The sequence below is a fragment of the Thermasporomyces composti genome (genome assembly GCF_003386795.1).
In the GTDB taxonomy this organism is placed as follows: Bacteria; Actinomycetota; Actinomycetes; order Propionibacteriales; family Actinopolymorphaceae; genus Thermasporomyces; species Thermasporomyces composti.
Map to the genome: position 1 here is coordinate 4,311,123 of NZ_QTUC01000001.1, position 57,671 is coordinate 4,368,793.

The following is a 57,671-nucleotide window of genomic DNA, read 5'->3' on the forward strand; positions in this document are numbered from 1 at the left end:
CCAGCTGTCGACCAGCACGCCGCCCACGATCGGACCCGAGATGGGGGCGATCTGGCCGACGAGCCCGACCGCGCTCATCACGCGGCCGAGGCGTGCCGGTCCGGCCGCGCGGGCCAAGGTGAGCTGGGTGAGGGGCAGGATCATGCCACCGCCGAGGCCTTGCACGACGCGGAAGCCGATGAGCGAGGCCGCCGACCAGGCGGAACCGCAGAGGACGGAGCCGAGGAGGAACAGGGCGAGGCTCGCCAGCCACACGGCCCGGGCACCGAAGCGGCCGACCGACCAACCCACCAAGGGGATGACCGCGGCCATCGCCAGGACGTAGGCGGTGGTGACCCACTGGACCGTCGTCACGGGCACGGCGAGGTCGCGCCTGAGCTGGTCCAGCGCCATCGCGGTGATCGTGCTCTCCAGCAGCGCCGCGATGGCGCCGGCCAGCACGGTGGCGGCCAGTGGCACCAGACGCGGTGAGGCCTGGACCGCGCTTCGGGTCGTCATGGGATCAGCAAGGTCTTGCCGATTGTCGCCCGGGCTTCGATCACCTCGTGCGCCCGCGCGGCCTCGGACAGCGGGAATGTCTGGCCGATGACCGGGCGGAGTCGGCCAGCCGCCGCGAGAGCGAGGGCTTCCTCGGCCGCTGCTCGGATCTCGGCCGGACTCGGTACCCCGCTCGAGGGGACGACCCGCACGTGCTCTGGTGGGTTGGTCCAGGCGCCGGAGGCCATGCCGTACAGGACGGCCCGGGTGCCACGTCGTGCGGCGCGCATCGCCTGGGCACCGAGCGCTCCACCGACGCCGTCGAAGACCACGTCCACGCCCTCGGGGAGGAGCTCGCGCTCCCATCCAGGACGCGAATAGTCGACGTAGACGGCCGCGCCCAACGAGGTGACCAGCTCACGCTTGCGCGTGCCCCGTGCCGCGCCGACCACGGTCGCTCCGGAGGCGGCCGCGAGCTGGACCAGTAGGGTCCCCACACCGCCACCCGCCGCGGTCACCAGGACCCGCTCGTTCGGTTTCAGCTCCGCTCGACGATGCTGCAGCACCGCTGTGCGGCCGTCGGCCAGCAGCGCCACCGCGTCCTGCAAGACCACCCCTGGTGGGAGCGGGATCGTGTCCTCGACGCGGGCGAGGGCGAGCTCCGCGTAGCCGCCGGACCCACCCGTCGTCGCCACCACGGCGCTCCCCACCAGGCCGGGATCGATCCCGGAGCCGACGGCGACGACGCGTCCACCGACCCCGTTGCCCGGCACGTGGGGGAGCATCGGGCGGTGCTGCGCTGCCGGCCCGCGACCGGCCCGCACCTGCGTCTCGACGAACGTGACCCCGGCGTACTCCACCGCCACGAGGACCTGCCCGGCTCCCGCACGGGATCAGGGACCTCGCGAAGTCGCAGCACGTCCGGTCCGCCGAACTGGTCCATGACCACAGCGCGCATGCGCCCTCCCCTCAATAGGAGCGAATCGCTCCGTTTCGCGGTGGACGCTATAACGGAGCGATTCACTCCGCAAGAGGGGTAGGATCCGAGGTCATGAGCCGCCGCCGCGCTCCTCGCCAAGCCGAAGCCGAGCGCAACGATCGCGCGCTCTTGCGGGCCGCCCGCGAGGTGCTCGCCGCCGACGGCGCACACGCGTCGGTCGCCGCGATCGCGGCCCGGGCCGGTGTGGGCATCGGCACCCTCTACCGCCGGTACCGCACCAAGGAAGAGCTCTTCCAGCGGTTGGCCGAACTGGCCCTCGACAGCTGGAACGAGGCGGCGGAGAAAGGACTGGCCGAGGACGACCCTTGGGAAGGGCTGACGAGCTTCGTCATCGCCTGTGTCGAATCCGGACAGGGCTCGCTGGCACCGCTCGCTGGCACCATCGACATCACCGAGGAGATGCGAGCCAAGAATGAGCGCTCCGACGAGCTGTTGGCGGCCCTCGTCGAGCGTGCCCACGCCGCAGGAGTGCTCAGGCCGGACGTCACCCCTGTCGACATCGCCTTGCTGATCGAGCAGCTCGGTCGGTTCCCCGTGCTCGACCAGCTACGCGCGCAGGGACGCGACGATCTCGTCGACCTCGCCGTCGCCGCGAGGAGGCGCGTCATCGCCGTGGTCTTGGACGGACTACGGCCGTGCCACACGCAGCCACTGCCTGGTGACCCGCCCAGCGACCAGCTCTTCACCGAACGCTGGGCACGCCACTCGGCGCGGTGAGCGCGGAGCGGTACGACCAGCACTTCTTCCGACGATTGAAGCTTTTCGAGGCCCGACTCCGGTCGGGCGCTCGTCGAACTCGAAGAGAAGCTCGAAGAAAGAAGGACGCTTCAAGCGTGACGAGCGATGTCCAGCTCGTGACACCGCGCTCAAACTTTCAACCGATACTTCAACGATAGTGTTGAGGGGCATGGACATCACGACCCATGCCGTCGACGGCGCCGCCGTCATGAGCCTGCTGCCGGCTCGACCGCGCCTGCTCGCCCTTGGCGAACCCACCCACGGCGAGGACGTCTTGCTCACCGTGCGCAATGAGCTCTTCCGGCAGCTCGTGGAGCAGGAGGGCTACCGAACGATCGCGCTCGAGAGCGACTGCGTACGGGCGCTCGTCGTCGACGACTACGTGACCTCGGGCACCGGCACGCTGGACGACGCCCTCAAGCGCGGCTTCAGTCACGGCTTCGGAGCGTCCCCCGCCAACCGGCAGCTGGTGCGCTGGATGCGCGCGTACAACGACGGCCGGCCCTCCTCCGACCAGGTGCGCTTCGCGGGCATCGACGGGCCACTGGAGATCACCGCTGCCGAGAGCCCTCGAGGAGCCCTCATCGCCTTGCACCGCTACCTCGCGTCCTACCTCGACGCGGACCTGCTCGGGTATGACGACCAGACCCTCGACCGCCTGCTGGGCACCGACGAGGAGTGGACCAATCCAGCCGCGATGCTGGATCCGTCCCAGTCGGTCGGCCAGACACCGGAGGCCGCGAAGCTGCGGCAGCTGGCCGACGAGCTGGCGAGCCTCCTCGACACCGAGCTGCCGCACCTGAGCGCGGTGTCCTCCCCGGAGGACCTGGAGCGGGCCCGCCTCTACGCCCGAACTGCCGTCGGCCTGCTTCGCTACCACTTCTGGATGGCCGACGCCTCACCGAGACGAATGGAGCGGCTGCTGCGGGTGCGGGCGTCGATGATGGCGGCCAACCTGCGCGCGCTCGCCGAGCGGGGCCCGGCCCTGGTGTTCGCGCACAACGCGCACCTCCAGCGACACAAGAGCACGATGCGCATGGGCGAGGTGTCGCTGGGCTGGTGGAGCGCTGGGTCGATCGTGGGCGCCGACCTGGGTGAGGACTACGCCGTCGTGGTCACCGCCGTCGGCACGATTCGCCACCGCGGTGTCGAGGCTCCACCTCCGGACACCGTCGAAGGGTTGCTCTACACGCTGCCAGAGGAACGGTGCGTCGCGGACGCGCGGCGCCTGGCCACCTTCCTGAGCGGGGTGAGGCTCGCTCCTCGGGAGTCTCCGTGGCACGGGTACGCACCACTGGATCCGGCGAACCTGGCGGCCTACGACGCGATCGTCTTCGTCAAGGATGTCCCGGAGGGGCCCTCGTGGTGGCCACCAGCGTGATCCCACTCGCCCGTTGGGGAACAGTCGACCGGCCCTCCGAGCGATCGCCAGCGGTCGGAGTCGCTGACGCGTCAGGGTAGGCGTCCACTGTCGAATGGCGAAGGACGCGCGGGCGGCACCGCTGAGTGTGGCCCGCCGGGGCAGGCGTCGGCGCCGGCCCGTCCTCGCTGCCGGTAGCTGCCGGGCGCCATGCCGAACTCGCGCTTGAACGCCTTGGCGAAGGCGAACTCCGAGGAGTGGCCACACGAGGAGGCGATGGCGGCGAGCGGCGCGTCCGTGGCCCGGAGCCGCCGCGCCGCGCAGGTCATGCGCCACCACGTCAGGTACGCCAGGGGCGGCTGACCGGCCAACGCCGTGAACCGGCGCGCGAGAGTCGCCCTGGAAACGTTGGCGGTCCTGGCCAGGCCGGCGAGGGTCCACTTCCGGGACGGGTCGCGGTGCATGTGTTCCAGTGCCGTTCTCACCACCGGATCGGCCAGCGCCGCTGCCCATCCCGACGACGCGTCCGAACCGCCCTGCTCGGCATACCAGGCTCGCAAGGCGTAGAGCAGCAACATGTCCAGCAGGGCTGCCAGCACCGCGTCCGTCCCCGGCCCCGACTGGTCCAGCTCAGTGCCGAGCAGGTCGATCGCGGTGCGCAGCGCCGTCTGGCGCCCGATGCGGGTGGGGAGGTGGATGAACTCCGGCAGCTCGGTCAGCAGCGGATGAGGCCGTGCCTGGTCCAGGAAGTACGCGCCGCACAGCAGCACCGTGGACGCGCTCGGATCGGCGGCGGACCCTGCTGGCGGAGCAGACGGCGGGACGCCGGTCTCGGGCGCTGCGCCGGCGTCGACCAGCGGGGTCGAAGGGCTGTCGGCCAGGCCGTGACCTCGTCCATGCGGAAGGCACACCACGTCGCCGACCCCGAGCTGCACTGGCTCGCCGTTCCGCGGGGGGAGCCAGCAGGAGCCCTGCAGCACGACGTGGAACCCCGCGCCGGCGAAGGGTGCGAAGCGGATTCCCCACCTGCCGTGCTTGCGGGTGCGCGACGAATGCGGTCGGCCGGTGCGCATCGCGGTGACCACGTCGCTGAGCACGTCCACGGGGGCGACCGTATCGCCGGGAGCCGATGACTGAGACGCTGAGACATACAGACGAGACGCCGAACCATAGGGCGTCTTCGACGGTCGCCCTACGGTTGCCAGCATGACGATCAGTGCCATCGCGGTCCACGGCGCGACCGGCTACACCGGCCGGCTCGTCGTGGCCGAACTCGCCCGCCGCGGTGTGACTCCCGTGCTCGTCGGCCGTGACCCCGACCGGCTGAACACCGTCACCGCCCCGGGTGCCGAACGCCGGGTCGCCGACCTGTCCGATCCCACCAGCCTGCGCGCGGCCTTCCAGGACTGCGCCGTGGTCGTCAACTGCGCTGGACCGTTCGCGATCCACGGTGAGCCGGTGATACGCGCCGCAATCGACGTCGGCGCGCACTACGTGGACATCAGCGGAGAGCAGTCGTACGTCATGCGGGTCTTCGACCACTTCGACGAGCCGGCGGAACGAGCAGGCGTCACCGTCGTCCCGATGGCGAACGACGGTGGCTTCCTCGCCGACCTGCTCGCCGCCGTGACCGCCGCGCGGATCGACCCGCATGATCCCATCGACGAGGTGGTGCTTGCCCACCGAACGGGTGGCGGCGGCGGACTTTCTCGCGGCAGTGGCCGGACCGCGCTGCTCGCTCGCGACATGTTCGCCGGCGGCGGACTCGTGTACGTCGACGGCCGGTGGCGCGCCGACCTACCCGCCACCTGCACGGCGATCACCTTCCCCGGCGGCCCGGCGCCGTCGACCGTGGCGAAGGCCGGCTTCGCCGAGATCGCCACCGTGCCCCGGCATGTGGCGGCCCGCCGCGTCGAAGGTGTCGCCGAGATCACGTTCTTGGCGAGGCTGGCAGGCCTCACCCCGGACGTCGTGGAGCGGCTGCCGGAGAGTCCACCGGAACACCTGCGGACGGCCGGGCGGTTCACCCTCGTGGCCGAGGTCACTGGGCGAACGAGCCGCGCTCGTGGCGTCGTCGAGGGCACCGATACGTACGGTACGACCGCGGTCGTCGCGGTCCAGGCCGCTTGTCAGCTCGTCGTCCAGGGTGCTTGTCAGCTCGTCGTCCAGGGTGCCAAGCCCGGTGTCCTCGCGCCCGCTCAGGCGTTCACCGCCGGGCCCTTCTTGGACTCCCTCACCTCGCACGGGATCCGCCACACCGTGGAGACGGGCTGATCGCCAGCGGAGTCGTGTCGCGTCCTCGTCGTGAGAGGACTCATCTCGACGGTCGGATGACGCCCGGCGGCGAGGAGCTCAGGAGCACGATGAGGGGCTCAGGAGCACGCCATCCCGGCGCGCCAGACACTCGCGGGACTTGTGTCCGAGGGGGGACTCGAACCCCCATGCCCTTGCGGGCACTAGCACCTCAAGCTAGCGCGTCTACCTATTCCGCCACCCGGACGTGGCGCGCCGGCTGTCCTGCGCGCGGCGCTCACTGTAGCAAATCCACCCGGCGGGAGTCGCTGGGCCACCACCCATCACCGATATGGGTGATTCACACGGCAAGATGAGGTCATGACGAACGACGCGAGCGGCCACGCGGCGCAGCCGGCTGGTGCCGGCGCGGACGTCGAGCACCGACCCGACGCGGAGGTCGTGGAGATCTGCCGGGACCTGATCCGAATCGACACCTCCAACTACGGAGACGATCGCGGCCCGGGGGAGCGCCAAGCCGCCGAGTATGTGGCCGGCAAGCTCGCCGAGGCCGGGCTGGAGCCGACCCTGTTGGAGTCCGAGCCGCTCCGCACCACCGTGGTCGCTCGCTGGGAGGGCGCCGATCCGTCGTTGCCAGCCCTGCTGGTCCACGGCCACCTGGACGTGGTGCCGGCGGTCAAGGCGGACTGGAGTGTCGACCCGTTCGCCGGCGAGGTCAAAGACGGCTGCCTCTGGGGGCGTGGTGCGGTCGATATGAAGGACTTCGACGCCATGGTGCTGTCGGTGCTGTCGGCGCGCACCCGCGCTGGCCGGCCGCCACGGCGTCCGGTCGTCCTCGTCTTCACCGCCGACGAGGAAGCCGGCGGCCGGAAAGGCGCCCACTGGCTCGTCGACCATCACCCTGAGCTCCTCGAGGGATGCACCGAGGCGGTAGGGGAAGTCGGCGGCTTCTCCGTCACGGTGCGCGACGACCTTCGCTTCTACCTCATCCAGACCGCTGAGAAGGGCATGGCCTGGATGCGGCTGAGAGCCAGGGGGACGGCGGGGCACGGGTCCATGCGCAACGACGACAACGCGGTCACCGAGCTGGCCGAGGCGGTCGCTCGCATCGGGCGGCACCGATTCCCGCCCCGCATCACGCCCCCGGTCAAGGCCTTCTTGGCCGAGGTCTCAGAGGCGCTGGGAGTCGACATCGACCCGGAGTCCGATGACGTCGAGGTAACCCTCGCCCGACTCGGCTCCGTGGCTCGGATGATCGGGGCGACCCTGCGCAACACCGCGAATCCGACCATGCTGGACGCTGGGTACAAGGTCAACGTCATCCCCGGTGAGGCCACCGCGGCGGTCGACGGGCGGTTCGTCCCCGGCGGACAGGAGGAGTTCCTCGCCACCATCGACGAGCTGATCGGCGACAAGGTCACACGCGAGATGATCAATCTCGACAGCGCGCCGGAGACGGAGTTCGCGGGAGCGCTGGTCGACGCGATGCGGACGTCGTTGGCGGCGGAGGACCCGCAGGGGAGGGCCGTGCCCTACTTGATGTCGGGCGGCACCGACGCCAAGGCCTGGCATCGCCTCGGCATCCGATGCTTCGGGTTCGCTCCTCTCAAGCTGCCGCCCGACCTGGACTTCGTCGGGATGTTCCACGGCATCGACGAACGCGTACCGGTGGAGTCGCTGCGGTTCGGCGCGCGCGTCCTCGATCGTTTCCTCGACCTGGCCTGACCTTCACGCGCCCGACCGTGCGCCGTGCCGGGAGGGCGTGAGAATCACAGCGCGGAGGCCCAGGCTCCTGTCGGGGGCATGGTCTTGGTGACTCGGATGATCCTCCGCCGGAGCGTCACGACCCGGCGGCCGTCAGGATGGACCCGGACCCGGAGGAGTTCCCATCCGCCACGCTCTGCCCGATCGACGAGAAGCTGCCGCACCACCCGCCGAGAGACGGTGCGCGGCAGCTGCAGCTGATGAGTCTCGTACTCCGCCATCGCCCCATCGTGACATGCCTTCGTGGAAAAGGAAGACCCCAAGGCCCACAGTGGCCCTCAGAAGGTCGGCTCCCACCGCTCCGGGTAGCCCATCGGAAGCGCGGAGACGTCGTCGAGCGCGGCAGTGATCTCCACGGGTAGCTCCACTTCTTCCACGGTGAGCGACCCGCGGAGCTGCGCAGCCGTCCGGGCACCGACGATCGGCGCGGTGACCCCCGGCCGGTCTCGCACCCAGGCCAGCGCCACCTCGATCGGCGACAGCCCGAGTCCGTCCGCGGCACGACACACCGCGTCGACGATCCGGCGGCTCGCGGGGTCCAGGTGAACCCCCACGAAACGCTCGAAGTGCGGCGAGGCCGCCCGGGAGTCCGCTGGTGTGCCGGTGCGGTACTTGCCGGTGAGGACTCCTCGGCCCAGAGGTGACCATGCCAGCACGCCCAGCCCAAGCGCCCGTGCCGCTGGCAGCACCTCGCGTTCGATCCCGCGCTCCACCAGGGAGTACTCCACCTGCGTGGAGGCGATGGGGGCGCGGCCGGGCCAGGCGGCCTGGTAGGCGGCGGCGAAGCCGGTCTGCCAGCCGGAGTAGTTGCACAGACCGACGTAGCGCGCCCGTCCGCTCGACACCGCGAAATCCATCGCGGCGAGCGTCTCCTCCACCGGGACGTCGTTGCTCCAGGCGCTGACCTGCCACAGGTCGACGGAGTCGACCCCGAGCCGGTCGAGCGAGGCATCGAGCTGGTCGAGCAACGTTCGACGGGAGACGTCCACCCCTCCCATGTGGCTACACACGCCAGCCTTCGTCGCCAGCACCACCTCGTCACGCCGCACGAGGGTGCCGATCAAGCGGCCTAGGAGTCGCTCGCTGTCGCCGTCGGCATAGTCAGCCGATGTGTCGATGAGCGTGCCACCGGCTTCCACAAAGGCCGTCAGCTGGTCCCGTGCCTCGTGCTCGTCGGTGTCACGGCCCCATGTCATGGTGCCGAGGCCCAGCCGGGAGACCCGCAGGCCGGTCCGGCCCAGATAGCGCTGCTCCATCGACGGTCCTCACCACCTTCCCCCGGCGCTGAGCAGGGCGAGGGCCTGCCAAGCCCACATGGTCGACCAGTGCCCACGTGCTCGACGGGACACTAGCCGACCTGAACCTGGCACCACGAGTCCAGCCGCGGCCATCGCCTCGCTAGACTCGCCTGGCCCCGTCAGGCGCGAGAGACAACGATCTTTCCCGCGCCCGGAGCCGGCCTTACCCAAGACGCCTCGGTAGGGCCGATCCCTCAAGACTCGCCGGACCTGGCCCAGATCCACCCCCCACCCGATCGAGCGAGAACCAGCGCGACGCAAGAGGAGGTTTCGTGCGCCTGGGCTTGACGCTCAGCGTGTCCGACGCGGCGGACCTCGCCGCCAGCGTCGCGCTCGCGGAGGAGGCCGACCGGCTCGGATTCGACTCCTGCTGGGCGTCGGAAGCCTACGGGTACGACGCCGCGACGGTGCTCGCCACCGTCGCGGCTCGCACGCGACGGATCGGGGTCGGTTCGGGGGTCTTCCAGATTCCGGCCAGGGCACCGGCCATGACCGCGATGACCGCGGCCACGCTCGACGCGCTGTCGCAGGGGCGTTTCCGCCTGGGCCTCGGTGTCTCGGGACCTCAGGTCTCCGAGGGCTGGTACGGCGTGCGCTTCGCCGACCCGTTGGGACGTACCCGCGAGTACATCGACATCGTCCGAACCGTCCTGGCCCGGAAGGTTCTGGCCCATACCGGGACGCACTACACCCTTCCGCTGCCGGACGGACCCGGCAAGGCGCTGAGGCTCGCCACCCGGCCGGTCCGTACGGACATCCCCATCTACCTCGCCGCCGTCGGACCTCGGAACCTGGAACTCGCTGGCGAGATCGCCGATGGCTGGCTGGGCGTCTTCGTGTCCCCGGCTTACCTACCCACCTCACTGGGGTATGTCCGAGCAGGATGGGAACGCGGCGCTCGTCCAGAGGCTGACCGGGCAGCCTTCGACATCGTCGCCAGCGTGCCCGTGGCGGTCGGGGATGACGTCGACGCCTGCGCCGACCTCGTCCGCCCCTATGCAGCGCTCTACCTCGGCGGCATGGGCAGCCGGACCCAGAACTTCTACAACGCCCTCGCCGCGCGGATGGGCTACGCCGAGCAAGCCGCCCAGGTGCAACAGCTGTATTTGGAGCGGCGGCACCGGGACGCGGCGCGTGCCGTGCCGGTGGAGTTCCTCGACGAGACGGCGCTCCTGGGACCGTCCACGCGGATCGTGGAGCGCCTGCGCGCCTACGCCGAGGCTGGCGTCACCACACTGGCGCTCCTGCCCTTCGGTCAGACCGTCGAGGACCGCGTCAACGCACTACGAACGACAGCCGAGGCGTGGATCGCCTCTGGTGTGGGGGATTGAACCGTGGAGCACAGCGTCGGCTGGTTGGGTGCCCTCGTCTACGGACTGCTGCAGGGCCTGACGGAGTTCTTGCCGATCTCGTCGAGCGCGCACGTGCGCATCATGGGGGCGCTCGTACCGGGGTGGGGTGACCCTGGCGCCGCCTTCACCGCCGTCATCCAGCTCGGCACCGAGACGGCGGTGGTGGTCTACTTCCGCAACGACATCTGGGCGATCATCCGCACCTGGACGCTCTCGCTGTTCCGTCCGGTCCTGCGGCGAGATCCGAACGCGCGCATGGGGTGGTTCATCATCGCCGGCACCCTCCCGATCGGGGTGCTGGGTTTCCTGTTCCAGGAGACCATCGAGACCGCGCTGCGCTCGCTGGTCTACGTGGGGATCACGCTCATCGCCTTCGGGCTCATCCTGGGCATCGCCGACGCCATCGCGCCCAACCGCAAGTCGCTGGACCGGCTGACCTTCCCACAGGCCCTGCTGTTCGGCTGCGCACAGGCCCTCGCGCTCATTCCTGGCGTGTCCCGATCCGGCGGCACCATCACCGCCGGTCTGCTCATGGGGTTCACCCGCGAGGCCGCGGCGCGGTACTCGTTCCTGCTGGCGATCCCCGCCGTCTTCGCCTCCGGATTCCTCGAGGTCCTCGATATCGGCGAGGAGCACGCGCCGGACTGGGGGCCCACCATCCTGGCCACGATCGTGAGCTTCGTCGTGGGCTACCTCGTCATCGTCTACTTCATGCGCTACATCTCCCGACACAGCTTCCGCCCGTTCGTCATCTACCGCGCTCTGCTCGGCACCGTGGTGCTGAGCCTGCTGGCGTTCGGTGTCGTGACGCCCTTCGCCTGACCACAGCAGACGTCCTCACAGCCGACCCGGGTGACGTCGCGTACCGCGACAGTCGCGCGGCCCTGGCATCTCCGCGGCGGTCTGACCGAACCAACGCTGGCGGGGGCCTGCGACGCGGCCGATGTGCGGCGGCGAGTGCCGCGTGTCCGGTGAACGTCCGGTCGGCCCGTAGGCTCGGTATCCATGGCGACGTTGCTCCTCATCCGGCACGGGCGGACCAAGGCCAACGCCGACGGCGTCCTGGCCGGATGGACTCCAGGGGTCGGTTTGGACGAGGTGGGGCGCGAACAGGTGGAGCGGCTCGCCGGCCGGCTCGATCGCATCCCGCTGGCGGCACTCGTGACGAGTCCGCTGGAGAGGTGCCAGCAGACCGCCGCCGCGGTCGCCGCCCTCGACGGGCATCCGCCGTCGGTCGTCGACGAGCGGCTCGGTGAGGTCCGGTACGGCGACTGGGAAGGCAAGTCGTTGAAGGTCCTCGCCAAGGATCCGCTGTGGAAGGCCGTCCAACGCCACCCGAGCGCGGTGCGGTTCCCGGGCGAGGGTGGGGAGTCGCTCAGAGCGATGGCGGAACGGGCGGTCGGCGCCGCACGCGAGTGGGACGCGCGGGTCGAAGCCGACCATGGCCCCGACGCCATCTGGGCGGCGGTGAGCCACGGTGACGTCATCAAGGCGATCGTCGCCGACGCTTTGGGCCTGCACCTGGACCAGTTCCAGCGAATCGTGATCGACCCCTGCTCGATCAGTGTCGTGCGGTACACCCCGCTGCAGACGTTCGTCGTCCGTGTCAACGACACCGGCAGCGACCTGTCGAGCTTGGTCGTCCCACGTCGCCGCCGGCGGCGGCGCCGGCGCGGGGAGGCCGACAGCGACGCGGTGGTGGGCGGCGGCGCGGGGGCCGGGGGCGCTGGCCGATCGCGGGAGTAGGTGGCCGTCGACACCGCTGTCGCCGGAAAGCGCGTAGGGTCTGGAAGTATGGCCCGTGTCGTTCACCTTCACGACGCTCCTGAGCGGTTCGTCGTCGGAACGGTTGGAGAGCCCGGCCAGCGCACCTTCTACCTGCAAGCGCGCTCCAAGAATCTCCTCACCACGGTCGGCGTCGAGAAGGAGCAGGTCGCTGTCCTCGCCGAGCGGATCGACGCGATGCTGGACGAGGTGCTGCGGCTCACCGGCGGTCGTGCCGTCATTCCGGCGGTCGCTCCGAAGGAGCTCGCCGATGACGGCCCGCTCGACCAACCGATCATCGAGGAGTTTCGCGTCGGGACCCTGCGGCTGGCGTGGGACAACGAGAACGAGCGGGTGGTGATCGAGGCTTACGAGGTCACCGACGACGACGCGGATCCGCCTCCGCCGGTCGACGAGGCACCGGATGCCGACGGCCCGGAGACACTTGTCGTGCGGATCACCGGTGCGCAAGCCCGCGCGTTCGTGCAGCGCGCCCTCGCTGTGGTGGCGGCGGGACGTCCGCCGTGCCCGTTCTGCGGCAACCCCCTGGACCCCCAGGGACACCTGTGCCCCCGGCTCAACGGGTATCGGCGTTCGGCTTGAGAGACCGGTAGCGACATGATGATGCCGCCCGCTGACGCTCTGAGCCTGCTGCGGGAGGGCCGGCTGGAGGTCGAGGGCCGGCTCGTCTCGGCGTCCAACGCCACGTTCTATTGCTCGGTGAGCTTGGACGGTCAGACCGCCGCCGGCGTCTACAAGCCGGTGCGCGGGGAGCGACCGTTGTGGGACTTTCCCCATGGTTCCTTGGCACGCCGAGAGCTGGCCACCTACCTGGTGTCGGAAGCGTCGGGTTGGCACCTCGTCCCGCCTACGGTCTTGCGCGACGGCCCCTTCGGTGAGGGCATGGTCCAGCTGTGGATCGACCACGACCCGGACAAGGGTGTCGTCGACGTCGTTCCGCGTCACCAGGTCCCCGAAGGGTGGCGGCGGGTGCTCGAGGCGTACGACGCCGAGGGCGAGGAGGTGAGCCTGATCCACCTCGACGACGACCGGCTCCGCCGCCTCGCGCTGTTCGACATCGTGGTCAACAACGCCGACCGCAAGGGCGGTCACGTCCTGCTCGCCTCGGACGGGCGCGTCCTCGGTGTCGACCACGGCCTGTGCTTCCACGAAGACGACAAGCTCCGTACCGTCCTCTGGGGCTGGGCGGGCGAGCCGATCCCTGACGAGCACCTGGACGTGGTGCGCCGACTCGGATGCGAGCTGGAGGGCGAGCTCGGTCGGACGTTGTCCGAGCTGCTCCGCCCGGAGGAGATCACGGCGTTCCGGGCCCGAATGGAGCGGATCCTGGCCGTCAAGCGTTTCCCGGAGCCGGGAGAGGGCTGGCCCGCGATCCCGTGGCCGGTGTTCTGACGACCGCCGTCCCAACGCTTCCTTCCTCACGCTTCGTTGTCACCCGTCACCTCGTTGTAGCAGTGTGACGTGGGTGGTCGCCCGCGCGGCCCCGGGGACGGCCACGTGGGGACAGTGCCCTCCGCCGCCCCCGATCCGGGCTGGGGATCGACCTATAGGCTGCGTGGTCATGAAGGCCTGGGTCGCCCCCGCGGTTCCTCGGCTGCCCGGAGTTGGGCAGGTGCCCTTGGTTCACGACCACGCCACCGGCCAACGACGGGTGAGCGCGCGTGGTGAGCGGGCGCGGATGTACGTCTGTGGCATCACGCCCTATGACGCCACCCATCTCGGCCATACCGCCACCTACGTCGCGTTCGACCTGCTTGCTCGGGCCTGGCGCGACGCTGGGCTGGAGGTCCACTACGTCCAGAACGTCACCGACGTCGACGACCCGTTGCTGGAGCGTGCCGACGAGACGGGTGAGGACTGGCGAGAGCTCGCCGAGCGGCAGACCGACCTCTTCCGAGCCGACATGGCGGCCCTGCGGGTCCTGCCGCCCACCGAGTTCGTCGGTGTCGTGGAGTCCATCCCCCTGGTGGCGGAGACCATCGAACGACTGCGGCAGCGTGGCGCGGCGTACTCCCTCGACGGCGACCTGTACTTCCCGGTCTCGGCGGATCCGCGCTTCGGCCAGGTGTCCCACCTCAACGAGGCGGAGATGCGCGAGCTGTTCGCCGAGCGTGGCGGTGACCCGACCCGACCGGGCAAGCGCGACCCGCTCGACAGCCTGCTGTGGCGCGGCGAGCGCCCAGGCGAGCCGGCCTGGGACACCCCGCTCGGACGTGGCCGACCCGGCTGGCACGTCGAGTGCACCGCGATCGCGCTGCGCTACCTGGGCATGGGGTTCGACGTCCAAGGTGGCGGATCCGACCTGGTCTTCCCCCACCACGAGATGTCCGCGTCGCTGGCGCAGGTGCTGACCGGCGAGGAGCCGTTCGCGCACGCCTACGTCTACCACGGCATGGTCGGGCTGGACGGGGAGAAGATGTCGAAGTCCAAGGGCAACCTGGTCTTCTCCGCTCAGCTCCGCGCCGACGGTGTGGATCCGATGGCGATCCGACTGGCCGTCCTGTCCCATCACTACCGCGAGGACTGGGAGTGGAGCTCGCAGGTGTTGCGCGACGCCCAGGAACGTCTCGACCGGTGGCGCGCGGCCGCCGCCCGCCCGACCTGCGCGGATGGCAGGAAGGTACTCGACGAGGTCCGGGCCGCCCTCGCCTCCGATCTCGACACCCCAGCCGCCCTCGCCTGTGTGGACGCCTGGGCCGAGGCGACGCTCGCGGACGCTGGTCCCGACCGACACGACCACGCGCACAGCCGGGACCTCGTCGTCGACGTATGTGACGCCCTCCTCGGCGTCCAGCTCCGCCCCGACGCCGCCTAGCCGCATGCGGAGAGCCGCGCGCCGTTAGACGTCCTCGGTTCCGTGGGGACGACGGCGCAGGTACCGCTCGAACTCCCGGGCGATCGCCTCACCTGTCGCCTCCGGTAGTTCAGCGGCGTCCCGCGCCTCCTCCAGGGAGCGGACGTACTCGGAGACCTCGGTGTCGTCACGGGCGAGGTCGTCGACTCCCCGTTCCCACGCCCGGGCGTCCTCGACGAGGTCGCCCAGCGGGATCGTCAGATCGAGAAGGTCCTCCACCTTCCGCAGCAGGGCGAGTGTGGCCTTGGGGCACGGCGGCTGGGCGACGTAGTGCGGCACGGCCGCCCAGAGCATCACCGACGGCAGTTCCACCCGCTGGCAGCTGTCCTGGAGAACCCCCAGGATGCCGGTCGGTCCCTCGTACTTCGACTGCTCGAGCCCGAGCGAGGTGGCCAAGCTGGGATCGCTCGCTGAGGCGGTGACCGGAATCGGCCGGGTGTGCGGGCTGTCGGCCAGGAGCGCTCCGAGCAGGACGCACATGGAGACGCCGAGGGTGTCGGCCACCGCCAGGATCTCGTCGCAGAACTGCCGCCACCGCATGTTCGGTTCGATCCCGCGGACGAGCACGGCGTCGCGGGGCGCATCGGGCAGGGTGGCGACCATGATGCGGGTGGTCGGCCAGACGAGGCTGCGAACCCCGCCCTCGTTCACGCGGACGGTGGGACGGTTGACCTGGAAGTCGTAGTAGTCGTCGGGGTCGATAGCCGCGACGTCGCGGGCCTTCCACACCGTCGCCAGGTGGTCGATCGTGGCGCTGGCCGCGTCCGCGGCGTCGTTCCACCCCTCGAAGGCCGCCAGCAGGACCGGGTCTCGTAGGTCGTGCGAGCCCTCCAGCTCGATCACGTGGATCGTCCTCCTCCTTGGTGCCCTGCCGTTGGAGGGATTGTTCTGGGGGCACCCGTCACCGCAAGCCTACGTCTGCGCGCCGCCGCTCTCACGTCGAGACCTATCATGCGCCGGCCGCGGCCGCACGACCGACGGACACGATCTCGCCACGCGAGAATGCCGTCCAAGAATTGGACGGTCCTGAGTAGGCTGGGCTGTTCCGTCCGAGACCAAGGAGCTCATGGTGACCCGAACAGCAGCGACTTTCCGCCAGGCGTTACGCGAGCGCGTGCTTGTGGCGGACGGTGCGATGGGCACGATGCTCCAGGCGCACGAGCTCGACCCAGGCGACTTCCAGGGCCATGAAGGGTGCAACGAGATCCTCAACGTGACTCGGCCGGACATCGTCCAGGCGATCCACGACGCCTACCTGGCGGCAGGGGCGGATTGCGTGGAGACCAACTCGTTCGGTGCGAACTTCACCGCGCTGAGTGAGTACGGCATCGCGGACCGGGTCTACGAGCTCTCGCTGGCCAGCGCCCGACTCGCCCGCGAGGTCGCTGACGGGTACGCCACGCCCGATCGACCGCGGTGGGTGCTCGGGTCGATGGGCCCTGGGACGAAGCTTCCGACGCTGGGGCACGTTCCCTACGCCGTCGTGCGGGACGCCTACCAACGCTGCGCCGAAGGCCTCATCGAAGGCGGCGCCGACGCGTTGATCATCGAGACCGCCCAGGACCTTCTGCAGGCGAAGGCCGCGATCATCGGAGCCAAGCGCGCCCGCGCGGCTCTCGGCGTCGACGTTCCGCTCATCGCCTCGGTGACGGTGGAGACCACCGGAACGATGCTGCTCGGGTCCGAGATCGGGGCGGCCTTGACCGCACTCGAGCCCCTCGGTGTCGACGTCATCGGCCTCAACTGCGCGACCGGCCCGGCCGAGATGAGCGAGCACCTGCGCTACCTCGCCCGGCATGCGCGGACGGCCCTGTCGTGCATGCCCAACGCGGGCCTACCGGAGCTCACCGCCGACGGCGCCGTCTACCCGCTCACGCCGGCGGAGCTCGCCGACGCTCACGACCAGTTCGTCCGCGACTACGGCCTCTCCCTGGTCGGAGGGTGCTGCGGCACCACACCAGAGCACATCCGGCAGCTGGTCGAACGGGTCGGCGGCCGGGAGGTCGCCCCGCGTGAGCCGGTGGTCGAGCCCGGCACCTCGAGCCTCTACCAGCACGTGCCCTTCCGGCAGGACGCGTCCTTCCTCGCCATCGGCGAGCGCACCAACGCCAACGGGAGCAAGGCCTTCCGTGAGGCGATGCTGGAGGGCCGGTGGGACGACTGCGTGGAGATCGCGAGGGCGCAGATCCGTGACGGCTCCCACATGCTGGACGTGTGCGTCGACTACGTCGGCCGCGACGGCGTCGCCGATATGCGGGAGCTCGCGTCCCGGCTCGCCACCGCGTCCACCTTGCCGATCATGGTCGACTCCACCGAGCCAGCCGTGATCGAGGCCGCCCTGGAGATGCTCGGCGGCCGGTGCGTGGTGAACTCGGTGAACTTCGAGGACGGCGACGGTCCGGGGAGCCGGTTCGCCAGGATCATGCCGGTGGTGCGCGAGCATGGGGCAGCCGTCGTGGGGCTGACCATCGACGAGAACGGCCAGGCTCGCACCGCCGACGCGAAGGTCGCCATCGCCGAGCGCCTCATCGACACCCTCACCACCACGTGGGGGATGGCCGAGCACGACATCCTCATCGACTGTCTCACCTTCACCCTCGCCACCGGACAGGACGACAGCCGCAGGGACGGCATCGAGACGATCGAGGCGATCCGTCGTCTCAAGCAGGCGCACCCGAACGTGCAGACCGTGCTCGGGGTGTCGAACATCTCCTTCGGGCTCAACGCCGCGGCGCGCCAAGTCCTCAACTCCGTGTTCTTGCACGAGTGCGTCCAAGCCGGCCTGGACGCGGCCATCGTGCACGCCAGCAAGATCCTGCCGATCTCCCGGATCCCTGAGGAGCAGCGACAGGCCGCCCTCGACCTGATCTACGACCGGCGTCGGGAGGGCTACGACCCGCTGCAGCGCTTGCTAGAGCTGTTCGCGGGCGTCAAGGCGTCGGACGCGCGCGCGTCGCGGGCTCAAGAGCTCGCCTCGCTGCCCCTGGCGGAGCGCCTGCGCCGCCGCATCATCGACGGCGACGCCAACGGGCTCGAAGCCGACCTGCAAGAGGCACTCGACAGCGGGCGGGCGGCCCTCGACATCGTGAACGAGGAGCTGCTGTCGGGGATGAAGGTCGTCGGCGAGCTGTTCGGCAAGGGGGAGATGCAGCTGCCGTTCGTCCTGCAGTCCGCCGAGGTCATGAAGGCGGCGGTGGCTTACCTCGAACCCCACATGGAGAAGACCGACGACAGTGGCAAGGGCACGATCGTGCTGGCCACTGTCAAGGGAGACGTGCACGACATCGGCAAGAACCTCGTCGACATCATCCTGACCAACAACGGCTACAACGTCGTCAACCTCGGCATCAAGCAGCCCATCAGCAACATCATCGAGGCCGCTGAGCAGCACGACGCGGACGCGATCGGCATGTCCGGTCTGCTCGTCAAGAGCACGGTCATCATGAAGGAGAACCTCGAGGAGCTCAACGCCCGAGGTCTCGCGAAGCGGTGGCCGGTACTGCTCGGGGGTGCTGCACTCACCCGGGCCTACGTCGAGGAGGACCTCGCCGAGATCTACCAGGGCGAGGTTCGCTACGCCCGAGACGCGTTCGAAGGGCTGCGCCTCATGGACGCCGTCATGGACGTCAAGCGTGGCGTCCCGGGAGCGTCGCTTCCCGCGCTGCGCAAGCGCCGGGTCCGCGCCCCGCAGCTGCGTCAGACACCGCCGGAGGAGATGCCGACCCGCTCCGACGTGGCGGTCGACAACCCCATCCCGACGCCTCCGTTCTGGGGTGACCGGGTGGTCAAGGGAATCCCGCTCGCCGAGTACGCGGCCATGATCGACGAGCGCGCGCTCTTCCTCGGTCAGTGGGGACTTCGGCCGAGTCGCGCCAAGGATGGCCCGTCGTATGAGGAGCTCGTCGAGACCGAGGGACGACCGAGGCTGCGGGCGTTGCTGGACCGCATCCACACCGATGGGCTGCTCGAGGCGGGTGTCGTCTACGGCTACTACCCGTGCGTCAGCAAGGGAGACGACCTGGTCATCCTCGACCGCCACGGGGGAGAGCGCTGCCGGTTCACCTTCCCTCGCCAGCGACGCGACCGGCACCTGTGCCTGGCCGACTTCTTCCGTCCGGAGGAGTCCGGCGAGATCGACGTCGTCGGCTTCACCGTCGTGACGGTCGGCTCGCGCATCAGCGAGGAGACCGCGAGGCTCTTCGCCGAGAACCGCTATCGGGAGTACCTCGAGCTACATGGGCTCTCGGTGCAGTTGGCGGAGGCGTTGGCCGAGTACTGGCACGCCCGGATGCGGGCGGAGCTGGGCTTCGGGCACGAAGACCAGCGCGACGACATCCAGGAGATGATTCACCGGCTCGGCTACCGCGGTGCGCGGTTCTCGCTCGGCTACGGCGCCTGCCCCAACCTGGAGGACCGGACCAAGATCGTGGAGCTGCTTCGCCCCGAGCGCATCGGGGTTCAGCTCTCGGAGGCGTTCCAGCTCACCCCGGAACAGTCGACCGACGCGATCGTGGTCCACCATCCCGAGGCGAAGTACTTCAACACCTAGAGCCGCGCACCTCGCCCTAACCTCACCGCCGTCGCTGCGGGCTGGTCTCTCCCCACCCGGTCGCGCTCGGGTGCGACCCGGGGGCTCGGCCTGTGCTGGGCTGCGGATCGGGACAAGAGAATGCGCAACGCATCACTGCGAATGCGCTTCGTGACCGGCGTGGAGGTGAGCGAGTGAATGTCGTTCCTCACAGTGCCGGTCGCGTCCACGCCATTGAGGCCCGTGAAATGGGGCGAGTTTGACGACGTTTATCCGGCGTCCGCCGCGGCTTTCGGGCAATTGTTGTGTGATCGGAATCGTCAGGAGGGCAGGGCCTCGTTCCGGTGTTGGCCACCGCCGACTATCGTGCGGGGCGGGCCTCACCCGGCCCACTCCGTTGACGACCGAGGTGGAACATGCGACCAAGCACCAGCCGTACGATCCAGGCGCTGGCAATGGGCGCCGCGGCGGCGCTCGTGCTCGCCGCCTGCGGGGGCGGGACCAGCGACCAGGGCGGTAGCGGTGGTGGCGACCAGCCCGACAAGAAAGCCCCCCTGGTCTTCGGGACGACCGAGGCGTTCGGCACGGTCGACCCCGCGGGCTCGTACGACATGCCCGGATGGCAGCTGCTCTACAACACCGCGCAGACGCTGCTGACGATTCCGCCGGGCGGTACCACGCCAGAGCCCGACGCCGCGGAGAAGTGCGAGTTCACCGATCCCACCACGTACACGTGCACGCTGAAGAAGGACTTGGTCTTCTCCGACGGCAGCCCGCTCACGAGCGCGGACGTGAAGTTCAGCTTCGACCGGATGCTGAAGATCGCCGACCCCAACGGCCCGTCCAGCATCTTCGCCGACCAGCTGGAGTCCACGGAGGCGCCTGACCCGCAGACCGTGGTCTTCCACCTGAAGTTCGCCGACGCGACGTGGCCGTACCGGCTGGCCACGGGCGCCGCCTCGATCGTGCCGGACGAGAAGTACCCGGCCGACAAGCTGCAGCCCATGGGCGACGACACGATCATCGGTTCCGGGCCGTACAAGATCACCAAGTACGACCCGTCCCAGCAGATCGTGCTGGAGCCCAACGAGAACTACAAGGGCGACAAGAAGCTCGCCAACGGCCAGGTGCTCATCCAGGTCTACAAGGACGAGGCGAGCTTGAAGACCGCCGTGGAAAGCGGTGACGTCCACGTGGCCTACCGGACCTTGACGCCGACTCTGCTCGCCGACCTGGAGAAGAACGGCGCGTCCAAGGGCGTTCGCGTCGTCAAGGGTGAGGGCACCGGTATCCAGTACCTCACGTTCAACACGAAGAACGGCCCCTTCGCCAAAAAGGAGGTCCGCCAGGCGGTCGCGCTCCTGCTGGACCGGCAGTCCATCGCCACGCAGGTCTACAACGACACGGTGAGCCCGCTCTACACCATGGTTCCCAAGGGCCTGCCCGGGCACGACGAGGTGTTCAAGACCGCCTACGGTGACAAGCCCGACCCGGCCAGGGCTCGGCAGCTCCTGCAGCAGGCGGGTGTGACGACGCCCGTCAGCGTCCAGCTCTGGTACAGCCCTGACCACTACGGCGAGGCGTCGGCCGACATGTTCGCCGAGATCAAGCGGCAGCTGGAGGCCGACGGCCTGTTCAAGGTCGAGCTGAAGTCGTCGAACTGGGAGCAGTACAAGCGCGACTACGCCGCCGGCGCCTACGACGCCTGGCAGCTGGGCTGGTACCCGGACTTCCCCGACACCGACAACTACCTCTCGCCGTTCTACGCCACCAACAACTTCATCGGCGACGGCTACGGGTACTCCAACCCGAGGATGGACGAGCTGCTGACGAAGGAGAAGTCCGAGACCGACCCCGCGCAGCGGCAGGCGGCCTTCGAGGAGATCCAGAAGATCGCCGCTGACGAGGCGCCGCTCATCCCGCTGTGGCAGGACAACATGATCGCGGCCGTCCGCGACGGGGTCACCGGAGTCGAGGAGACCTTCGACCCGCTCTACACCTTCCGCTTCTGGCTCGTCGACACGAGCAAGGCGAAGTAGCCGGGGCGGCCATCGGTCGAGAACGCGAGAGGGCTCCGTCGCCATGGCACCGCTAGGCGACGGAGCCCTTCTCCTGACAGGAAGGGTGACAGGGAGGTAGGTCCTGCGATGACGGCCCGAACAGGCTCGCTACGGCGTTACCTCGCCGTACGCCTGGCTCTGGTGGTCCCCAACGTTCTCGTCCTCCTGACGCTCGTGTTCCTCCTGCTGCGGGTGGCTCCCGGAGATCCCGTCTCGGCCGCCCTGGGCGGACGGTTGCCGCCGGAGGAACTGGCACGCCGGCGCGCGGCGGGTGGATACGACGACCCGATCCTCGTGCAGTACTGGAACTACCTCAGCCACGTGGTGCGGGGCGACCTCGGGACAGCCGTCAGCGACAACCGACCTGTCAGCGACATCCTGGCGGTCAACGGCGCGGCGACGTTGACCCTCGCGGTTGCCGCGTTGATCGTCGCGTTGACGATCGGGATCCCGCTCGGACTCATCGCGGCCAGGTACCGCAACACCTGGCTCGACGTCGTCATCCGCGTCTTCGGGGTCTTGACCTATGCCGCGCCTGTCTTCTTCGTCGGGATCATCGCGATCATCGTCTTCACCGGAGCCCTCGGTCTGCTACCACCTGGGCAACAGGCCAGTCCAATCGCGCAGGCCACGGTTCCGTCGGTGACGAATATCTTCCTGCTCGACGCGGCACTCGCCGGCAACTGGGACGCGTTCAACGACGGCCTGCTACACCTGGTCATGCCGGCGGTCACCCTCGGCCTACTGCTCACCGGTGTCTTCATCCGGCTCATCCGAGTCAACGTCGCCCAGACCTTGCGGGACGACTACGTGGAGGCGGCACGAGCGCGGGGCATCGCCGAGCGTCGGGTCGTTCTCCACCACGCGTTCCGCAACGCCCTGGCGCCGTTCGTCACCGTGCTCGGCATCCAGATGGCGATGCTGCTCGGCGGAGCGATCCTCACCGAGACGACCTTCAGCTGGCCGGGCATCGGGTCACAGCTCGTGCAGTACATCAACGCTCGTGACTACATCGCCGTCCAAGGCATCATGACGATCTTCGCGCTCGTCGTGGTCGCCATCAGTGTGCTCATCGACGTCGTCAACGCCCTCATCGACCCGAGGGTGAGGTACTGACATGGCCATCACACCGACGGTGGACGCGGGCACCCTCCACGGCCCGTCCGAACGCAGGTCCTTGCTGCGGCGCGTGGGGTACGTCGTCGCGACGCCCTACCGGCAGTCGGCCGGCATCGCTCGGTGGATGCTCGTCGCCGGCACCGCCGTCACGGCGTTCATCGCGCTGGTCGCCATCCTCGCGCCGGTCATCGCCCCCTACGACTTCAACCAGGTGACCGACGAGAACGGCACGAGGTTCCCCAAGCAGGCGCCGCCGTCCGCCGAGCACTGGTTCGGCACGAACGTCCAGACCTACGACGTCTTCTCCCGCGTGGTGTGGGGTGCTCGGACCGAGCTCAAGGTCGTCCTGCTCTCCTTGACCTTCACGATCGTCGTGGGTGTCGTCCTGGGGCTGATCTCCGGCTTCGTCGGTGGTTGGCTCGACCGAACGCTCGTGCTGGTCATGGACGCGTTGTTCGCGTTCCCCTACCTACTGCTCGCCATCGTGGTGGCGTTCCTGCTATCGGACAAGATCGGGGGAGGCATCGCCTCGGCGGCCGCCGCGATCACCGCGGTCTACATCCCGCAGTACTTCCGCGTCGTCCGGAACAGCACCGCCAGCGCCAAGCAAGCCACCTACGTGGAGGCCGCCCGCGCGCTCGGAGCCCCACCGGCCGTCCTTATGTCCCGCTACCTGTTCACCAACGTCATCCAGAGCGTGCCGGTGATCGCCACGCTGAATGCCGCGGACGCGGTGGGAACGCTGGCGGCCTTGGGGTTCCTCGGCTACGGCATCCAGCCGACGGAGGCCGCCGAGTGGGGTTACGACCTCAACCGCGCCGTCGACGACGCCACCTCGGGCATCTGGTGGACCGGGGTGTTTCCCGGCCTGGCGATCGTGCTGCTCGTGATGGCGCTGACTTTCATGGGCGAGGGTCTCAACGAGACGCTCAACCCCACGCTGCGGGTCCGTCGCCTGCTGCCAGTCGAGCTCCCGCCGCGGCAGCGCTCGTCGACCGAAGGAGGCTCGCGATGACGTCCTCGACGCTCGGAACCGATCCGCGCGACTCGCACGCCCTCGGTCCCGCGGACGAGCCGGTGCTGTCCGTACGCGACCTGCGAGTCTGGTACGGCAGCGAGCGGGGCGCCGTCCGAGCCGTCGACGGGGTCTCGTTCGACCTACGGCCCGGCCAGACGCTCGGGCTGGTGGGGGAGTCCGGTTGCGGCAAGTCGACGCTCGGCCGCGGCATCCTCGGCATCCTGCCTCCCGGGGCCAAAGCGGACGGCGAGATCCTCTTCCGCGGAAACGACCTCCTCAAGGCCGGGCCACGCCAGCTCGAGAAGCTGCGCGGACCCGAGCTCGGCATGATCTTCCAGGAGCCGTTGACTCGGCTGAACCCGCTCATGCGGATCTCCGAGCACTTCGAGGAGACCCTCCGCACGCATGAGCCCCAGCTGAGCAAGGACGAGGTTCGTCGCCGGTCCATCGACACCCTCCGCCGGATGGGCATCCCGCCGTCGCGGTACCACGCCTATCCCCACGAGTTCTCCGGTGGGATGCGGCAACGCATCATGATCGCGTTGGCGCTCGTGCTCCGACCGGCGTTCATCGTCGCCGACGAGCCGACCACGGCGCTCGACGTGCTCGTCGAGGCACAGATCATCCGGATCCTGGCCGACCTGCGTCGCAGCTTCAACACCTCGCTGCTGCTCATCACCCACAACCTCGGCATCGTCGCCGAGGCCTGCGACCGGGTCGCGGTGATGTACGCCGGGCACATCGTGGAGGAGGGGGACGCCCGCGAGGTCTTCTCTCGACCGCAGCACCCCTACACACGGGAGCTGCTGCGCTCGACGATCTCGCTGCGCACCACCGGCTTGCACTACATCCCCGGTGCGCCACCGGACCTCGTGGCGCCACCGTCCGGGTGCGCTTTCCATCCCCGCTGCCCGGACGCCATGCGGGTCTGCCGTCGACGGGACCCGCTGGACGTCACGACGTCGGCCGGTGGGCGGGTGGCGTGTTGGCTCCACGCGCCATCAGACCAGCTCAGCCGGGAGGACACCGAACCTCTGGTCCGGGAGGAGATCAGCAGTGCCGACGAAGCCTGAGCCTGCGTCGCGAACCGCGGTGGCTCCAGCGCCCTCCGGCGTCGAGATCACGCGACCCGCCGACATCCTCATGGACGTCCGTGACCTCCAGGTCCACTACGCGTTGCGCGGCAGCTCCTTCGGCCGACTGCTCGGCGCGGGTGGTGGGGTCGTCAAGGCCGTCGATGGCGTGACGTTCCAGCTGCGCCGTGGTGAGGTCCTCGGGCTCGTGGGAGAGTCCGGCAGCGGCAAGACCACGCTGGGCAGGGCGCTCCTCGGCCTCGTGCGTCCGACCGGCGGCCAGATCCGCTACGACGGACAGGACCTGGCCCGGATGTCGGAGCGCCGACTCCGGCCACTGCGCCGCAACTTGCAGATGGTGTTCCAGGACCCGGCGGCGGCACTCAACCCATCCATGGACATCGAGACCGCCGTCGGCGACCCGCTCCGGATCCACAAGCTCGCCCGGAGCGCGAGCGAACGCCGCGCCCGCGTCGCTGAGGCGCTGGAACGTGTCGGTCTCACGCCCGTCGAACGGTTCCTCAGCAAGTATCCGAGCGACCTGTCGGGTGGGCAGAAGCAACGCGCGGTCTTGGCTCGCGCCATCGTGATGGGACCCGAGTTGCTCGTGGCTGATGAACCGGTCTCCATGCTCGACATGAGTGTGCGGGCGAAGATTCTCGAGCTCATGCTCGACCTCAAGCGCGATCTCGACCTCACGTACGTCTACATCACGCACGACCTGGCGAGCGCGAAGTTCTTCTGCGACCGTGTCGCCATCATGTACCTCGGACGGATCGTCGAGATCGGGCCGACCGAGGAGATCTTCACCGCCCCGAAGCACCCCTATACCCAGGCGCTCCTGCGGGCGGTGCCCGATCCTGACCCCAATGCCACCGTGCCGCGCGACATTCCTCGGGGTGAGGTGCCCGACGCCGCGGCGCCGCCGCTCGGCTGCTCCTTCCACCCGCGCTGCCCCAAGGCGTTCGAACGGTGCGGGTGGGAGACCCGCGACCTGCGGGCAGTGTTGGAGCAGCACTGGCTGACCCTGGACGAGACGCGCTACGAGGCCGAGCGCAAGACGATCGGCAACCTCGACAGCCTCGACACACCCGGACACACGGCGCGTCTCACACCCGGCAGGGGGCGTCAGGCCGCGGACGTCGCCGCCCTCGTCGAGCGTCTCCGCCAGTCCAACCCCGACGAGCCGCTGTGGCGGGGTGTCCGGCGGGTCGAGACCGACGACGGTGGCGTGACCGTGGAGTTCCACCAGGGCGAGGACCCGCGCCTGCGGCCGGCGGACGGCGTCGACGTCGCCTGCCACCTGTACTGAGCGGGACGTCGTCATGAGTGTGGGCACCGCGACCACCTCGACGACACGTCGCTGGTCGACGGGCGCGCTGCTGGTCGGGGTGGTGGCGATGAACCTGTCGATGGTGCCCGCCACGACTGTCGCGGTCCTCGTGATCTCGGGCTGGGTCGGCGACGCGTGGGGCGGAATCCCCAGTGCCGCGGGGGTGGTCGGGACGGCACTCGGCGCGCTCAGCCTCTCGACCGTCATGCGCACCCGTGGCCGGCGCGCCGGGCTGGTGCTGGGTTACGCCGTGGCGGTCCTCGGCGCGATCGTCGCTGCTCTCGCCGTCATCGCGGGCACCATGTCCCTGCTCGTGGGTGCGTCCCTGCTCGTGGCGGCGATGGTCATGCTCGGGCTAGGTAATGCCAGCGCACAGCTCTCCCGGTACGCGGCGGCTGACATGTTCCCCGCTGAGCGCCGCGGGTTCGGGCTGAGCATCGTCGTGTGGGGTGGGACGGTCGGCGCGCTCGTGGGACCGAGCCTCATCGCGCCCGCTGCGACGCTCGCCGCGGGCGTGGGACTTCCTCGCGACACCGGCACCTTCGTGTTCGCCGTGGGGACCACGGTGGCCGCGACCGCGGTCGCGGCCACCCTGCCGCGCGCCCGCGCCGTGGGCGAGCCTGGTCGACTGTCCTGGCCTGTGCTTCGCGCCGCGCTGCGCACCTCGACCGTCGTGCTCGCGGTCACCGCTATGGTGACGGCCCAGCTCGTGATGGTGGCGGTCATGACGATGACCCCACTTCAGCTGCACACGCACGGACACGGTCTCGACGTGGTGGGCTGGGTGCTCAGCGCTCACATGGCGGGAATGTTCGCGCTCTCACCGGTGTCGGGCCGGCTGACCGACCGGTGGGGGGCGAGAGCCACGATCGCCGGGGGCGCCGTGGTACTCGTCGTCGCCAACGTCGTGGCGTTCACCGCGCCGACCTCCCACACCGTCGGTCTGCCCGTGGCCCTGTTCCTGCTCGGCTACGGCTGGAACCTCTGCTTCGTCGGTGGGAGCAGCCTGCTCAGCGGCGATCTGCCTGCACCACTGCGGCTCCAACTCCAGGGCGGGGTCGAGGCCGTGGTCTGGGGCTCGTCCGCCATCGGCAGCGTCGCTGCCGGTCCGATCTTCGCCGCGGCCGGCTATGCGAAGCTCGCGCTCCTGGCGGCCTTGCTCGCGGCTGTCCCCCTCGCGCTGCTTCCGACCGGCCGTCAGCACGAGGCAGTGCCCCTGTAACCGTCGGGTATGCGTGACGCTTTGGCAGGAGCGTGATTCGGAAGACTCAGGCCATGCCCGGGCGGACCAGCCCACTCTCGTAGGCGAACACCACGGCCTGGACCCGGTCGCGGAGACCGAGCTTGCCCAGCACATTGCCCACGTGGGTCTTGACCGTGGTCTCGGACAGGAACAGCTCCTGAGCGATCTCCGCGTTGGACAGGCCGCGCGCCATGAACTGCAGCACCTGCCGCTCACGCTCGGTCAGCCGCGACAGCTCCTCCCGCGCCTTGCCTCCCACGGACAGGTTCTGCGCGAACTGGTCGAGCAGTCGCCGCGTCACCGTCGGCGCGACGACGGCGTCACCCCGGGCGACGATGCGGATGGCACGCACGAGCTCCTCGGGTGGCACGTCCTTGAGCAGAAAGCCGGACGCACCGGCCCGCAACCCCTCGACAACGTACTCGTCGAGGTCGAACGTGGTGAGGATCAGCACCTTGATCCTGCTGGCCCGGGCAGCGCCGGTGATGGCACGAGTCGCCTCCACGCCGTCCTTGCGGGGCATCCGAATGTCCATGAGCACGACGTCCGGCTGGAGGGCTCGGGCCTCCTCGACGGCCTTCTCGCCGTCGCCGGCTTCGCCCACGACGACGATGTCGGGTTCTGCCTCCAGAATCATCCGGAAACCGGTCCGCAGGAGCGGCTGGTCGTCCACCAGGAGGACCCTGGTCGGCGTCTCGGGCGCTTGGTTGCTCACGTACGGGCCTCCTCCAGCGGAAGTCGTGCCTTGACCTCGAATCCTCCGACGCTACGCGGGCCTGTGTAGAGGGTGCCGCCGTTGAGCGTCACACGTTCGCGCATTCCGATGAGACCATGCCCGACCCGCTCGGGGTCGGCGGGTCGAGGTGTGCCACCCCGTTTGCGGCTGCCGTCGTCGGTGACACTGACCTCGACCGCGTCGGGCTCATAGCGCAGCACGACCGCCGCTCTGGTCGGCCCAGCGTGGCGAAGAGTGTTCGTCAACGACTCCTGCACCACTCGGTAGATCGCGAGGTCGATGCTCGAGGGGAGCTCGCGCGGCTCGCCGACGATGGTCAAGTCGACGTCCAGCCCCGCCTCGCGAGCTCGGTCGATCAGGGTGTCGAGTTCCTTCACGCCCGCCTGGGGCGGCAGCTCGGCTGACGGCGACTCCTCCGCATCGGCGTTCCGGAGGGCACCCACGATCCGACGCATCTCGACAAGTGCGGCCCGCCCGGTCTCCTCGACTGCTCGCATGGCCTCGACGCTGCGCTCGGGGGCGCGCTCGATCATTCGACGGGCAGCGGCCGCCTGGACGGTCATGACACTCACGTGGTGCGCGACAACGTCGTGGAGTTCGCGGGCCATGCGTGCCCGTTCCTCCGCCAGCGCGGCGCGCAGCTCGGCCGAGGCGGTGCGCTCCAAGCGCTCGGCTCGGTGCTCCAGTTCGGCGAGATACTCCCGACGCGCCCGAACGGTGCGGCCGATGAGCCAGATCCCGATGTAGACGAGCAGCTCCACACCCACCGTCCAGGCGTTCACTTGCAACCCGACGGCGGCCAGGACCTCTCTCTTGGCGAAGAGGTAGCCCACCACGCCGCTTGCCGTGGCGAGGGTGAGAAGCAGGCCCGGCACCATCGGGGCGTGCGCTCCGAGCGTGTAGAGCGCGAGCAGCGCCGCGAAGGAGCCGGAGAACATGCTGTAGTCGAGGAAACCGGCCGTCAGGTACGCCGCCGCGACGACCGCGGCGACGATCGCCGGGAAGCGGCGACGCACGACCAGGGGGGCGGCGGCAGCGACATTCACGAGGACCCCCAGCAGATCGGGGTCACGGAAGGTGATACCGCCGTAACTTCTCACGCTGAGGCTGAGGAGGTTGGCAACGGTCAGGGCAGCGGCGACAACACCGTCGAGTGCGGTGGGATGAGCCCTGACCCACCGCCGAACGTCCTGGGGAAGGCGCACGATCCGAGCGTAGGTCGGGCCCTGGCCGCCTCCCCTCATACGACCAGCGGAGAACGAAGCCGCAAGACTCCACCCTGAGCAGGAGTCCGCCACCATGGGCTGCTCGGCGGCAGGGACGAAAGCCGCTTACAAGTCCACCGCGGACGTGCGGGCCGACGGTGCCTCGGGAACGCTCGTCGCCTCGAGAGCTGCAGGGTCGCGGTCGGCCGGCAGCGGGGGAGGGGTACCGCCGAAGGCGGGGCAGCGCACCTTGTGATCGCACCAGTCGCACAGGGCGCTCGGGTTCGCCTTCCACACGCCGGTGGTGTGCGCCCGCTCGATCGCGGCCCACAGGGCGAGGAGTTTCCGCTCGGTGGCGCGCAAGTCGGCTTCGTCGGGGGAGTAGCGCAAGATGTCTCCGCTGCCGAGGTAGACCAACTGGAGCAGGCGCGGCACGACACCGCGCAGACGCCACAGGACGAGCGCGTAGAAGCGCATTTGGAACATCGCGCGCTGCTCGTAGCCGGGAGCGGGCGCCCGCCCGGTCTTGTAGTCGACCACGCGCAACCAGCCGTTCGGCGCCTCGTCGAGGCGGTCGATGTAGCCGCGCAGCATGAGGCCGGAGTCGAGGACGCACTCGACGTACAGCTCCCGCTCCGCTGGCTCGAGCCGGGTCGGATCCTCGAGGTCGAAGTACCGCTCGAGGAGCGGCTGAGCCTTCGCCAGGAACTCTTCCAGTCGCTCGGCCTGCGTCCTCGAAGCGTCCTCCTCTTCGCCGCAGAGGACGGCGACCAGATCCGGTTCGGTCTCCACCAGCGCCTGCCATTGGGGGCGCAGGAGGCTCACCGCGCGCTCGACCGTCCGCTCCGCGGCGGGCAGGTCGTACAGGCGTTCGAGAACCGCGTGAACGACCGTACCGCGTGCCGCCTCGGCCGTCGGCCGCTCGGGGATCTTGTCGACCACTCGGAAGCGGTACCGCAGGGGACAGGTCATGAAGTCGCTGGCTCGGGACGGCGACAGCACACCCACGACGTCGGTTCGCTCGTCCTCCCCGGCACCCGTCACCGACGTACCGCTCGACTGTGGTGCGATCATGGACGAAAGCCTAGGACAGGCCGTGGACATGGCTTCGAACCTGGACGAACCCCGCGAGGCGATAGCGTTGACCTACCCGCGCCTGTCCGCAACGGGATCGGACGGGCAGGACCCGCGCGGGAACACCGGCCGTCACCTGCTCGTACAAGAGTCGAGACGCGGTGCCGACGACAGTGGGCTGGGGCGATGGTTGTGTGCGAGTGATGGTCGTGTGCCAGTGCGTAGCGATCGGATATCGGACGCATCGGGAGAGGTCCACCCACCGCGGTCCGACGATGTGAAGCGGGGCCAGCCGTGAGACAGACGAACGACGACAAGGGACGCCAGCTCGCCGAGCAGCGACCCGGCTCGTTGAAGATCGCGCGGATTGCCGGGGTGCCGGTCTACGTCAACCTGTCCTGGATCCTGGTCGCCTTGCTCATCGCCTACATCTTCAAGCCAGTGATCGACTCGCAGGTCCCGGGGCTGGGCGTCTGGTCCTTCGTCGCCGCCTTCGGCTTCGCCGTCCTGCTGTACGCGTCCGTGCTCGTCCACGAGATCTCCCACGTCCTCGTCGCCCGCCGCTTCGGACTCCCAGTACGCGCGATCACCTTGCAGTTCCTCGGCGGCCTGTCCGAGATCGAGCGTGAGCCGCAGACACCGTGGCGCGAGTTCCTGGTCGCGGTGGTGGGGCCGCTCACCTCCTTGGCCATCAGCGCCGCAGCCGCTGGCGTCCTCGTCGGCGTCGGCGGCGGCCCCGCCCTGGTTGAGCTGTGCCTGATCCAGCTCGCGTGGACGAACCTGCTCGTCGGGCTGTTCAACCTGTTGCCAGGCCTTCCGCTCGATGGGGGACGGATCATCCGCGCAGGCATCTGGGCGGTGACTCGACGTCCCCACCTGGCCACCAAGGTGGCCGGCTGGGCCGGCCGTGCGGTCGCGATCCTGGTTCTCGCCCTGCCGTGGTTCCTGGCGTCCGGCACCGACGGCACCCCCAGCCTGCTCTACATCGTCTGGAGCCTGGTCTTGGCCATGTTCCTGTGGGCCGGTTCGACCCAGGCGCTCATGTCTGCGCGGATCCGAGGCAAGCTGCCGGGGATCAGTGCCCGCGCTCTCGCTCGGCGGGCGGTCCCCGTGCCGCCCGAGCTGCCCCTCGCCGAGGCGATTCGCCGGGCCCAGGAGGCACGGGCCGGCTCCCTCGTGGTGGTCGACCGCGAGGGACGACCCACCGGGGTGGTCAGCGAGGCAGCCGTCATCGCCACGCCCACCCACCGACGGCCGTGGATCTCCGTGGGGGACGTCGCACGCCGCGTCGAGCCAGGACTCGTGCTCGCCACGGACCTCAGCGGCGAGGACCTGATCCGAGCGATGGGAGCGCTGCCGGCGACGGAGTACCTCCTGGTCGACCCCGATGGGCAGGTCTACGGCGTGCTGTCGACTGCCGATGTCGACGGCGCGCTGGCCCGGGCCTGAGCCTTCTCTCCGGCGGTGGCTACGCTGCCCGCCATGCCGTCGAGCGACGTTCCGGACGACCGTCTCCCTGACATTCCCGACGACGGGGTGCCGCAGGACCTCCCCGACGACATCCGTCCGTTCCGGGCCGGCGAACAGGTGCGTCTGGAGGACCCCAAGGGGCGCCACCACCTGGTCACCCTCGAGCCCGGGCGGACCTTCCACACCCACCGGGGCGGGGTCGCCCTCGACGAGCTGATCGGCAAACCGGAGGGTGTGGTCGTCACCTCCAGCGGCGGCGTGCCGTACTTGGCGCTGCGCCCCCTGTGGTCCGATTACGTCCTCGCCATGCCGCGCGGAGCGACCATCGTCTACCCGAAGGACGCCGGTCAGATCCTGATCGCCGCCGACATCTTCCCGGGCGCGCACGTCATCGAGGCCGGCGCCGGCTCTGGGTCGCTCACGTGCGCCTTGCTGCGCGCCGTCGGACCCACCGGACGCGTCACCTCCTACGAGCGCCGGGACGACTTCGCGCTGATCGCCCGCCGTAATGTCGAACGATTCTTCGGGGAGTCCCCGTCCACCTGGCACCTCGTCGTCGGTGACGTCGCTGAGGCGCCGACCGAGCCGCGAGCTGACCGCATCGTGCTCGACCTGCTCGCCCCCTGGGACTGCCTGCCGTGGGCCGCGGCCACCCTCCGCCCCGGTGGAGTCTTGTGCTGCTACGTCGCGACGACCACCCAGCTGGGTCGGCTCGTGGAGACGGTGCGGGCCCATGGCGGCTTCACCGAGCCGATCTCCAGTGAGACGTTGGTGCGCACCTGGCACATCGAGGGGCTGTCGATTCGGCCCGACCACCGGATGGTGGGGCACACCGGCTTCCTCATGACGACGCGTCGGCTCGCGCCGGGAGTCACGGCGCCACGCCGCCGACGGCGCCCAGCACCAGGCGCCTACGGGGAGGACTACACCGGTCCGCGCCCCGACGCGCCCTCTCTCACGTCAGAGCCGTCACCGGCGCCCACCTCACCGGCCCCGCGTGCCTCGACGCCGGCCGAGAACGAGTCCTGCGGTCACGAGGCTGACCCGAAGCTGGCCGGCCGGCGGACTGACGACGCGGTAAGACCCGAGCAGACCGCACCCGAGAACGACTGACAGCAGACGTCGCGACGCGTCTCTTCCGCACTCGCGCCTCTTCCGTATTCCGTACTGTGGAAGGCTCGAGACTTCCCATCGAGACAATAACCACATTTCGCCACCGGATCGTGACGTTCTGCCTTGTGGGTATGACGTCGTGTCGCCTCGGAGATATAGGGTCTAAGGCGTCGGCGCAGTAGCTCGCGGCAACCGCGAACCGGCGTCGACCATGGGTGTCCATGGACCATGGACTGGGGAGGTGAGGGACGTGCCCGCACACGATGACCAGCGTGCGGCGCGCTCGCCGGACGAGCTCGCCAGCCAGATCACCTACCTCGAAGAAGAGGTTGCCGCACTTCGGCGCCGCCTTGCCGAGCAGCCGCGAGAGACCCGTCAGCTAGAGCAGCGGCTCGCTGAGACCCAGGCGATGCTCGCCAACGTCACGGCCCAGAACGAACGCCTCGCCGCGACTCTGCGCGAGGCGCGCGAGCAAATCGTCACGCTGAAGGAGGAGGTCGACCGGCTCGCTCAGCCCCCCGCGAGCTTCGGCGTCTTCATCTCCGCCAACGACGACGGAAGTGTCGACGTCTTCACCGGCGGTCGCAAGCTTCGGGTGAACGTCAGCCCGAGCGTCGACGTCAGCGAGCTGCGGCCGGGCCAGGAGGTCATGCTCAACGAGTCGTTCAACGTCGTCCGCGCGCTCGGCTACGAGCGGGTGGGTGAGGTGGTCATGCTCAAGGAGCTGCTCGACGACGGTGAACGAGCGCTGGTCATCGGCCACACCGACGACGAACGCATCGCCCGACTCGCTGAGCCGCTGCGCGACACCCCCATTCGGGCCGGTGATTCGCTGCTGTTCGAACCACGTTCGGGCTACGTCTACGAACGCATCCCCAAGACCGAGGTCGAAGAGCTCATCCTCGAAGAGGTTCCCGACGTTCGGTACGAGGACATCGGCGGCCTCCGCAACCAGATCGAGCAGATCCGGGACGCGATCGAGCTGCCGTACCTGCACGCCGACCTCTTCCGCGAGCACCGTCTCAAGGCTCCGAAAGGCGTCCTCCTCTACGGGCCCCCTGGCTGCGGAAAGACCCTCATCGCGAAGGCAGTCGCCAACTCGTTGGCGAAGCAAGTGGCGGCCCGCGACGCCAAGACCGAGGGGAAGAGCTACTTCCTCAACATCAAGGGTCCGGAGCTGCTCAACAAGTACGTCGGCGAGACCGAACGCCACATTCGTCTCGTCTTCCAGCGGGCGCGGGAGAAGGCCAGCGAAGGTACTCCCGTCATCGTCTTCTTCGACGAGATGGACTCGCTCTTCCGGACCCGAGGTTCGGGCGTGTCCTCCGATGTCGAGAACACCATCGTTCCCCAGCTGCTCTCCGAGATCGACGGCGTCGAAGGGCTGGAGAACGTCATCGTCATCGGCGCGTCCAACCGTGAGGACATGATCGACCCGGCCATCCTGCGGCCTGGACGACTCGACGTGAAGATCAAGATCGAGCGCCCGGACGCCGAGGCGGCGCGGGACATCTTCTCGAAGTACCTGACGCCTGACCTGCCCCTGCACCCCGACGATCTGGCGGAGTTCGGCGGCAACCGCGAGGCGTGCGTCCAGGCCATGATCCAGCGCGCCGTCGAGCGGATGTACGCCGAGCTCGACGAGAACCGCTTCCTCGAGGTCACCTACGCCAACGGCGACAAGGAAGTCCTCTACTTCAAGGACTTCAACTCCGGCGCGATGATCGAGAACATCGTCAACCGCGCCAAGAAGATGGCCATCAAGGACTACCTCGAGCAGGGGCAGAAGGGCTTGCGAGTGCACCACCTGCTCCAGGCCTGCGTCGACGAGTTCAAGGAGAACGAGGACCTGCCCAACACCACCAACCCCGACGATTGGGCTCGGATCTCGGGCAAGAAGGGCGAGCGGATCGTCTTCATCCGCACCCTGGTCCAGGGCAAGGAGGGCGCCGAGGCCGGCCGGTCCATCGACACGGTCGCCAACACCGGCCAGTACCTCTGAGGCTCCGGCAACGAACCGGCTCCCGTGGGGCGACGACGCTCGCGGCGTCGTCGCCCCACCTGTGTCATGGCTCGAGGCGATCGCGCCGCGAGACCACCCTTCCGCTCCCGTCCCCGGCGAGGTTCGCCGGTGGAGCAGAGAAGTCGGTGGCTGTCGCGTTCACACGTGGTGGCTGAGGCGCTGGGCCCGGGTTGCCCGACACACCTCATTCGTCCGGATGGCCGTCCGGAGCCGCTCGGCCCCTCGGCGACACGTGGTGGCTGACCCAACATCCCCCGGCTGTGGATGTGCCGGCCGATGCGCGATGTGTCCGGGTAGCCTCGAGTCATGAGCGTGCATCGGGTCATGGGGATCGAGACCGAGTACGGGATCTCCGTCGCTGGCCAGCCGACCGTGAACCCGATGCTTTCCTCATCCCAGGTGGTCAACGCCTACGCCGGCCAGGTCATGCGGACCCGGCGAGCCCGCTGGGACTTCGAGGAGGAGAACCCACTCCGCGACGCTCGAGGGTTCGACCTCGCCCGGGAGTTCGCCGACGAGAGCCAGCTCACGGACGAAGAGGTCGGGCTGGCCAACGCGATCCTGACCAACGGCGCCCGCCTGTACGTCGACCACGCTCACCCCGAGTACTCCTCCCCGGAGGTCACCAACCCCCGGGATCTCGTCCTCTGGGACAAGGCGGGTGAGCGGGTGATGCTCGAGGCGTCCCGCCGGACGGCCGAGCCGCCGTTGTCGACGCCGATCCTGCTGTACAAGAACAACACCGACAACAAGGGCGCGTCCTACGGCTGCCACGAGAACTACCTGATGTCCCGGGCCACGCCGTTCGCCGACATCGTGCGCAACCTGACGCCCTTCTTCGTCACCCGTCAGGTCTTCTGCGGCGCGGGTCGGGTCGGCATCGGTCAGGATGGCAGCCGCGCAGGCTTTCAAATCAGTCAGCGAGCCGACTTCTTCGAGGTCGAGGTCGGCCTGGAGACGACGCTCAAACGTCCCATCATCAACACCCGGGACGAGCCGCACGCCGACGCCGACAAGTACCGTCGGCTTCACGTCATCATCGGTGACGCGAACCTGTCCGAGATCGCGACCTACCTGAAGGCCGGGACCACCGCCTTGGTGCTGTCGATGATCGAGGACAACTTCCTCACTGTCGACCTGACGTTGGAGCATCCGGTCTCGTCGCTCCACGAGGTGTCGCACGACCCGAGCCTGAAGCATCTGCTCACGCTCAAGAACGGCCGGAAGCTCACCGCCGTCCAGGTCCAGATGGAGTACCTCGACAACGCCCGGAAGTACGTCGAGGATCGGATGGGCTCCGACGTCGATCCCATGACCCGCGACGTGTTGGACCGCTGGGAGTCGGTGCTGACCCGACTGGAGTCCGACCCAATGTCGCTCAGCCGGGAGCTGGACTGGGTGGCGAAGCTGTCGCTGCTCGAGCAGTACCGCGAACGCGACGGCCTGGACTGGAGTAGCCCGAAGCTCCAGCTGATCGACCTGCAGTACTCCGACCTGCGGCCGGAGCGCGGTCTCTACCGACGGTTCGTCCAGCGCGGTCGGATGGAGCGGCTCGTCACCGACGAGGAGATCGAGGCGGCCGTCCACAACCCACCGGAGGACACCAGGGCCTACTTCCGCGGTCGCTGCCTCGCCCAGTACGCCGAGCACGTCGCCGCCGCGTCGTGGGACTCAGTGATCTTCGACCTGCCCGGCCACGAGTCGCTGCAGCGGGTCCCGACGTTGGAGCCGCTGCGGGGCACTCGGGCGCACGTGGGGGAGCTGCTCGACCGCTGTCGCACCGCCGAGGAGCTCGTCCGCGCCATCACCGGCGGCTGAGCCGAGCTCGGCACGGCGCTGGGGCCCGCGCTGGCCGTGACGGCAGGCCCGGCGCCTCCCACGACCCTCCTGACATCGACCTCCGACCTCGCGAAGGCCGGACCGGCGGGGAAGAGCTCCGCGGATGAGTGGCCGGTGTTGATCGTGGGCACGCGGGTACCTGCCTGACGTCGGCGCGCGCTTGTAGGGTCAAAGAAGACCACCCGACCGTGACGGGACGGTCCAGGCGTGGAGCGGCTGGGAAGGTTGGTCGGTATGGCACACGAAGGTGGCGGGCAGCGGCACAGAACGCCCCGGAAGACCTCCGAGGAGGAGGAGCTCACCCAGGTCGAGCCCAGTGAGGCCGCGAAGGAGCGCAAGGAGAAGATCGACGAGGAGGTCGATTCGATTCTGGACGAGATCGACGAGGTTCTTGAGGAGAACGCCGAAGACTTCGTTCGGAGCTTCGTCCAGAAAGGTGGCCAGTAGGGCGGACCCGAGGGTCCGACACGTACGCGTCGCCGCCCGCCCCCGCGGGCGGCGACGCCGATATGGGCCGATCGCGTCGGACGTGAAGCCTTGTACCACCGAGGACGGCGCAGTCGGTATGTTCCACCGTGAACCGGCACCTCGCCGGCAAACACACCGTCTGGAAGGAGATGTGTGGGCACCGATCGAGCAGGCGCCGGGCGTCTTCCTGATGCCCTCTTGGCCCCAGGGACGTCGTCGTTCGTCGACTTCCTCGCGGCCTACGCCCCCGACCTACTCCCTGGGCGGCGGGCGCACGCTGGCGCCCCGTCGGCCGATGAGATCCCGCACGGCACCACCATCGTGGCGTCGTGTTTCGATGGCGGCGTCGTCATGGCTGGTGACCGTCGGGCCACCGCTGGCAACCTCATCGCCGTCCGCGACGTGGAGAAGGTCTTCCAGGCCGACGAGTACTCCGTGGTGGGCTACGCCGGCAGCGCGGGAATCGGCGCGGAGCTGATCCGGCTGTTCCAGGTCGAGCTGGAGCACTACGAGAAGCTCGAGGGCGTCACCTTGTCGATGGAGGGCAAGGCCAACCGGCTCGGCATGCTGCTGCGCACCAACCTCGGCCTTGCCATGCAGGGGCTGGCGGCCGTCCCGCTCTACGCCGGCTACGACCTGGAGCTCGGCAAGGGCCGGATCTTCTCCTACGACATCACCGGCGGCCGCTACGAGGAACAGCGGTTCCACGCCATCGGGTCGGGCTCCCTGTTCGCTCGTGGCGCGCTGAAGAAGCTCTACCGTGAGGAGGCCAGCCAGGAGGAGGCGGTGGCGGCGTGCCTGCAGGCGCTCTACGACGCCGCCGACGACGACTCCGCCACCGGCGGCCCCGACGTGATGCGGCGGATCTACCCGCTGGTGGCCGTCGTGACCGACGCGGGCTTCCAGCGCGTACCCGACGATGAGGTGGCCGCCCTCGTCGACCAGATGCTCGCGGGTCGCCGGCGCCGGCCTGACGGTCCGGTCGCCTCGCCGCTGCCAGAAGAGGAGGGTGGCGCGTCATGACGATGCCCTTCTACGTCTCGCCCGAGCAGCAGATGAAGGACCGGGCGGACTTCGCCCGGAAGAACATCGCCCGCGGCCGAGGTGTCGTCGTCCTGCAGTACGACAACGGCATTGTGCTGGTCGCGGAGAACCGCTCGCGCGCGCTGCACAAGATCAGCGAGATCTACGACCGGATCGCTTTCGCCGCGGTCGGGCGCTACAACGAGTTCGAGAACCTGCGCGTGGCTGGGCTGCGCAGCGCCGACATGCGTGGCTACGCCTACGACCGGCGCGACGTCACCGCCCGCGGTATCGCGAACTTCTATGCCCAGGTCCTGGGCACGATCTTCTCCTCGGTGGGGGAGAAGCCGTACGAGGTCGAGCTCTTCGTCGCCGAGGTCGGTGAGACCGCGGAGGACGACCAGATCTACCGCCTGACCTACGACGGCTCCGTGGCCGATGAGCACGGGTACGCGGTCATGGGCGGATCGGCGGACCAGATCAACGCCTACCTCGAGCAGCGCTACCAGCCGGGCCTACCGCTGACGGACGCGCTCCAGCTCGCCGTCGCCGCCCTCGGCCAGGACGGCGACGGTCCTCGCACGCTCGACGCCAGCCAGCTCGAGGTGGCGATCCTCGACCGGACTCGCACGCAGAAGCGCAAGTTCCGGCGTTTGGTGGGCCAGACCCTGGAGCGGTTGCTCGCCACCGGGTCCTCGGCTGAGGGCGGCTCCACGAACGGCGGCACGGCCTCGTCGTCCGGGTCCTCCAGGCCGGACACTGGTCCGTAGTCCCATCACAAGCCGGAATCGACTTTCGATGCTCCGCCCCCAAACCGTCACGACGGCATAGTGTGGTGACCATGGACCGCCGCATCTTTGGCCTCGAGAACGAATACGGCGTCACCTGCACTTTCCGTGGCCAGCGGCGCTTGTCACCCGATGAGGTAGCCCGCTACCTCTTCCGTCGGGTGGTCTCCTGGGGGCGGAGCAGCAACGTCTTCCTCCGCAACGGCGCTCGCCTCTACTTGGACGTGGGGAGCCACCCGGAATACGCCACTCCGGAGTGCGACTCCATCACCGACCTGGTGACCCACGACAAGGCGGGCGAGCGCATTCTCGAGGGCCTCCTCGTCGACGCCGAGCGGCGGCTTCGCGAAGAGGGCATCGCCGGAGATGTCTACCTGTTCAAGAACAACACGGACTCAGCCGGCAACTCCTACGGCTGCCACGAGAACTACTTGGTGAGCCGGCACGGGGAGTTCTCCCGCCTGGCCGACGTTCTCATCCCGTTCCTCGTGTCGCGCCAGATCATCTGCGGCGCCGGCAAGGTCCTCCAAACTCCTCGAGGCGCGGTCTACGCCGTGAGCCAGCGCGCCGAGCACATCTGGGAAGGCGTCTCGTCGGCCACCACCCGATCGCGGCCGATCATCAACACCAGGGACGAGCCGCATGCGGACGCCGAGCGCTACCGTCGGCTCCACGTGATCGTGGGTGACTCCAACATGGCCGAGCCCACGACACTGCTCAAGATCGGTGCCACCGACCTGGTGTTGCGCATGGTGGAGTCCGGGCTGGTGCTGCGTGACCTGACCCTGGAGAACCCGATTCGAGCCATCCGGGAGATCTCCCACGACATCACCGGCCGGCGCAAGGTGCGGCTGGCCAACGGTCGCGAGGCGAGCGCGCTGGAGATCCAGGAGGAGTACTTCACCAAGGCCCGCGACTTCGTCGAGCGCCGGGATCTCGCCACCCCGACCGTCACCCGGGTGTTGGACTTGTGGGAGCGAACCCTCAAGGCGGTCGACTCCGGCGACCTGTCTTTGGTGGAACGAGAGATCGACTGGGTGATCAAGTACCGGCTGCTGTCGCGCTACCGCGAGAAGCATGGTCTGTCGCTCAACAACCCTCGGCTGGCCCAGCTCGACCTCGCCTACCACGACATTCACCGGGACCGGGGTCTGTACTACCTCCTCGAGCGTCGTGGCGCGGTGACCAGGCTGACGAGCGACCTGGAGGTCTTCGAGGCCAAGTCGGTCCCACCGCAGACCACACGGGCCCGCCTGCGGGGCGAGTTCATCAAGCGTGCCCAGGAGCGCCGGCGGGATTTCACCGTCGACTGGGTCCACCTGAAGCTGAACGACCAGGCACAGCGCACTGTCTTGTGCAAGGACCCGTTCCGCAGCGTGGACGAACGGGTCGAAAAGCTCATCCAGAGCATGTGAGGCCGCCGGGCCCCTCGTCCTGGTCGCGTCGTCGGGCGTGTCCATCGGGACCTCGGACGGTCCGGCCGGGCGACACCCCTGGGGCATTCAGCGCCGTCTCAGCTTGGGGGTCTAGGGTCGTGGCTTGCCCTGCGTGGCGCTTGTCCACCTGTCCGTCGATCGCTGCGAGGTGCGCTCGTGCGTCGTCTGCTTGCCCTCCTCTTCAGCTCCCTCGTCCTCGTCGTGGCAGCTGGCTGCGGCTCCTCGTCCGATTCATCTGATTCGTCCGGTTCGCCCAAGCCGAAGACGGCGAGCCTCGACTCGGTGAAGGTCACCGGCGCACCAGACGAGAAGCCGAAGGTCGGCTTCCAGAAACCGTTCTCGGTGACCACGACGCAGTCCAAAGTGCTGCGGGACGGCGACGGTCCCACGCTCAAGGAGGGTCAGCAGATCGTCGTCGACTACGTCGGCATCAACGGGCGCGACCAGTCCGAGTTCGACTCCTCCTGGCAGCGCGGAGAACCGGCGGCGTTCAGCCTCAAGCGTGGCCAGCTCATCGACGGCTTCGTCACCGGCCTGGTCGGCAAGTCGGTGGGTGACCGCGTCCTCCTGGCCATCCCTCCCGAGGACGGCTACGGCGAGCAAGGAAACCCACAGGCCGGGATCGAGGGCACCGACACCCTGCTGTTCGTCATCGACGTCCGTGACGCCTACACGCCCCTGTCCAAGGCCGAGGGCGAGCAGGTGACGCCCCCGGAGGGCCTGCCCACCGTCGACGTGGACGAGAAGGGCATCCCGTCGTCGGTGAAGGTGCCGAAGACCGACGCACCCAAGGAACTCGTGGCCGCCCCGCTGATCCGTGGTGAGGGTGCGAAGGTGACGGCCGACTCGACGGTCACGCTCCACTACACCGCCGTCAACTGGCGTACCGGCAAGGAGTTCGACTCCACCTGGAAGCGCGGCGCCTTCATCACCCTGCCCTTGCGGCAGACGCCGGTGAAGGGTCTGAGCGAAGGACTGGTCGACCAGACCGTGGGCTCGCGTGTGCTGCTGGTCCTTCCACCCGACAAAGGGCTGGGCCAGGACATCCCCGAGGCGGACCTGAAGAAGACCGACACCCTGGTCTTCGTCGTCGACATCCTCCACGCCCGGCAAGCCGACGCCGGCTAGGACGCCGACGGAGGTCGTGCGACCAGGTGGCCGCCAGGGGGCCGAGCGAGCGGCTGGACGTCCGGCGGCCCTCACCGCCGCGTCGTCTCTCCGTCGCCGCCGGGACGGCCGAGGCGTCCCATGACGCGATGTCGCGGGCACGTCGCGTCGGACAGATTTTGTCGCCGACGACGCCAGCGGCTGCGCTACGGTCACCGAGGTGGTCGCTACCGTGGTCGGGGACCGACCAAGCCAGGAGGGGGGTGAGCCACGGTGACGCCCCGCAAGTCCGAGCGGCTCATGAACCTCGTCATCTGCTTGCTCGTGTCCCGACACTTCGTCCCCAAGGCCAAGCTCCGCCAGCTCGTGGAGGACTACCGCGAGCTGTCCACCGAGGCGTTCGAGAAGATGTTCGAACGCGACAAGGAGGAGCTGCGGGATCTCGGCATCCCCATCGAGGTCGGGCCGGTGTCGTCGAGCTTCGACGACGAGGTCGGTTACCGGATCCGGCGCAGCGAGTTCGAGCTGCCGCCGCTGCGGTTCACCGCCGAGGAGGCGGCCGTGCTCGGTCTGGCGGCCCGCGTCTGGCAGCACGCGAGCCTCGCCGAGGCAACGTCCCACGCCGTCCTCAAGCTCGCCGCTGACGGCGCCGACATCGACACCACCTCGCTGTCGGTCCTCGAACCCCGCCTCCCCGCCGGTGAGCCGGCGTTCGAGCCGCTGTGGCGCGCGGTGCGCACGAGAACCGTCGTCACGTTCCACTACCGTCGCCCAGGCGCCAGCGGTCCGCAGCCTCGCACCCTCGAGCCGTGGGGCATCCTCAACTGGCGGGGCCGCTGGTACGTCGTCGGCCACGATCGCGACCGTCAGGCGACTCGCATGTTCCGACTGTCGCGGATCGTTGGGCCGGCCCGGCTGATCGGCCGGCCCAACGCGTTCGTCGTTCCCGAGGGCGTGGACATCCGGGCCGAGGCAGCCCGACTCTCGCTGCCGGAGGAGCAGCGTCGTCTCGCCCGGATCCGCGTGCGGGCCGGGGCCTGCTACAGCCTGCGACGGCGAGCGCAGTCGGTGACCTCGGATGGACCCGACTGGGACATCGTCGAGGTGCCCTTCCACGACACCGTCGCCCTCGTCGAGGAGGTCGCCGGGTACGCCGCCGACGCCGTGGCGCTGGACCCGCCCGACGTCCGGGAGAGTGTCATCCAGCATCTGAAGGGCCTCCTGGTGGAGGCGGCACCGTGACCCCCCGTCAGTCCACCGGAGGAGCCAAAGCGCAAGTCCGTCGGCTCCTGGCGCTGCTGCCGTACCTGCTGGCCCACCCAGGTGCCCGGGTGGCCGACGTGGCGCGTGTCTTCGGAATCAGCGAGAAGCAGCTCGTCGCCGACCTCGGTGTGCTGTGGTTCTGTGGTCTGCCCGGCATGATGCCCGGCGACTACATCGAGGTCGACATGGACGCCGTGCACGGCGAAGGTGTCATCCACGTGTCCAACGCGGACTACCTCGCCCGCCCTCTCCGGCTGTCCGCCGACGAGGCGCTCGGGCTGCTCGTCGCGCTCCGCGTCCTCCGCGAGATGGGCCGCGAGAGTGAGCGGGAGCTGGTCGACCGCGTGATCGCTCGACTGGAGGAGGCGGTCGGTCACGGCGACAACGCCGTCGACAAGGTGGCGGTCCGCCTCGACAGCGTGGAGGACCCGGCGATCCGCACCGCCGTTCGCGACGCGCTCGACCAGAAACGTCGCCTTCACTTGCGCTACTGGGTTCCAGCCCGGGACGAGACCACCGAACGGGACGTCGACCCGATGCGCCTCGTCTTGGCCGACGGGTGGACCTACCTGGAGGGGTGGTGCCACAAGGCCAAGGACGTCCGGCTGTTCCGCCTCGACCGGATGGTCGAGGCCCGCGTACTCGACGAGCCGGCGAGCCCACCGCCGGACGCGCGACCTCGGGACCTGTCACATGGGGCATTCCAGCCATCGGCGGCCACCGCGATGGCGACACTGGAGCTGGATCCCTCGGCGGCGTGGGTCGCTGAGTACTACCCGTGCGAGGAGGTCACCGAGGCGGCCGATGGGTCGTTACGGGTCCGACTCCGAGTCGCGGATCCCCGTTGGCTTCGACGCCTCGCGCTGCGGCTGGGCGGCTCGGCCAGGATCGTCGAGCCGGCCGAGCTGGCGGACGCGGTCCGGGCGGACGCGGCCCGAGCGCTCGAGGCGTACGGGTCGGTGTGACAGGCGGAGCTGCCGCACCCACCTGGTCCAGCCTCGCCGGTCCTGGTGACCGTCGGACCCGCCAAGGTCACAAGTCGTCAGCGACCACCGAACGACGCTAGGGTTGCCGCGTGAGGTGGCTGCTCCTCTTCGGCGGGATCTTCCTTTTCGCCATCCTTTGGTTTGGCTATCTGGGGTGGTGGTTGTGGCAGAAGGTCACGGCACTCGCGGCCACCGCGGCCGAGCTTGAACGCGTGCTTGCCAGCGCCCCCTCCGCCCGCCAAGATGTCGGATCCAACGGCCATGCAGCCAAGCACCGCTTCGATGGTCGCGGGCCGCATCGCCGCCCGGCCGGGGCCGGTCAGCGCGGATGAGCCCTGGTCCGGGGCCGACGGGCGAGCCAGGGCGTACCATCAACCGAGAACCGTCGACGAGAGGCCGACAATGCCGAACCTTGGACCCACCGAGCTCATCATCATCGGAGTCGTTCTCGTACTGCTCTTCGGTGCGACCCGGCTGCCCCAGACCGCCAAGGGGCTCGGTCAGGCATTGAAGATCTTCAAGAAGGAGATTCGCGACGACGACGAGCCGAAGGCGACCGCGCCGGCCGTCGAGCCGCAGCCGATCAACCAGGCTGGTACGGCGACCAGCACACAGCAGACCCAAGCGCAGTCGGTCAACGACTCTCAGTAACCGCGGCGCCAGGCACGACCGCGCTGCGCCGTCTGCCGCTTTCCTCCGCTGAGGTGCACCGGGCCAACCTGGGGGTGTCGTGAGCCTTTCTCTCCCGCGCCTGCGCGTGGGTCGTAGCCGCAAGCCGCCACCCGACCCCGAGGGGCGGATGACGCTTGTCGAGCACCTTCGGGAGCTGCGGTCGCGTCTGATCAAGTCAGTCGTGGCCCTCCTGCTCGGCATGGTGGTGGCGTGGTACTTCCGCGAGGCCATCTTCGACCTGCTCTCGAAGCCCCTCGTGGCGGCCATGGAGCAGATCGCCGAGGAGAAGGGCGTCGACGCCAAGCTGAACTTCGGCGGTGCCGCCAGCCCGCTCATGATCATGCTCAAGATCTCGCTGGTGGCCGGCCTCGTGCTGTCGTGCCCGGTGTGGCTCTACCAGATCTGGGCGTTCATCGTCCCAGGGCTGCACCGGCACGAGCGCAAGTACACGTTGCTGTTCCTGGGTTCCTCGGCACCGCTGTTCGTCGGCGGCATCTTGCTCGGCTACTGGGTCCTGCCCAGAGGTCTGGAGGTCCTGCTCAGCTTCACCCCGCCCGGGAGCCTCTTCGAGAACATCCTCAACATCGAGGAGTTCCTCTCGTTCGTCCTGCGGGTGCTGGTCGTCTTCGGGGTGGCCTTCCTCATCCCGGTGTTCGTCGTGCTGCTCAACCTCGTCGGCGTCCTCACCGGTGAGCGAATCGGCAGGTGGCGGTCGCCGATCATCTTCTTCATCTTCGTGTTCGCGGCCGTCGCGACGCCGACCGTCGACCCGATCACGATGCTGCTGCTGGCCATCCCGATGTGCATGCTGTTCCTCGCCTCGGAGATCATCGCGAGGATGTTCGACCGGCGGCGTCGGGCCCGTCTCATCGCCCAGGGCATCGACATCGATGCCATTCAGAACGCCGGTAAGGTCGACGACTGACCGCCGGTGACCGCGACCGAAGCTGATCCCTCGCCGGTGCCGGGCGGTGGTGCTGTCCCCATCGACACCCGCCGGGCGCTACGCTCGCGGCGTGGCGCGTGAGATCGTCGTCCTCGTCAACCCGACGTCCGGGCGTGGACGTGGTGCCCGGTTGGCCGAACCTGTGACCGACCGGCTGCGTGAGGCTGGCCTCGACGCCCGGTGGGAGGCTGGTCGTGACGCGGCGGAGGCCGCGGACATGGCGCGGCGGGCCGTCGCCCGGGGCGTCGACGGCCTCGTCATCGTCGGCGGCGACGGAATGGTGCGGCTGGCCCTCGACGCGGTGGCGCAGACGTCGACACCACTGGGCGTGATTCCCGCGGGTACCGGGAACGACCTCGCCCGCGCGATCGGCATCCCCGTGCGGGACCCGCTCGCCGCCGCAGACATCGTCGTCGCCGGATTCACCCGCTCCCACGACCTGGGCCGCACCCCCGACGGGTGGTTCGCGACCGTGCTGTGCGCGGGATTCGACTCGCGAGTGGCCGAGCGTATGCAGACGATGACGTGGCCGCGCGGACGCATGCGCTACGACGTCGCCGTGCTCGCCGAGCTCGGCCGCTTCCGCACCCAGCACTTCGTCCTCGACCTGGACGGCGAGGAGGAGCACGCCAACGCGTTGCTCGTCGCGGTCGGCGTGACACGCTCCTACGGCGGAGGTCTGCGCATCTGCGAGGGCGCCGACCCGACCGACGGCATGCTCGACGTCACGGTCGTTGGCGCGATCCGCCGGCGGGAGCTCGTCTGGATGTTCCCCAAGCTCAGCAAGGGCACGCACGTCGGACATCCGGCGCTGACGACCTACCGCGCCAAGAAGGTCACCCTCTCGTCCGACGACGTGACCGCCTACGCCGACGGCGAGCCCGTGGCGCCGCTGCCGCTGACCGTCGAATGCGTGCCCGGAGCCCTCCAGGTCTTCGCCCCACCGCCGCCGGAGACGCGCTGACGCGCCTTCGGCTGCTCGACAACTTTGCTCCGCCAAACGGCCACGCACTGGGACGAATCAGGCGATGCGCGCGCAACCTCGCGACGGTGAGGGATGCCCACGCGAGCGCGGGGGAGCCAGGCCGTAGCCTGGGAGCCATGAGCTCACCCGCGGAGCGGTACGCCCGGTTCCGCGCCGACAACGGCACAAAGCTCCGGTCGTTTCGACAGCTCTACGCCTTCGACTTCGACCCGTTCCAGGTCAGGGCCTGTCAGGCGCTCGAAGCCGGCAAGGGGGTCCTGGTCGCCGCGCCGACGGGCTCCGGCAAGACCGTGGTGGGGGAGTTCGCCGTCCACCTGGCGCTCGAGGTCGGCGGCAAGTGCTTCTACACCACCCCCATCAAGGCGCTGTCGAACCAGAAGTACGTGGAGCTGGTCAACCGCTACGGCACGGACCAGGTGGGGCTGCTCACCGGCGACAACACGATCAACGGCGAGGCCCCGATCGTGGTCATGACCACCGAGGTGCTGCGCAACATGCTCTACGCCGGTTCCCCCACGTTGCTGGGGCTGGCGTACGTGGTCATGGACGAGGTCCACTACCTCGCCGACCCGTTTCGGGGCGCCACGTGGGAGGAGGTGATCATCCACCTCCCGGAGTCGGTGCAGGTCGTCTCCCTGTCGGCGACGGTCTCGAACGCCGAGGAGTTCGGTGAGTGGCTGGCCACCGTCCGCGGCGACACCGAAATCGTCGTCGAAGAGCGCCGTCCAGTGCCGCTGTACCAGCACGTGATGGTGGGCCGACGCCTGTACGACTTGTTCGCCGACACCGGCCACCCCGATGGACGGGCCAAGGTCAACCCGGAGCTGGAGCGCGTCGTGCGCGACCACTGGCGGTTCGCACGTCGCGACCAACGCGGGCCACGCCGCGGTCGCCAACCTCGCGGAAGCCGGATCGCCTACACCCCGACGCGCCCCCAGGTAGCGCGGAAGCTCGCGGCCGAGGGCCTCCTGCCGGCGATCATGTTCATCTTCAGCCGCCAGGGCTGCGACACCGCCGTCCTCCAGTGCCTCTACGAGGGGGTCCGCCTCACCACCCCCGCCGAGGCCGCCGAGATTCGCGACTTCGTCGAGGAGCGCTGCGCCGATCTGCCAGAGGAAGACCTCGACGTGCTCGGTTACGCCGAGTGGCTGGAAGGCCTCGAGCGCGGTGTCGCCGCGCACCACGCCGGCATGCTCCCCACGTTCAAAGAGGTCGTGGAGCACCTGTTCGCCCGAGGTCTGGTCAAGCTGGTCTTCGCGACCGAGACGCTCGCCCTCGGCATCAACATGCCGGCACGCTCGGTGGTCCTCGAGCGACTGGTCAAGTGGAACGGCCAGACGCATGCGCAGATCACGCCGGGGGAATACACCCAGCTCACGGGCCGCGCGGGCCGGCGAGGCATCGACGTCGAGGGGCACGGCGTGGTTCTGTGGCAGCCGGACCTGGATCCCACCGCGGTCGCCGGCCTGGCCTCCACCCGGACCTACCCGCTGCGGTCCAGCTTCCGACCCTCCTACAACATGGCAGTCAACCTGGTCCGGCAGTTCGGCCGAGACCGCGCCCGGGAGCTGCTGGAGTCCTCGTTCGCGCAGTTCCAGGCAGACCGCGCCGTCGTCGGTCTGGCTCGGCAGATCCGCCGCAACCAGGAGGCGCTCGACGGCTACCGGGAGGCGATGCGGTGCGACGCGGGCGACTTCCTGGAGTACGCCACCCTGCGCCGCCAGATCAAGGACCGCGAGAGCGACCTCGCCCGCCGCCGACGCGCCGACCGGCGCGCTGAGGTCGTGGGCTCGTTGGGCCGCCTGCGGCCCGGTGACGTGATCCAGGTGCCGGCGGGACGCCGGGCCGGCCTGGCGGTGGTGCTCGACGTGGGCCAGACCGCCCGCGGCGACGACCCGCGCCCGACCGTTCTCACCGCCGATCGGCGCGTGCGCCGACTGTCGCTGGTCGACTTTCCCTACCCGGTGCACCCGGTGCAGCGGCTGCGATTGCCGCGCTCGTTCAACCCGCGCAGCCCTCAGCACCGTCGAGACCTGGCGGCCACCCTGCGGGCCAGGGTGCCCGAGGAGCCTCGCGTCCGCAGACCGGCCGCTCCCTCGCCGGCCGCGGACGACGCAGAGCTGCACAGGCTGCGAGCCGCACTGCGGGCGCACCCGTGCCACAGCTGCCCCGACCGAGAGGAACACGCTCGGTGGGCGGAGCGCTACCTTCGGCTCCAGCGGGAGACGGAGGCGTTGCAGCGGCGGGTGGATCACCGTTCCAACACCATCGCTCGCCAGTTCGATCGGGTTTGTCAGGTTTTGGACGAGCTGGAGTACCTCGACGGCGATCGCACCACACCGGCCGGCGACCGTCTGGCGCGCATCTACAGCGAGCTCGACCTGGTCGCCGCCGAGTGCCTACGTCAGGGTGTGTGGGACGGCCTCGAGCCGGCCGAACTGGCGGCATGCCTGTCGGCCCTGGTATACGAATCCCGGACCCCCGACGACGTGGGTCCGCCGAAGCTGCCAGGTGGCCCGGCCAAGACGGCCCTCGGCGACCTGGTCCGCATCTGGGGCGACCTCGACGCGCTCGAGGATGACTTTCAGCTGGACTTCCTCCGCGAGCCGGATCTCGGTTTCGCGTGGGCGGCGTACCGGTGGGCGTCCGGTGCGTCCTTGACGGAAGTGCTGGAGGAGTCAGGACAGGCGGCCGGCGACTTCGTCCGGTGGGTCAAGCAGATCCTCGACCTGGCCGATCAGATCGCTGACGCGGCAGGCGAGGGCCCTGTGCGGCGGACCGCCCGCGTGGTGGCCGACGTGATGCGTCGTGGGGTCGTCGCGTACGCGTCGGTCGGCTCCGACGACTGACACGGACTGGAGCCGACCCGCCCCCGCAGGTGACGGGTTGTCCCACGCGCCCGCGGACTTTGGACCTGGGCCATCAGAGGCGGCTGACCAGCCGGTTATTGTGCAGCGGAAGCCTCCGCGAGCACGCGCAACAGGAAGGACGCACACGCCGCATGGCCGACAGCATGGCCACGATCGAGCGCATCTACGCCGACGTGCTCAGGCGTAACCCAGCGGAACACGAGTTCCACCAGGCGGTCCGGGAGGTGTTGGAGTCTCTCGTGCCGGTCTTGGACCGCCACCCTGAGTACGCCGAGATGAAGATGATTGAGCGGATCTGCGAACCAGAACGCCAGATCATCTTCCGGGTGCCGTGGACCGACGACCGTGGCGAGGTTCACATCAACCGCGGGTTCCGCGTGGAGTTCAACTCCGCCTTGGGCCCGTACAAGGGCGGCCTGCGTTTCCACCCGTCGGTCTACCTCGGCACGATCAAGTTCCTCGGTTTCGAGCAGGTCTTCAAGAACGCGCTCACCGGTATGCCCATCGGCGGTGCGAAGGGTGGCTCGGACTTCGACCCCAAGGGCAAGTCGGACGCGGAGATCATGCGGTTCTGCCAGTCGTTCATGACGGAGCTGTACCGCCACCTCGGTGAGCAGACCGACGTGCCGGCTGGAGACATCGGCGTCGGCACCCGTGAGCTCGGCTACCTGTTCGGCCAGTACAAGCGCATCACGAACCGGTACGAGTCCGGCGTCTTGACCGGAAAGGGCCTGAGCTGGGGTGGTGCCCGCGTCCGCAAGGAGGCGACCGGATACGGCGCGGCGTTCTTCGCCCAGGAGATGCTCGCGGCTCGCGGCACGTCGCTGGAGGGCAAGACCGTCGTCGTGTCCGGCGCGGGCAACGTCGCCATCTACGCCGCGGAGAAGTGCAGCCAGCTCGGCGCGCGGGTGATCGCCTGCTCCGACTCCAACGGCTACGTGGTCGACGAGCGCGGACTCAACCTCGAGGTGCTCAAGCAGGTCAAGGAGGTCGAACGGGGTCGGCTCACCGCCTACGCCGAGCGGGTGCCGCACGCGCGTCACGTCGCTGGCGGATCAGTGTGGGACGTGCCGTGTGATGTCGCCATCCCGTCCGCGACCCACAACGAGATCTCCCGCGACACGGCGATCTCGCTGGTGAAGAACGGCTGCATCGCCGTCTCCGAGGGGGCGAACATGCCCACCACCCCGGAGGGAATCAGGGTCTTCCTGGAGGCCGGCATCGCGTACGGTCCCGGCAAGGCCGCGAACGCCGGCGGCGTCGCGACATCCGCGCTGGAGATGCAGCAGAACGCCTCGCGCGACAGCTGGTCGTTCGAGTACACCGAGCGTCGGCTGGAGCAGATCATGCGGGACGTGCACGCCGCCTGCCACGAGGCGGCCGAGGAGTACGGCTCTCCCGGGAACCTCGTCCTGGGCGCGAACGTGACGGGCTTCGTGCGGGTCGCGGAGGCGATGCAGGCACTCGGCCTGATCTGATCAGCGCCCTTCGACAGTCTGGGTACACGTCGGTCTGGCACACCCTCGGTTCGCGTTTGGTCCGGCCGTCAGGTCGGGCCAGACGCGCCGGGGCCGGACGCCCCTGACTCACACGGCAGCGAGCGTGCTCACCAGTCGGGTGGCCGACCCGCCCAGACGCCACTGGTCAACGAGACGTTGCCACCTCTCCAGGTCAGCCGGCTCACGGGGGAGCGCCTGGTCGATGTCGGGAAGGTCCACGTCGGTCGCGACTCGCACCACGTCGCGGGCGGCTGCGAGATAGTCCGCGGCTTGTTGGATCTTGGCGCGCAGGCTGGGTGCCATTCCACTGGCGTCATCACCAGCCGCGGCGATGATGGCATCGATGTCGCCGTAGCGTCCCACCAGGGACGCGGCCGTCTTCTCGCCAACGCCGGGGACCCCTGGCAGGCCGTCGGAGGGATCCCCGCGCAACAGGGCGAAGTCGGCGTAGTGGCGGGCGGGGACCCCGTACTTGCGCTGCACCCACTCCTCGTCGACGACCTGCAGGTTCCCCACGCCCCGCGCGGTGTAGAGGACGCGGACGCCGCGTTCGTCGTCGACGACCTGGAACAGGTCTCGATCGCCGGTCACGACGTCGACCGGCATGTGGGCGCGGGCCGCCAACGTGCCGATCACGTCGTCGGCCTCGTAGCCGGGCGCGCCGACGACCGCGATGCCGAGCGCGTCGAGCGCCTGCCGGATCAGCGGGACCTGGACCTCCAGGGCGGGCGGTACCTCCTCGAGGTCCGGTCCCTCCGGCATTCGCAAGGCCACCCGGTGTGCCTTGTAGCTGGGCACCAGCCGCACCCGCCACGCCGGGCGCCAGTCGTCGTCCCAGCACGCGACCAGGTGGGTCGGCTTGTGGTCGCCGACCAGGCGAGTGAGGAAGTCGAGCAGTCCGCGCACGGCGTTGACCGGTGTCCCATCGGGCGCGCGAAGCGACTCGGGGACGCCATAGAACGCACGAAAGTAGAGCGACGCCGTGTCGAGGAGCAGTAGCTTGGGCACCTCGCCATCGTGGCACAGGCGGGGGACATCGCCTGGTCCACAGCGTGGCCGGACGACGGAGTCGAAGCGCACCCCCTACAGTGATCCGCGTGACATCCGCCGTACCGACCACCGACCTGCGTGCCCGCCTCGATCGCGCCCGCTCGGGCGCGGCGTCGTCCGGACTCGACGCGCTGCTGATCTCGCCCGGACCAGACCTGCGGTACCTCACCGGCTACGACGCCAAGCCGCTCGAACGCCTCACGTGCCTGATCGTGCCCGCCTCGGGCGAACCGACCCTCGTCGTGCCCGCGCTGGAGAAGCCAGCCGCCGAGGCCGCCGGCGTGGAGGCGCTCGACGTGGAGCTGGTGTCCTGGCAGGAGACCGACGACCCGTACGCGCTGGTGGCCAAGCTGCTGCCGGGCGACGTCCGCGCCGTGGGAGTCGACAACCGCATGTGGGCGGAGAAGGTGCTGGCGTTGCGCGCCGCCCTGCCCGGCGTCGAGCAGCGACTGGCCGGTGACGTGCTGCGCGAGCTTCGCATGCGCAAGTCGCCGGCGGAGGTCGCGGCCCTGCGGGAGGCGGCCGCGGCGATCGACCGGGTGCACGCCCGGATCGAGGAATGGCTACGGCCCGGTCGCACGGAGCGGGAGGTCGGCCGGGACATCTACGACGCGATCCTGGCCGAGGGGCACGTCCAGGTCGACTTCGTGATCGTCGGCTCCGGTCCCAACTCGGCGTCTCCCCACCACGAGCTCTCCGACCGGGTGATCGAGCCGGGCGACCCCGTCGTCGTGGACATCGGGGGCACCACCGCGGCCGGCTACTGCTCCGACGAGACCCGCACCTACGTCGCGGGAGGCGAGCCACCGGAGGAGCTGCTGCGCTACTACCAGGTGCTCGAGCGGGCCCAACAGGCCGCGCGCGCCCAGGTGCGGCCCGGCGTGACGGCCGAGTCGGTGGACGCCGCCGCTCGGGATGTCATCACCGCGGCCGGATACGGCCCCGCGTTCATCCACCGCACCGGTCACGGAATTGGCCTCGAAAGCCACGAACACCCCTACATCGTCGCGGGCAACACGCTCCGGCTCGAGCCTGGCATGACGTTCTCTGTCGAGCCCGGCATCTACCTCGAAGGCCGCCACGGCGCCCGGATCGAGGACATCGTGGTGGTGACCGAGGACGGCGGTGAGTCGCTCAACCACCGTCCGCGCGGGCTGCGAGTCGTCGGTGGCTGACCGGTCCGGCCTCGGCGCGGTACGGTGACCGGCGTGGAGCAGATCGACCGCCAGATCGTCCGGCTGCTCGCCCGTAATGGCCGGATGTCCTACACGGACCTGGGCAAGGAGACGGGTCTGTCGACGTCCGCCGTCCACCAGCGGGTCCGTCGCCTGGAGCAGCGCGGCATCATCAAGGGCTACACGGCGGTCCTCGACTACGAGGCACTGGGTCTGCCGTTGACGGCCTTTGTTTCCATCAAGCCGATCGACCCGAGCCAGCCCGACGACTCACCGGAGCTGCTGGTCGACATCCCCGAGATCGAGGCCTGCCACTCAGTCGCGGGCGACGAGAACTACATCCTCAAGGTTCGTGTCGCCAGCCCGAGCGCACTGGAGGAGCTGCTCGCGCGGATCCGCGCCAAAGCCAATGTCTCGACACGGACGATCGTCGTCTTGTCCACGCCGTACGAGCAACGTGCGCCCGCGATCTGAGGCGCGTCCCGGCACGGCGACTCCACGGCAAGCCCGGCCCGGGAGGCAGGCGTCGGCGCGAGCAGCCACCAAGATGTTCGTGCACGCGATCCCAGGCCTGGCACCCCAGGTGCGGCGGGAGCTCGCCAACCTCCCTGGCGTCCGGGTGAGTGACGTCGGCAACGACGGGCGGTCGGACGTCATCCTCTGCGAGGTGACGCCGGGGCGGGAGGCCGACCTGCTGCGCCTGCGCACGATCGAGGACGCCTTCGTCGAAGTCGGGCGGACCCTGCGGTCGGAAGGGGACCGGCCGACGTGGATCGCCCGACGTGTGGTGAGGCCAGCGCAGCTGACCGCAGGACTTGAGCTGTGGCGGGCCGGTGCTGGTCGGCAACGTGCTCGCACCGCACCGCTGACCTACCGAGTGGTCACCCGGGTCTTGCAGGAGCGGACCTGGCGGCGCACGCAGCTGCGGCACGCGGCCGAGCAGGTGGTCTCCAAGCTGAGGCCGAGGTGGCGGATCGCCGACCCGGCGGCTCTCGAGGTGTGGGTCCTGGAGTACACCCGTGGTCGTTTCGTCGCCGGTGTCCGGCTCACGACCGCGCGCACTCGACAGCATGGCGGCCGAGCGGTGGAGCGCCCCGGTGCCCTGCGGCCGACCGTGGCCGCCGCCATGGTGGCGCTGGGTGAGCCAGTCGACCGTCGCGCCCAACGGGTCCTGCTCGATCCGTGCTGTGGATCAGGCACCATCCTCGTTGAGGCGTGCGCCACGGGTTGGACGGTCGAGGGACGCGACATCGACCCCGCCGCTGTGGCGACAAGCCGTCACAACGCCTCTGGCGCGCGGGTGTTGCGAGGAGACGCTCGTTCGCTCGATCTTCCCGACGCGTCGGTCGACGCGTGCGTGTCCAACCTGCCCTTCGGCCGCCAGTACACCGTGCCTCGTGACACCCGCACGTGGCTTCGCCAGGTGCTGGGGGAGATGGCGCGGGTCACTCGCCCTGGCGGGCGGGTTGTGCTCCTGGTACCGGACATTCCACAGGACGTGGTCCCGGCCGAGCTACGACGACGCGACCGGCTGCGGTTGCGGCTGCTCGGCGTGACCACAGCGATCTGGGTCTTCCAACGACGATGACGAGTCCTCCGCAGGTGCCCACCGTCGCCCCCACGGTGGCCACGCCTGGGACGCTTCCCCTGTCCATCCGCACCCAGACAGTGGCGATCGGTGGGTGGCGAGTGGGCGCCGGGAGTCGGGCCATGACCTTCGGATCCCTCGTCGGATCCCTGTGGTGCGGCGTCGACGACGGTGGCCGCCCGTGGTAGGTCGGACGGGGGTAGGGTCCGGGTGCAACCACGACGCGCTGGTCACGACCCCACGGGCGGCTCACGTCGCTGGAACGGCGAGACTCTCCCTCCGACGAGCCGCTGCCACTCACGGACGCGTGGGATGCCCCGTGGGCGACGCCCGTTCCGGTCGGTGAGGCGGTGAGGTGGCCTTCGAACAGTGGACGAGGGACGGCCGGCTCTGGCACCCCACGTGGCGGGATCCGCGCCAGGACCTCGCTCCAGACTCGGTGAGTCGCAACCCTTTGCGTGAGAGGTGGTCACGACGTGAAGCTGGCGATACTCGGCGGCGGCGGATTCCGGGTCCCGCTCGTCTACCAGGCACTAATCCGCGACCAGGGCTCACTGCGGGTGGACGAGGTGTCCCTCTACGACATCTCGCCAACCCGGCTCGCCGTCGTGGAGGCGGTGTTGGTCCAGCTCGCGCGCGAGGCCGCAGGTGGGACAGGCGATGCGACGCCGCCGCGCGTCGACGCGACCACCGATCTCGACCGAGCCCTCGAGGGAGCTGACTTCGTGTTCTCGGCGATCCGGGTCGGGGGCCTCCGCGGACGTGTCCACGACGAGCGGGTGGCGCTCGACCTCGGTGTGCTCGGGCAGGAGACGACCGGTCCCGGCGGCATCGCCTACGGTCTGCGCACCATCCCGGTCATGCGCGCGATCGCGGAACGGGTCCGGGCGGTCGCGCCGCGCGCCTTCTTCATCAACTTCACCAACCCCGCGGGGATGATCACCGAGGCGCTTCAACCGATCCTCGGCGACCGGGTCCTCGGCATCTGCGACACGCCCGGCGGACTCGTCCGGCGAGCCACCGCAGCGCTCGGCCTGCACCCCGCGCGCACCCACGCGGACTACGTGGGTCTCAACCACCTGGGGTGGCTGCGTCGACTCGTCCAGGACGGACAGGACCACCTACCCGACCTGCTGGCCGACGAGCACACCCTGGCTCAGCTGGAGGAGGGTGTGATCTTCGGGCCGTCGTGGCTGAGGACTCTGGGCGCGATCCCGAACGAGTACTTGTACTACTACTACTTCAGCCGAGAGGCGGTACGCGCGATTCGAGAGCAGCCGTCCACCCGCGGTGAGTTCCTCCTGCGTCAGCAGGACGACTTCTACGCGGCCGTGGAACGCGAACCTGATCGCGCCCTGGACCTGTGGCGCCGCACGATGACCGAACGGCGCGCGTTGTACATGGCGGAGGCCAAGGGCAAGCGACTCGACGAGGTCGTCGACGCGGAGGCAGCCGAGGCCGCGGAAGACGACGAAGGATACGAGCGGGTGGCCCTCGCGGTCATGGCCGCGATCGCCCGGAACGAGCGCGCGACGATGATCCTCAACGTGCGCAACGGCGGCGCTGTCGCCGGCCTCGACGCCGATGCGGTGGTCGAGGTGCCGTCCCTCGTCGACGGCGCCGGTGCGCACCCACTCGCGACGTCCCCTCCCGACCCGCACCAGCTCGGCCTCATGCAGCAGGTGAAGGCGGTGGAGCGGCAGACCATCGAGGCGGCCACGACAGGGTCGGTTGACGCAGCGGTCCGAGCGTTCGCCCTGCATCCGCTGGTCGACTCGGTGAGCGTCGCCCGTGACCTGGTGCGGGGTTACATGGACGCGCATCCGCAGATCGCGCGCCTGTTCGGACGGGGGTGACGAGCTCGTCAGCGGACGTCGAGGGCGAGTTGCCGCCGTGACGCGTCACGCGACGCCGCCGCCTGACGGCGGCCGGCTTCCTCTAGGTTCCGGCTGGCGTGCTCGCGCCACCAGGCCTGACCTTCCGGCGGCAAGGTGTCGATGGGGTCGTAGTACTCGTAGGTGCGGTCCAGTGCGTCGTCCCCAGGGCGTTCGATGCCGGTCCGGTAGTTCTTCTTCCAGTAGCTGATGCCCAGCGTCGTGTCATAGTGCGCTACCTGGTGCACCCAGCGCTTGCCCACGTACGGCACGTCGCAGACGATGCGCGGTGTAGCGAAACCTGGGAGGTACCCCAGGATGTCGTGCTGGAGCTGCTGTGCCTGCCGCAGCGACACCCGCCAGTGCTCGCTGAACGGGATCATGTCGCACATGTAGAAGTAGTACGGCGTGATCGTCGCGCCGTCGAGGAGCGCGAAGCACAGGTCGAGGAGCTGCTGCGCGGAGTCGTTGACGCCACGCAGCAGGACGCCCTGGTTGCGCACGTCCCGGATTCCGGTCGCCAGCATCGCCTTGGCCGCCTTGGCCACCAAGGGCGTGACCGACTGGGCGGTGTTGACGTGGGTGTGGATCGCGATCATCACTCCGCGCTCATTGGCGATCCTGGCCAGCCGCTCCATCCCAGCCCGAACGTCGTCTTGCAACCAGTGCTGGGGGAGGCCCATGAGGGCCTTGCTGGCCAGGCGGATGTCGCGGATGTTCTCGATGTCGAGCAGGGCGCGCACGAACGCCTCGAGCCTGGGCCACGGCACGTTGGCGACGTCGCCACCGGAGACCACCACGTCCCGGACCTGGGGGTGGGAGCGCAGGTAGTCCAGCATCGCGTCCCAGCGGCTCTGCGGCTTCGAACCGAACCGGAGCTTGGTCACCTGCGGGGTGGAGTTGCCCACGAGGTCCATCCGGGTGCAGTGGCCGCAGTACTGCGGGCAGGTCGGCACCAGTTCGGCGAGGACCTTCGTGGGGTAACGGTGGGTGAGGCCCTCGGCAACCCACATCTCCTGCTCGTGCAGGGAGTCACGGGTGGCCAAGGGGTGGGACGGCCAGTCGGTGCGGCGGTCGGAGAAGACCGGCAGCATGTACTTGCGTACTGGGTCGGCGTAGAACGCCTCGGTCGACGGCACCCGGTCCGGGACCATCGTGTTGAGCATCTGCGGGGGCACCAGCATCGACATCGTCGCGCGCTCGGCCTGGTCCCGCTCGAGGTCGGC

The 57,671-nt window shown here is 69.3% G+C and carries 48 protein-coding genes, 1 tRNA gene and 1 pseudogene (2 of these 50 cut by a window edge); 38 read left to right on the forward strand and 12 right to left on the reverse strand.

Translation table 11 applies throughout. The features are described 5' to 3' along the window. Both DFJ64_RS18860 and DFJ64_RS18865 read right to left on the reverse strand, forming a co-directional pair. Positions 1–498, reverse strand: the 5' end (the start) of a protein-coding gene (locus DFJ64_RS18860) for a DHA2 family efflux MFS transporter permease subunit (protein ID WP_211310673.1). The gene continues 552 nt to the left of window position 1, outside the view; 498 of the gene's 1,050 nt are visible here — the first part of the coding sequence; it begins with the start codon at positions 496–498; its stop codon lies beyond the left edge, outside the window. Beyond that, positions 495–1,343 (reverse strand): zinc-binding dehydrogenase, encoded by an 849-nt coding sequence (locus DFJ64_RS18865; protein WP_245941242.1) that lies wholly within the window; start codon positions 1,341–1,343, stop codon positions 495–497. Before DFJ64_RS18865 ends, DFJ64_RS18860 begins: the two co-directional genes overlap by 4 nt. 185 nt (positions 1,344–1,528) lie before the next feature. On the opposite strand from DFJ64_RS18865, the gene DFJ64_RS18870 reads away from it, so the two are divergent. Together DFJ64_RS18870 and DFJ64_RS18875 are read left to right on the forward strand one after the other, a co-directional pair. Further along, a complete protein-coding gene (locus DFJ64_RS18870; protein ID WP_115851642.1) occupies positions 1,529–2,194 on the forward strand; it encodes a TetR/AcrR family transcriptional regulator in 666 nt (221 codons plus the stop codon). 190 nt (positions 2,195–2,384) lie between these two features. After that, positions 2,385–3,596, forward strand: coding sequence for an erythromycin esterase family protein (locus tag DFJ64_RS18875; RefSeq protein WP_115851643.1), 1,212 nt, complete (start codon positions 2,385–2,387; stop codon positions 3,594–3,596). 71 nt (positions 3,597–3,667) lie between these two features. Here DFJ64_RS18875 and DFJ64_RS18880 read toward each other — a convergent pair whose 3' ends face one another. After that, positions 3,668–4,678, reverse strand: a complete 1,011-nt coding sequence (locus DFJ64_RS18880) for an AraC family transcriptional regulator (RefSeq protein ID WP_115851644.1) — start codon at positions 4,676–4,678, stop codon at positions 3,668–3,670. A 103-nt stretch (positions 4,679–4,781) separates the two neighbouring features. Between DFJ64_RS18880 and DFJ64_RS18885 the strand changes: the two genes are divergently transcribed. Further along, complete coding sequence (locus DFJ64_RS18885; protein WP_115851645.1) at positions 4,782–5,849, forward strand: saccharopine dehydrogenase family protein; 1,068 nt, start codon at positions 4,782–4,784, stop codon at positions 5,847–5,849. Positions 5,850–5,991: 142 nt separating this feature from the next. Here the strand turns inward: DFJ64_RS18885 and DFJ64_RS18890 are convergent. Beyond that, positions 5,992–6,075, reverse strand: a tRNA-Leu gene (locus DFJ64_RS18890). Between the two features lie 113 nt (positions 6,076–6,188). Here DFJ64_RS18890 and DFJ64_RS18895 point away from each other — a divergent pair. After that, a complete protein-coding gene (locus DFJ64_RS18895; protein WP_115851646.1) occupies positions 6,189–7,553 on the forward strand; it encodes a M20/M25/M40 family metallo-hydrolase in 1,365 nt (454 codons plus the stop codon). A 44-nt stretch (positions 7,554–7,597) separates the two neighbouring features. Here DFJ64_RS18895 and DFJ64_RS18900 read toward each other — a convergent pair whose 3' ends face one another. Next, positions 7,598–7,813, reverse strand: coding sequence for a DUF5703 family protein (locus tag DFJ64_RS18900; protein WP_115851647.1), 216 nt, complete (start codon positions 7,811–7,813; stop codon positions 7,598–7,600). 57 nt (positions 7,814–7,870) lie between these two features. After that, positions 7,871–8,848, reverse strand: a complete 978-nt coding sequence (locus tag DFJ64_RS18905) for an aldo/keto reductase (RefSeq protein ID WP_115851648.1) — start codon at positions 8,846–8,848, stop codon at positions 7,871–7,873. A 314-nt stretch (positions 8,849–9,162) separates the two neighbouring features. On the opposite strand from DFJ64_RS18905, the gene DFJ64_RS18910 reads away from it, so the two are divergent. The 6 genes from DFJ64_RS18910 to mshC all read left to right on the forward strand — a co-directional run bounded on the left by DFJ64_RS18910 (position 9,163) and on the right by mshC (position 14,842). Continuing rightward, the gene (locus DFJ64_RS18910; protein ID WP_115851649.1) at positions 9,163–10,221 is read left to right on the forward strand and encodes an LLM class F420-dependent oxidoreductase; all 1,059 of its coding nucleotides are present in this window, start codon (positions 9,163–9,165) and stop codon (positions 10,219–10,221) included. A gap of 3 nt (positions 10,222–10,224) precedes the next feature. Then, positions 10,225–11,064 carry an undecaprenyl-diphosphate phosphatase gene (locus tag DFJ64_RS18915; protein WP_115851650.1) on the forward strand — a complete coding sequence of 280 codons (840 nt, stop codon included), beginning with the start codon at positions 10,225–10,227 and terminating at the stop codon, positions 11,062–11,064. A gap of 183 nt (positions 11,065–11,247) precedes the next feature. Continuing rightward, positions 11,248–11,988 carry a histidine phosphatase family protein gene (locus DFJ64_RS18920; RefSeq protein WP_115851651.1) on the forward strand — a complete coding sequence of 247 codons (741 nt, stop codon included), beginning with the start codon at positions 11,248–11,250 and terminating at the stop codon, positions 11,986–11,988. Between the two features lie 48 nt (positions 11,989–12,036). Then, positions 12,037–12,609 carry a DUF3090 domain-containing protein gene (locus DFJ64_RS18925; protein WP_115851652.1) on the forward strand — a complete coding sequence of 191 codons (573 nt, stop codon included), beginning with the start codon at positions 12,037–12,039 and terminating at the stop codon, positions 12,607–12,609. A gap of 21 nt (positions 12,610–12,630) precedes the next feature. Beyond that, positions 12,631–13,419 carry an SCO1664 family protein gene (locus tag DFJ64_RS18930; protein WP_115852243.1) on the forward strand — a complete coding sequence of 263 codons (789 nt, stop codon included), beginning with the start codon at positions 12,631–12,633 and terminating at the stop codon, positions 13,417–13,419. A gap of 169 nt (positions 13,420–13,588) precedes the next feature. Next, entirely contained in the window at positions 13,589–14,842 is a 1,254-nt protein-coding gene (gene mshC / locus DFJ64_RS18935; protein WP_115851653.1) for a cysteine--1-D-myo-inosityl 2-amino-2-deoxy-alpha-D-glucopyranoside ligase, read from the forward strand. A 24-nt stretch (positions 14,843–14,866) separates the two neighbouring features. On the opposite strand, the gene DFJ64_RS18940 is transcribed toward mshC, so the two are convergent. Further along, a complete protein-coding gene (locus DFJ64_RS18940; RefSeq protein ID WP_115851654.1) occupies positions 14,867–15,724 on the reverse strand; it encodes a PAC2 family protein in 858 nt (285 codons plus the stop codon). Positions 15,725–15,947: 223 nt separating this feature from the next. Here DFJ64_RS18940 and metH point away from each other — a divergent pair, with 223 nt between their 5' ends. From metH to DFJ64_RS18975, 7 genes are all read left to right on the forward strand, one after another. After that, positions 15,948–19,430 carry a methionine synthase gene (gene metH / locus DFJ64_RS18945; protein ID WP_115851655.1) on the forward strand — a complete coding sequence of 1,161 codons (3,483 nt, stop codon included), beginning with the start codon at positions 15,948–15,950 and terminating at the stop codon, positions 19,428–19,430. A 395-nt stretch (positions 19,431–19,825) separates the two neighbouring features. Continuing rightward, the gene (locus DFJ64_RS18950) at positions 19,826–21,448 is read left to right on the forward strand and encodes an ABC transporter substrate-binding protein (protein ID WP_115851656.1); all 1,623 of its coding nucleotides are present in this window, start codon (positions 19,826–19,828) and stop codon (positions 21,446–21,448) included. A 108-nt stretch (positions 21,449–21,556) separates the two neighbouring features. After that, on the forward strand, positions 21,557–22,585 hold the full coding sequence (locus DFJ64_RS18955; protein WP_115851657.1) for an ABC transporter permease: 1,029 nt from the start codon (positions 21,557–21,559) through the stop codon (positions 22,583–22,585). Between the two features lies 1 nt (position 22,586). After that, the gene (locus tag DFJ64_RS18960; protein WP_115851658.1) at positions 22,587–23,603 is read left to right on the forward strand and encodes an ABC transporter permease; all 1,017 of its coding nucleotides are present in this window, start codon (positions 22,587–22,589) and stop codon (positions 23,601–23,603) included. Next, on the forward strand, positions 23,600–24,679 hold the full coding sequence (locus DFJ64_RS18965) for an ABC transporter ATP-binding protein (protein WP_115851659.1): 1,080 nt from the start codon (positions 23,600–23,602) through the stop codon (positions 24,677–24,679). The genes DFJ64_RS18960 and DFJ64_RS18965 overlap by 4 nt, the downstream gene beginning before the upstream one ends. Then, positions 24,663–25,991 (forward strand): ABC transporter ATP-binding protein, encoded by a 1,329-nt coding sequence (locus DFJ64_RS18970; RefSeq protein ID WP_245941244.1) that lies wholly within the window; start codon positions 24,663–24,665, stop codon positions 25,989–25,991. The genes DFJ64_RS18965 and DFJ64_RS18970 overlap by 17 nt, the downstream gene beginning before the upstream one ends. A 13-nt stretch (positions 25,992–26,004) precedes the next feature. After that, positions 26,005–27,234 (forward strand): MFS transporter, encoded by a 1,230-nt coding sequence (locus DFJ64_RS18975; protein WP_115851660.1) that lies wholly within the window; start codon positions 26,005–26,007, stop codon positions 27,232–27,234. A 46-nt stretch (positions 27,235–27,280) separates the two neighbouring features. Here the strand turns inward: DFJ64_RS18975 and DFJ64_RS18980 are convergent, their stop codons facing one another. From DFJ64_RS18980 to DFJ64_RS18990, 3 genes are all read right to left on the reverse strand, one after another. Beyond that, positions 27,281–27,970, reverse strand: a complete 690-nt coding sequence (locus DFJ64_RS18980) for a response regulator (RefSeq protein WP_281268524.1) — start codon at positions 27,968–27,970, stop codon at positions 27,281–27,283. Continuing rightward, the gene (locus tag DFJ64_RS18985; RefSeq protein ID WP_170152673.1) at positions 27,967–29,196 is read right to left on the reverse strand and encodes a sensor histidine kinase; all 1,230 of its coding nucleotides are present in this window, start codon (positions 29,194–29,196) and stop codon (positions 27,967–27,969) included. The genes DFJ64_RS18980 and DFJ64_RS18985 overlap by 4 nt, the downstream gene beginning before the upstream one ends. Positions 29,197–29,322: 126 nt before the next feature. Next, positions 29,323–30,270 carry a RecB family exonuclease gene (locus DFJ64_RS18990; RefSeq protein ID WP_115851662.1) on the reverse strand — a complete coding sequence of 316 codons (948 nt, stop codon included), beginning with the start codon at positions 30,268–30,270 and terminating at the stop codon, positions 29,323–29,325. A 294-nt stretch (positions 30,271–30,564) separates the two neighbouring features. Here DFJ64_RS18990 and DFJ64_RS18995 point away from each other — a divergent pair, with 294 nt between their 5' ends. From DFJ64_RS18995 to gdhA, 17 genes and pseudogenes are all read left to right on the forward strand, one after another. Next, positions 30,565–31,719, forward strand: a complete 1,155-nt coding sequence (locus DFJ64_RS18995) for a site-2 protease family protein (RefSeq protein WP_245941246.1) — start codon at positions 30,565–30,567, stop codon at positions 31,717–31,719. Between the two features lie 123 nt (positions 31,720–31,842). After that, positions 31,843–32,682 (forward strand): annotated as a pseudogene (locus DFJ64_RS19000) (tRNA (adenine-N1)-methyltransferase); the annotation flags it as partial. A gap of 421 nt (positions 32,683–33,103) precedes the next feature. Beyond that, positions 33,104–34,855, forward strand: a complete 1,752-nt coding sequence (arc, locus tag DFJ64_RS19005; RefSeq protein WP_211310674.1) for a proteasome ATPase — start codon at positions 33,104–33,106, stop codon at positions 34,853–34,855. 327 nt (positions 34,856–35,182) lie between these two features. Continuing rightward, positions 35,183–36,694 carry a depupylase/deamidase Dop gene (dop, locus tag DFJ64_RS19010; RefSeq protein ID WP_115851665.1) on the forward strand — a complete coding sequence of 504 codons (1,512 nt, stop codon included), beginning with the start codon at positions 35,183–35,185 and terminating at the stop codon, positions 36,692–36,694. Positions 36,695–36,949: 255 nt separating this feature from the next. Continuing rightward, a complete protein-coding gene (locus tag DFJ64_RS19015; RefSeq protein ID WP_115851666.1) occupies positions 36,950–37,162 on the forward strand; it encodes a ubiquitin-like protein Pup in 213 nt (70 codons plus the stop codon). A 174-nt stretch (positions 37,163–37,336) separates the two neighbouring features. Further along, positions 37,337–38,206, forward strand: a complete 870-nt coding sequence (gene prcB / locus DFJ64_RS19020; protein WP_115851667.1) for a proteasome subunit beta — start codon at positions 37,337–37,339, stop codon at positions 38,204–38,206. Further along, positions 38,203–38,976 (forward strand): proteasome subunit alpha, encoded by a 774-nt coding sequence (gene prcA / locus DFJ64_RS19025; protein ID WP_115851668.1) that lies wholly within the window; start codon positions 38,203–38,205, stop codon positions 38,974–38,976. The genes prcB and prcA overlap by 4 nt, the downstream gene beginning before the upstream one ends. 71 nt (positions 38,977–39,047) lie before the next feature. After that, a complete protein-coding gene (gene pafA, locus DFJ64_RS19030; protein WP_115852247.1) occupies positions 39,048–40,409 on the forward strand; it encodes a Pup--protein ligase in 1,362 nt (453 codons plus the stop codon). A 177-nt stretch (positions 40,410–40,586) separates the two neighbouring features. Beyond that, complete coding sequence (locus DFJ64_RS19035; RefSeq protein WP_115851669.1) at positions 40,587–41,558, forward strand: FKBP-type peptidyl-prolyl cis-trans isomerase; 972 nt, start codon at positions 40,587–40,589, stop codon at positions 41,556–41,558. A 252-nt stretch (positions 41,559–41,810) separates the two neighbouring features. After that, positions 41,811–42,779, forward strand: coding sequence for a helix-turn-helix transcriptional regulator (locus tag DFJ64_RS19040; protein WP_115851670.1), 969 nt, complete (start codon positions 41,811–41,813; stop codon positions 42,777–42,779). Then, a complete protein-coding gene (locus tag DFJ64_RS19045; protein ID WP_115851671.1) occupies positions 42,776–43,765 on the forward strand; it encodes a helix-turn-helix transcriptional regulator in 990 nt (329 codons plus the stop codon). The genes DFJ64_RS19040 and DFJ64_RS19045 overlap by 4 nt, the downstream gene beginning before the upstream one ends. Positions 43,766–43,875: 110 nt before the next feature. Further along, positions 43,876–44,118: a hypothetical protein gene (locus DFJ64_RS19050; RefSeq protein ID WP_115851672.1), complete on the forward strand. Its 243-nt coding sequence runs from the start codon at positions 43,876–43,878 to the stop codon at positions 44,116–44,118. Between the two features lie 70 nt (positions 44,119–44,188). Beyond that, the gene (locus DFJ64_RS19055; protein ID WP_115851673.1) at positions 44,189–44,437 is read left to right on the forward strand and encodes a Sec-independent protein translocase subunit TatA/TatB; all 249 of its coding nucleotides are present in this window, start codon (positions 44,189–44,191) and stop codon (positions 44,435–44,437) included. Between the two features lie 79 nt (positions 44,438–44,516). Then, positions 44,517–45,383: a twin-arginine translocase subunit TatC gene (gene tatC / locus DFJ64_RS19060; protein ID WP_245941248.1), complete on the forward strand. Its 867-nt coding sequence runs from the start codon at positions 44,517–44,519 to the stop codon at positions 45,381–45,383. Positions 45,384–45,474: 91 nt separating this feature from the next. Continuing rightward, positions 45,475–46,368: a diacylglycerol kinase gene (locus DFJ64_RS19065; protein WP_115851675.1), complete on the forward strand. Its 894-nt coding sequence runs from the start codon at positions 45,475–45,477 to the stop codon at positions 46,366–46,368. Positions 46,369–46,505: 137 nt separating this feature from the next. Further along, complete coding sequence (locus tag DFJ64_RS19070) at positions 46,506–49,238, forward strand: DEAD/DEAH box helicase (protein ID WP_115851676.1); 2,733 nt, start codon at positions 46,506–46,508, stop codon at positions 49,236–49,238. A 152-nt stretch (positions 49,239–49,390) separates the two neighbouring features. Then, positions 49,391–50,737, forward strand: a complete 1,347-nt coding sequence (gene gdhA / locus DFJ64_RS19075) for an NADP-specific glutamate dehydrogenase (protein ID WP_115851677.1) — start codon at positions 49,391–49,393, stop codon at positions 50,735–50,737. Positions 50,738–50,845: 108 nt separating this feature from the next. Here the strand turns inward: gdhA and DFJ64_RS19080 are convergent, their stop codons facing one another. Further along, complete coding sequence (locus DFJ64_RS19080) at positions 50,846–51,766, reverse strand: 5'-3' exonuclease (protein WP_245941250.1); 921 nt, start codon at positions 51,764–51,766, stop codon at positions 50,846–50,848. Positions 51,767–51,855: 89 nt separating this feature from the next. Between DFJ64_RS19080 and DFJ64_RS19085 the strand changes: the two genes are divergently transcribed. From DFJ64_RS19085 to DFJ64_RS19105, 4 genes are all read left to right on the forward strand, one after another. Further along, positions 51,856–52,983 carry a M24 family metallopeptidase gene (locus tag DFJ64_RS19085; protein ID WP_115852249.1) on the forward strand — a complete coding sequence of 376 codons (1,128 nt, stop codon included), beginning with the start codon at positions 51,856–51,858 and terminating at the stop codon, positions 52,981–52,983. Between the two features lie 33 nt (positions 52,984–53,016). Then, positions 53,017–53,457 (forward strand): Lrp/AsnC family transcriptional regulator, encoded by a 441-nt coding sequence (locus DFJ64_RS19090; protein ID WP_115852250.1) that lies wholly within the window; start codon positions 53,017–53,019, stop codon positions 53,455–53,457. A gap of 73 nt (positions 53,458–53,530) precedes the next feature. Further along, positions 53,531–54,571 carry a TRM11 family SAM-dependent methyltransferase gene (locus tag DFJ64_RS19095; RefSeq protein ID WP_170152674.1) on the forward strand — a complete coding sequence of 347 codons (1,041 nt, stop codon included), beginning with the start codon at positions 53,531–53,533 and terminating at the stop codon, positions 54,569–54,571. A 476-nt stretch (positions 54,572–55,047) separates the two neighbouring features. After that, positions 55,048–56,427, forward strand: coding sequence for a 6-phospho-beta-glucosidase (locus DFJ64_RS19105; RefSeq protein WP_115851680.1), 1,380 nt, complete (start codon positions 55,048–55,050; stop codon positions 56,425–56,427). 8 nt (positions 56,428–56,435) lie between these two features. Here DFJ64_RS19105 and DFJ64_RS19110 read toward each other — a convergent pair whose 3' ends face one another. Then, on the reverse strand, positions 56,436–57,671 hold the 3' portion of the coding sequence (locus DFJ64_RS19110) for a KamA family radical SAM protein (protein ID WP_211310675.1). The gene runs 219 nt beyond the window's last position; the window shows 1,236 of its 1,455 coding nt (coding positions 220–1,455); its start codon lies off the right edge, out of view — the gene reads right to left on this strand; its stop codon occupies positions 56,436–56,438.

Excerpts from the sequence above, each read along its gene's own strand:
- DFJ64_RS18870 (WP_115851642.1), top strand. The coding sequence starts at position 1,529 with ATGAGCCGCCGCCGCGCTCCTCGCCAAGCCGAAGCCGAGCGCAACGAT.
- DFJ64_RS18875 (WP_115851643.1), top strand. The coding sequence starts at position 2,385 with ATGGACATCACGACCCATGCCGTCGACGGCGCCGCCGTCATGAGCCTG.
- DFJ64_RS18885 (WP_115851645.1), top strand. The coding sequence starts at position 4,782 with ATGACGATCAGTGCCATCGCGGTCCACGGCGCGACCGGCTACACCGGC.
- DFJ64_RS18895 (WP_115851646.1), top strand. The coding sequence starts at position 6,189 with ATGACGAACGACGCGAGCGGCCACGCGGCGCAGCCGGCTGGTGCCGGC.
- DFJ64_RS18900 (WP_115851647.1), bottom strand. The coding sequence starts at position 7,813 with ATGGCGGAGTACGAGACTCATCAGCTGCAGCTGCCGCGCACCGTCTCT.
- DFJ64_RS18905 (WP_115851648.1), bottom strand. The coding sequence starts at position 8,848 with ATGGAGCAGCGCTATCTGGGCCGGACCGGCCTGCGGGTCTCCCGGCTG.
- DFJ64_RS18920 (WP_115851651.1), top strand. The coding sequence starts at position 11,248 with ATGGCGACGTTGCTCCTCATCCGGCACGGGCGGACCAAGGCCAACGCC.
- DFJ64_RS18925 (WP_115851652.1), top strand. The coding sequence starts at position 12,037 with ATGGCCCGTGTCGTTCACCTTCACGACGCTCCTGAGCGGTTCGTCGTC.
- DFJ64_RS18930 (WP_115852243.1), top strand. The coding sequence starts at position 12,631 with ATGCCGCCCGCTGACGCTCTGAGCCTGCTGCGGGAGGGCCGGCTGGAG.
- mshC (WP_115851653.1), top strand. The coding sequence starts at position 13,589 with ATGAAGGCCTGGGTCGCCCCCGCGGTTCCTCGGCTGCCCGGAGTTGGG.
- metH (WP_115851655.1), top strand. The coding sequence starts at position 15,948 with ATGGTGACCCGAACAGCAGCGACTTTCCGCCAGGCGTTACGCGAGCGC.
- DFJ64_RS18950 (WP_115851656.1), top strand. The coding sequence starts at position 19,826 with ATGCGACCAAGCACCAGCCGTACGATCCAGGCGCTGGCAATGGGCGCC.
- DFJ64_RS18955 (WP_115851657.1), top strand. The coding sequence starts at position 21,557 with ATGACGGCCCGAACAGGCTCGCTACGGCGTTACCTCGCCGTACGCCTG.
- DFJ64_RS18960 (WP_115851658.1), top strand. The coding sequence starts at position 22,587 with ATGGCCATCACACCGACGGTGGACGCGGGCACCCTCCACGGCCCGTCC.
- DFJ64_RS18965 (WP_115851659.1), top strand. The coding sequence starts at position 23,600 with ATGACGTCCTCGACGCTCGGAACCGATCCGCGCGACTCGCACGCCCTC.
- DFJ64_RS18975 (WP_115851660.1), top strand. The coding sequence starts at position 26,005 with ATGAGTGTGGGCACCGCGACCACCTCGACGACACGTCGCTGGTCGACG.
- DFJ64_RS18990 (WP_115851662.1), bottom strand. The coding sequence starts at position 30,270 with ATGATCGCACCACAGTCGAGCGGTACGTCGGTGACGGGTGCCGGGGAG.
- dop (WP_115851665.1), top strand. The coding sequence starts at position 35,183 with ATGAGCGTGCATCGGGTCATGGGGATCGAGACCGAGTACGGGATCTCC.
- DFJ64_RS19015 (WP_115851666.1), top strand. The coding sequence starts at position 36,950 with ATGGCACACGAAGGTGGCGGGCAGCGGCACAGAACGCCCCGGAAGACC.
- prcA (WP_115851668.1), top strand. The coding sequence starts at position 38,203 with ATGACGATGCCCTTCTACGTCTCGCCCGAGCAGCAGATGAAGGACCGG.
- pafA (WP_115852247.1), top strand. The coding sequence starts at position 39,048 with ATGGACCGCCGCATCTTTGGCCTCGAGAACGAATACGGCGTCACCTGC.
- DFJ64_RS19055 (WP_115851673.1), top strand. The coding sequence starts at position 44,189 with ATGCCGAACCTTGGACCCACCGAGCTCATCATCATCGGAGTCGTTCTC.
- DFJ64_RS19070 (WP_115851676.1), top strand. The coding sequence starts at position 46,506 with ATGAGCTCACCCGCGGAGCGGTACGCCCGGTTCCGCGCCGACAACGGC.
- gdhA (WP_115851677.1), top strand. The coding sequence starts at position 49,391 with ATGGCCGACAGCATGGCCACGATCGAGCGCATCTACGCCGACGTGCTC.
- DFJ64_RS19095 (WP_170152674.1), top strand. The coding sequence starts at position 53,531 with ATGTTCGTGCACGCGATCCCAGGCCTGGCACCCCAGGTGCGGCGGGAG.